The sequence below is a fragment of the Achromobacter veterisilvae genome (genome assembly GCF_900496975.1).
GTDB lineage: Bacteria > Pseudomonadota > Gammaproteobacteria > Burkholderiales > Burkholderiaceae_B > Achromobacter > Achromobacter veterisilvae.
In genome coordinates this window covers 1-56,819 of the sequence record NZ_UFQC01000040.1, presented here as the reverse complement: position 1 = coordinate 56,819, position 56,819 = coordinate 1, and the positions used below count along the sequence as shown (strand labels likewise).

The 56,819-nt window shown below is 70.9% G+C and carries 45 protein-coding genes (1 of these 45 running past the window's edge); 27 read left to right on the top strand and 18 right to left on the bottom strand.

Translation table 11 applies throughout. The annotated features are described in order from the left end of the window. Positions 1 to 1,506, bottom strand: the 5' portion of a protein-coding gene (locus AVE30378_RS26730) for a TerC family protein (RefSeq protein ID WP_129245308.1). Its footprint begins 72 nt before the window's first position; only the first 1,506 of its 1,578 coding nucleotides appear in the window; the start codon lies at positions 1,504 to 1,506; the stop codon falls past the left edge of the window. Between the two features lie 725 nt (positions 1,507 to 2,231). Here AVE30378_RS26730 and AVE30378_RS26725 point away from each other — a divergent pair. The 4 genes from AVE30378_RS26725 to AVE30378_RS26710 are packed head-to-tail and all read left to right on the top strand — an operon-like array spanning position 2,232 to position 5,921. Next, complete coding sequence (locus AVE30378_RS26725; protein ID WP_244235156.1) at positions 2,232 to 2,531, top strand: hypothetical protein; 300 nt, start codon at positions 2,232 to 2,234, stop codon at positions 2,529 to 2,531. A 19-nt stretch (positions 2,532 to 2,550) separates the two neighbouring features. Beyond that, positions 2,551 to 3,264, top strand: coding sequence for an MgtC/SapB family protein (locus AVE30378_RS26720; protein WP_129245306.1), 714 nt, complete (start codon positions 2,551 to 2,553; stop codon positions 3,262 to 3,264). A gap of 59 nt (positions 3,265 to 3,323) precedes the next feature. After that, positions 3,324 to 3,728 (top strand): DUF2946 family protein, encoded by a 405-nt coding sequence (locus AVE30378_RS26715; RefSeq protein WP_129245304.1) that lies wholly within the window; start codon positions 3,324 to 3,326, stop codon positions 3,726 to 3,728. Between the two features lie 48 nt (positions 3,729 to 3,776). After that, complete coding sequence (locus AVE30378_RS26710) at positions 3,777 to 5,921, top strand: TonB-dependent receptor (protein WP_208742447.1); 2,145 nt, start codon at positions 3,777 to 3,779, stop codon at positions 5,919 to 5,921. An 11-nt stretch (positions 5,922 to 5,932) separates the two neighbouring features. Here AVE30378_RS26710 and AVE30378_RS26705 read toward each other — a convergent pair whose 3' ends face one another. After that, the gene (locus AVE30378_RS26705) at positions 5,933 to 7,570 is read right to left on the bottom strand and encodes an ABC transporter ATP-binding protein (protein ID WP_129245303.1); all 1,638 of its coding nucleotides are present in this window, start codon (positions 7,568 to 7,570) and stop codon (positions 5,933 to 5,935) included. 165 nt (positions 7,571 to 7,735) lie between these two features. On the opposite strand from AVE30378_RS26705, the gene AVE30378_RS26700 reads away from it, so the two are divergent. Genes AVE30378_RS26700 through AVE30378_RS26690 form a run of 3 tightly spaced genes read left to right on the top strand, consistent with a single transcriptional unit; the run spans position 7,736 to position 10,721 of the window. Then, positions 7,736 to 8,503 (top strand): endonuclease/exonuclease/phosphatase family protein, encoded by a 768-nt coding sequence (locus tag AVE30378_RS26700; RefSeq protein ID WP_129245301.1) that lies wholly within the window; start codon positions 7,736 to 7,738, stop codon positions 8,501 to 8,503. Beyond that, positions 8,500 to 9,693 carry a cardiolipin synthase ClsB gene (gene clsB / locus AVE30378_RS26695; RefSeq protein ID WP_129245298.1) on the top strand — a complete coding sequence of 398 codons (1,194 nt, stop codon included), beginning with the start codon at positions 8,500 to 8,502 and terminating at the stop codon, positions 9,691 to 9,693. Before AVE30378_RS26700 ends, clsB begins: the two co-directional genes overlap by 4 nt. Continuing rightward, entirely contained in the window at positions 9,690 to 10,721 is a 1,032-nt protein-coding gene (locus AVE30378_RS26690; RefSeq protein ID WP_129245296.1) for a lysylphosphatidylglycerol synthase domain-containing protein, read from the top strand. Before clsB ends, AVE30378_RS26690 begins: the two co-directional genes overlap by 4 nt. On the opposite strand, the gene AVE30378_RS26685 is transcribed toward AVE30378_RS26690, so the two are convergent. The 4 genes from AVE30378_RS26685 to AVE30378_RS26670 form a co-directional block, all read right to left on the bottom strand. After that, the gene (locus tag AVE30378_RS26685) at positions 10,705 to 11,814 is read right to left on the bottom strand and encodes a DUF748 domain-containing protein (protein ID WP_129245294.1); all 1,110 of its coding nucleotides are present in this window, start codon (positions 11,812 to 11,814) and stop codon (positions 10,705 to 10,707) included. The genes AVE30378_RS26690 and AVE30378_RS26685 overlap by 17 nt on opposite strands. Before the next feature lie 138 nt (positions 11,815 to 11,952). Beyond that, positions 11,953 to 12,291, bottom strand: coding sequence for an ElaB/YgaM/YqjD family protein (locus AVE30378_RS26680; protein ID WP_129245292.1), 339 nt, complete (start codon positions 12,289 to 12,291; stop codon positions 11,953 to 11,955). Then, positions 12,278 to 12,565: a hypothetical protein gene (locus tag AVE30378_RS26675; RefSeq protein WP_244235155.1), complete on the bottom strand. Its 288-nt coding sequence runs from the start codon at positions 12,563 to 12,565 to the stop codon at positions 12,278 to 12,280. Before AVE30378_RS26675 ends, AVE30378_RS26680 begins: the two co-directional genes overlap by 14 nt. Positions 12,566 to 12,613: 48 nt before the next feature. Beyond that, the gene (locus AVE30378_RS26670) at positions 12,614 to 14,386 is read right to left on the bottom strand and encodes a thiamine pyrophosphate-requiring protein (protein ID WP_129245290.1); all 1,773 of its coding nucleotides are present in this window, start codon (positions 14,384 to 14,386) and stop codon (positions 12,614 to 12,616) included. A 206-nt stretch (positions 14,387 to 14,592) separates the two neighbouring features. Between AVE30378_RS26670 and glgA the strand changes: the two genes are divergently transcribed. Genes glgA through treY form a run of 8 tightly spaced genes read left to right on the top strand, consistent with a single transcriptional unit; the run spans position 14,593 to position 33,671 of the window. Further along, entirely contained in the window at positions 14,593 to 16,155 is a 1,563-nt protein-coding gene (gene glgA, locus AVE30378_RS26665; RefSeq protein WP_129245288.1) for a glycogen synthase GlgA, read from the top strand. A 14-nt stretch (positions 16,156 to 16,169) separates the two neighbouring features. Beyond that, the gene (locus AVE30378_RS26660; RefSeq protein ID WP_129245320.1) at positions 16,170 to 19,367 is read left to right on the top strand and encodes an alpha-1,4-glucan--maltose-1-phosphate maltosyltransferase; all 3,198 of its coding nucleotides are present in this window, start codon (positions 16,170 to 16,172) and stop codon (positions 19,365 to 19,367) included. Positions 19,368 to 19,383: 16 nt separating this feature from the next. Next, entirely contained in the window at positions 19,384 to 22,746 is a 3,363-nt protein-coding gene (gene treS, locus AVE30378_RS26655) for a maltose alpha-D-glucosyltransferase (protein ID WP_129245286.1), read from the top strand. Continuing rightward, on the top strand, positions 22,743 to 24,932 hold the full coding sequence (gene glgB / locus AVE30378_RS26650) for a 1,4-alpha-glucan branching protein GlgB (RefSeq protein ID WP_129245284.1): 2,190 nt from the start codon (positions 22,743 to 22,745) through the stop codon (positions 24,930 to 24,932). The genes treS and glgB overlap by 4 nt, the downstream gene beginning before the upstream one ends. Positions 24,933 to 24,938: 6 nt before the next feature. Then, positions 24,939 to 27,050 (top strand): glycogen debranching protein GlgX, encoded by a 2,112-nt coding sequence (gene glgX, locus AVE30378_RS26645; protein ID WP_129245282.1) that lies wholly within the window; start codon positions 24,939 to 24,941, stop codon positions 27,048 to 27,050. Beyond that, positions 27,047 to 28,834, top strand: coding sequence for a malto-oligosyltrehalose trehalohydrolase (treZ, locus tag AVE30378_RS26640; protein ID WP_129245280.1), 1,788 nt, complete (start codon positions 27,047 to 27,049; stop codon positions 28,832 to 28,834). The genes glgX and treZ overlap by 4 nt, the downstream gene beginning before the upstream one ends. Next, a complete protein-coding gene (gene malQ, locus AVE30378_RS26635) occupies positions 28,831 to 30,945 on the top strand; it encodes a 4-alpha-glucanotransferase (protein WP_129245278.1) in 2,115 nt (704 codons plus the stop codon). The genes treZ and malQ overlap by 4 nt, the downstream gene beginning before the upstream one ends. Then, a complete protein-coding gene (gene treY / locus AVE30378_RS26630; RefSeq protein WP_129245275.1) occupies positions 30,942 to 33,671 on the top strand; it encodes a malto-oligosyltrehalose synthase in 2,730 nt (909 codons plus the stop codon). Before malQ ends, treY begins: the two co-directional genes overlap by 4 nt. A gap of 118 nt (positions 33,672 to 33,789) precedes the next feature. Here treY and AVE30378_RS32645 read toward each other — a convergent pair whose 3' ends face one another. Both AVE30378_RS32645 and AVE30378_RS26625 read right to left on the bottom strand, forming a co-directional pair. Continuing rightward, on the bottom strand, positions 33,790 to 33,966 hold the full coding sequence (locus AVE30378_RS32645) for a hypothetical protein (RefSeq protein WP_165360311.1): 177 nt from the start codon (positions 33,964 to 33,966) through the stop codon (positions 33,790 to 33,792). Positions 33,967 to 34,137: 171 nt separating this feature from the next. After that, entirely contained in the window at positions 34,138 to 35,052 is a 915-nt protein-coding gene (locus tag AVE30378_RS26625) for an EAL domain-containing protein (protein WP_129245273.1), read from the bottom strand. Positions 35,053 to 35,347: 295 nt separating this feature from the next. Here AVE30378_RS26625 and AVE30378_RS26620 point away from each other — a divergent pair, with 295 nt between their 5' ends. After that, positions 35,348 to 37,471: an FUSC family protein gene (locus AVE30378_RS26620; protein WP_244235154.1), complete on the top strand. Its 2,124-nt coding sequence runs from the start codon at positions 35,348 to 35,350 to the stop codon at positions 37,469 to 37,471. Positions 37,472 to 37,585: 114 nt separating this feature from the next. Next, the gene (locus AVE30378_RS26615) at positions 37,586 to 38,419 is read left to right on the top strand and encodes a universal stress protein (RefSeq protein ID WP_129245269.1); all 834 of its coding nucleotides are present in this window, start codon (positions 37,586 to 37,588) and stop codon (positions 38,417 to 38,419) included. A 3-nt stretch (positions 38,420 to 38,422) separates the two neighbouring features. Here AVE30378_RS26615 and AVE30378_RS26610 read toward each other — a convergent pair whose 3' ends face one another. From AVE30378_RS26610 to AVE30378_RS32640, 3 genes are all read right to left on the bottom strand, one after another. Beyond that, positions 38,423 to 39,385, bottom strand: a complete 963-nt coding sequence (locus AVE30378_RS26610; RefSeq protein WP_129245268.1) for a 2-hydroxyacid dehydrogenase — start codon at positions 39,383 to 39,385, stop codon at positions 38,423 to 38,425. A gap of 144 nt (positions 39,386 to 39,529) precedes the next feature. Beyond that, positions 39,530 to 39,682: a DUF3309 family protein gene (locus AVE30378_RS26605; RefSeq protein WP_013393887.1), complete on the bottom strand. Its 153-nt coding sequence runs from the start codon at positions 39,680 to 39,682 to the stop codon at positions 39,530 to 39,532. Between the two features lie 49 nt (positions 39,683 to 39,731). Beyond that, positions 39,732 to 39,893, bottom strand: a complete 162-nt coding sequence (locus AVE30378_RS32640) for a hypothetical protein (RefSeq protein WP_165360310.1) — start codon at positions 39,891 to 39,893, stop codon at positions 39,732 to 39,734. 113 nt (positions 39,894 to 40,006) lie between these two features. On the opposite strand from AVE30378_RS32640, the gene AVE30378_RS26600 reads away from it, so the two are divergent. Beyond that, positions 40,007 to 41,104, top strand: a complete 1,098-nt coding sequence (locus AVE30378_RS26600; RefSeq protein ID WP_129245266.1) for a DNA topoisomerase IB — start codon at positions 40,007 to 40,009, stop codon at positions 41,102 to 41,104. Here AVE30378_RS26600 and AVE30378_RS26595 read toward each other — a convergent pair. Continuing rightward, a complete protein-coding gene (locus tag AVE30378_RS26595; RefSeq protein WP_129245264.1) occupies positions 41,090 to 41,344 on the bottom strand; it encodes a hypothetical protein in 255 nt (84 codons plus the stop codon). The two genes, AVE30378_RS26600 and AVE30378_RS26595, sit on opposite strands and share 15 nt — an antisense overlap. 148 nt (positions 41,345 to 41,492) lie before the next feature. On the opposite strand from AVE30378_RS26595, the gene AVE30378_RS26590 reads away from it, so the two are divergent. From AVE30378_RS26590 to AVE30378_RS26570, 5 genes are all read left to right on the top strand, one after another. Next, positions 41,493 to 41,822, top strand: a complete 330-nt coding sequence (locus AVE30378_RS26590; RefSeq protein WP_129245262.1) for a four-helix bundle copper-binding protein — start codon at positions 41,493 to 41,495, stop codon at positions 41,820 to 41,822. Positions 41,823 to 41,897: 75 nt separating this feature from the next. Continuing rightward, on the top strand, positions 41,898 to 42,239 hold the full coding sequence (locus AVE30378_RS26585) for an ElaB/YgaM/YqjD family protein (protein WP_129245260.1): 342 nt from the start codon (positions 41,898 to 41,900) through the stop codon (positions 42,237 to 42,239). Positions 42,240 to 42,341: 102 nt separating this feature from the next. After that, complete coding sequence (ku, locus tag AVE30378_RS26580) at positions 42,342 to 43,238, top strand: non-homologous end joining protein Ku (RefSeq protein ID WP_129245258.1); 897 nt, start codon at positions 42,342 to 42,344, stop codon at positions 43,236 to 43,238. Positions 43,239 to 43,247: 9 nt separating this feature from the next. Continuing rightward, positions 43,248 to 45,728: a DNA ligase D gene (gene ligD, locus AVE30378_RS26575; RefSeq protein WP_129245256.1), complete on the top strand. Its 2,481-nt coding sequence runs from the start codon at positions 43,248 to 43,250 to the stop codon at positions 45,726 to 45,728. Between the two features lie 61 nt (positions 45,729 to 45,789). Then, positions 45,790 to 46,677: an SDR family oxidoreductase gene (locus tag AVE30378_RS26570; RefSeq protein WP_129245254.1), complete on the top strand. Its 888-nt coding sequence runs from the start codon at positions 45,790 to 45,792 to the stop codon at positions 46,675 to 46,677. 11 nt (positions 46,678 to 46,688) lie between these two features. On the opposite strand, the gene AVE30378_RS26565 is transcribed toward AVE30378_RS26570, so the two are convergent. Together AVE30378_RS26565 and AVE30378_RS26560 are read right to left on the bottom strand one after the other, a co-directional pair. Next, complete coding sequence (locus AVE30378_RS26565) at positions 46,689 to 47,315, bottom strand: DUF4142 domain-containing protein (RefSeq protein ID WP_129245252.1); 627 nt, start codon at positions 47,313 to 47,315, stop codon at positions 46,689 to 46,691. 40 nt (positions 47,316 to 47,355) lie between these two features. Next, positions 47,356 to 47,946, bottom strand: a complete 591-nt coding sequence (locus AVE30378_RS26560) for a hypothetical protein (RefSeq protein ID WP_129245250.1) — start codon at positions 47,944 to 47,946, stop codon at positions 47,356 to 47,358. Between the two features lie 24 nt (positions 47,947 to 47,970). On the opposite strand from AVE30378_RS26560, the gene AVE30378_RS26555 reads away from it, so the two are divergent. Next, the gene (locus AVE30378_RS26555) at positions 47,971 to 48,336 is read left to right on the top strand and encodes a DUF378 domain-containing protein (protein WP_244235153.1); all 366 of its coding nucleotides are present in this window, start codon (positions 47,971 to 47,973) and stop codon (positions 48,334 to 48,336) included. 42 nt (positions 48,337 to 48,378) lie between these two features. Here AVE30378_RS26555 and AVE30378_RS26550 read toward each other — a convergent pair whose 3' ends face one another. After that, the gene (locus AVE30378_RS26550) at positions 48,379 to 48,627 is read right to left on the bottom strand and encodes a hypothetical protein (RefSeq protein WP_129245248.1); all 249 of its coding nucleotides are present in this window, start codon (positions 48,625 to 48,627) and stop codon (positions 48,379 to 48,381) included. Between the two features lie 132 nt (positions 48,628 to 48,759). On the opposite strand from AVE30378_RS26550, the gene AVE30378_RS26545 reads away from it, so the two are divergent. Then, positions 48,760 to 49,146, top strand: a complete 387-nt coding sequence (locus AVE30378_RS26545; protein WP_129245246.1) for a hypothetical protein — start codon at positions 48,760 to 48,762, stop codon at positions 49,144 to 49,146. 2 nt (positions 49,147 to 49,148) lie between these two features. Here AVE30378_RS26545 and AVE30378_RS26540 read toward each other — a convergent pair whose 3' ends face one another. Further along, a complete protein-coding gene (locus tag AVE30378_RS26540; RefSeq protein WP_129245244.1) occupies positions 49,149 to 50,531 on the bottom strand; it encodes a sigma-54-dependent transcriptional regulator in 1,383 nt (460 codons plus the stop codon). A 179-nt stretch (positions 50,532 to 50,710) separates the two neighbouring features. Here AVE30378_RS26540 and AVE30378_RS26535 point away from each other — a divergent pair, with 179 nt between their 5' ends. Both AVE30378_RS26535 and AVE30378_RS26530 read left to right on the top strand, forming a co-directional pair. Next, complete coding sequence (locus AVE30378_RS26535) at positions 50,711 to 51,724, top strand: sigma-54 interaction domain-containing protein (protein ID WP_129245242.1); 1,014 nt, start codon at positions 50,711 to 50,713, stop codon at positions 51,722 to 51,724. Positions 51,725 to 51,903: 179 nt separating this feature from the next. Then, complete coding sequence (locus AVE30378_RS26530) at positions 51,904 to 53,313, top strand: RNA polymerase factor sigma-54 (protein WP_244235157.1); 1,410 nt, start codon at positions 51,904 to 51,906, stop codon at positions 53,311 to 53,313. A 46-nt stretch (positions 53,314 to 53,359) separates the two neighbouring features. Here the strand turns inward: AVE30378_RS26530 and AVE30378_RS26525 are convergent, their stop codons facing one another. Continuing rightward, on the bottom strand, positions 53,360 to 56,350 hold the full coding sequence (locus AVE30378_RS26525; RefSeq protein ID WP_129245238.1) for a PAS domain-containing protein: 2,991 nt from the start codon (positions 56,348 to 56,350) through the stop codon (positions 53,360 to 53,362). A gap of 105 nt (positions 56,351 to 56,455) precedes the next feature. Continuing rightward, the coding region (locus AVE30378_RS26520; protein WP_244235152.1) for a DUF2325 domain-containing protein at positions 56,456 to 56,819 on the bottom strand (364 nt) is incomplete at its 5' end.

The window sequence follows — 56,819 nt, the reverse complement described above, 5'->3', positions numbered from 1 at the left end:
GGTCACTTCGAAGCGCCAGTCGCGCCAGGGAATCGTCTCGCCGGCTTCGGGGATCCGCCCGCCCGCGCGCAGCAGGCAGCCCGCCAGCGTGGCGTCCGGATAGTCGTCGGCCAGCGCCGGCGCGTCCAGCAGGCGCGCGGCCTCGCCCACCGCCAGGCGTCCGTCCAGCAGCCATGAGCCGTCCGACAACTGCAACGCCTCGGGCCGGTCCTCCTGGTGCTCGGGCAGGTCGCCCGCCACCGCCGTCAGCACGTCCATGGGCGTGACCAGGCCTTCGCACACGCCGTGCTCGTCCACCACGATCAGCATGTGGTCGCGGCAGGCGCGCAGTTCGTCCAGCACCTTGAGCACCGGCGTGGTCTCCATCACGTAGCGCGGTTCGCGCGCCAGCTCCACCAGGTCGATCGGGCCGGGGTTGCGCAGCAGCGGCAGCACGTCCTTGAAATGCAGCACGCCCAGCACGTTGGCCGGGTCGCGCGCGCACAGCGGCAGGCGCGAATGGCCGGTGCCGAACTTGCGCACGACGGTCTCGGGCGTATCGGCCACGTCCAGCCAGGCGATATCGCCGCGCGGCACCATGATGGACCGCACGTCGCGCGCGCCGATGGACAGCACGCGTTCGATCATGGTGCTTTCCTCGGGCGCGAACGCGGGCTCGCCGCCGGCGCCGTCGACCAGCGCGATCATCTCGTCCGCCTGTCCGCCGTCCTGCCCCGCGGGCCGGGCGCGCAACAGGCGCAGCACGGCTTGCGCCGCGCGCTGCCGGCGGCCCAGGGCATGGGTGCCGCGGGCGCGGTTGCGGCGCGCCAACTGGTTGAACAGTTCGATCAGGATCGAGAAACCGATGGCGGCATACAGGTAGCCCTTGGGCACGTGGAAGCCCAGGCCTTCGGCCACCAGGCTGAAGCCGATCATCAGCAGCAGGCCCAGGCACAGGATCACCACCGTCGGGTGGCGGGCCACGAAGCCCATCAGCGGACGGCTGGCCAGCATCATCACCGCCATCGCCAGCACCACCGCGATCATCATGATGCTCAGGTCCTGCACCATGCCCACGGCGGTGATCACGGAATCCAGCGAGAACACCGCGTCCAGCACCACGATCTGCAGGATCACCTGCCAGAACACCGCGTGCTGCGGCCGGTGGCCGGCGTCGTGCCCGGCGCCGCCCTCCACCCGTTCGTGCAGTTCCATCGTGCCCTTGAAAAGCAGGAACAGGCCGCCCAGGATCAGGATCAGGTCGCGGCCGGAGATCTCGGCGCTCAGCAGCGTGAAAAGGGGCTCGGTCAGGGTGACCACCCAGGCGATGCTGGCGAGCAGGCCCAGGCGCATGACCATCGCCAGCGTCAGGCCGATCATGCGGGCGCGGTTGCGCTGCGCGGGCGGCAGTTTGTCCGCCAGGATGGCGATGAACACCAGGTTGTCGATGCCCAGCACGATTTCAAGCACGACCAGGGTCGCCAGGCCCAGCCAGGCGGTGGGATCGGACATCCAATCGAAAATCATCAAGGTTCCACGGAAAGCGTGACGCGGCGCGACATGGCGCCGCCAGGATCGAAGGGGAAGGACGCGCGATGGGCGCAAGGCCTGCGGCACAGGCGCGCAAAGGCCCGCGGGGCGGCGCGCGGCGGAGCGCGGCAGCCCGGGCGCGGCAGGGCCGCCATGGACGGGAACGGATCGTGGGACAGGCTTGCGGCGGGCGCCGCGGCGATGCCGGGAGGGGGAGTCGGGCGCCGGCGCGGCGCCTTGTCAGAGGGAGGGTCGTCGGTCATAAATGGCGGACGGCGCCGGCTGCCGGGCAGCGTTGCGGCGGCGCATCCACCTTGCTCTCTTTCTTACTGGAACCTGAATACTACCTGAAACCTGGTTCGAACCGCGGGGAATGGCACGGAAAAATCCGGCTTTATCAGTGTTTACCCTGGCATTCGGCGAAGCCAGACGCTATACTGCCGCCACTTTCAACCCATCAAGAGATCAACGTGGACAACGACGGATGTAGTCGCAACACGACTGCAAGCGCCGCTTGACGCAGGATCCGCGGACCTGATCCGCGCCGGTCCTGCGCAAAGCCAGGAACCGGCACCCGGCCCCGATGCGTTCGGCATCCCGGCCCCCGCCCTCCCCCTACCGCTTACCGACGCGATACGCCGGCCTTGCCGCGCGCGTATCCCGCCGGCCCGGCGGCGCATGCATGTGGCTCCCCACCGTGCTCCCCCCTCAAGGAGACGATCATGCGCATCAAGCAATTCCTGCCTTACCGATTCACCATCGTGAGCCTCGGCGCCACCCTGAACGCGCTGCGCAAGCAGCTTTATTACGAACTGCGGGACCTGGACCTGCGCGTGGTGGAGGTGCGCGTGTCGCGGGCGGACGCCAGCCAACTGGCCTCCACGGTCGTCACGCTGCGCTGCGCGCCCGAGCAGCGCAAGCAACTGGGCGCCATCGCCCTGCGGCTGGGCCAGAGCCCCGACGTGCGGCGCGTGCACTGGCAGCACGAGTCCGGCGCCGACATCGCCGTGCTGCCGGCCTGAGCGAAACGGGGAGAAGACGATGAAGAACTTCGAGAACATCCAATTCCTCACCCTGGCCAATACGCTGGTCAGCCTGCTTACCGCCTTCGTGCTGGGCTCCATCGTGGGCATCGAACGCCAGTTCCGGCAGCGCACGGCCGGCCTGCGCACCAACGTGCTGGTGGCGGTGGGCGCGGCGATCTTCGTGGACATGGCGTTCCGGGTGGGCGGCGCGGACGGCGGCGCGCGCGTGATTTCCTACGTGGTGTCGGGCGTGGGCTTCCTGGGAGCGGGCGCCATCATGCGCGAAGGCGGCAGCATCCGCGGGCTGAACACCGCGGCCACGCTGTGGGGATCGGCCGCGATCGGCGCCTGCGCCGGCGCGTCGCTGATGCTGGAAGCCGTGGCGGCCACGGCGTTCGTGCTCGCGGCCAATACGTTGCTGCGGCCGGTCGTCAGCTACGTCAACCGCCAGCCGGTGGATGCGCAGACCACGGAAGTGACCACGGTCATCCACCTCATCGCGAAAATGGAAGACCGGCAGGCGGCCATGACCGTCCTGGAAGACGTGCTGGAATCCGAACAGTTGCCGCTGTCGGAACTGAAGATCGACCAGTTCGGCGAGAACGAAGTGGAGATCGAAGCGGCGCTGAGCGAAGCCTCGGTCGACGAGCTGGACCTGGACCGCGTGATCGCCGGCATCGCGGCCTCGCCCGCCGTGCGCACGGCATTCTGGGCGGCCCGCGCGGTATAAGGGCATAGCGGATCCCAGGGGGACGCCAGCAAGGAAAGGCTCTAGAATAGGCGCCGATCATGCGCCGTCCCCTGAGCTCCCTCGCCCGCAACGCCGCCAGCCTGTGGCTGGTGATGGCGCTGTTCGCGCTGAAGGCGATAGTGCCTCAGGGATTCATGCCCGCCACGCAGCAAGGCGGCGCACTGATACAGCTATGTTCGGCCGCGGGCCCGATCTGGGTCGCGGGCCCGAGCAAGCCCGGCGACGCGCCCGACGAACGCCATGCGGCGCAAGCCGCGAGCTGCCCGACGGGCATCGCGCTGGCCGCGGTGGCGCTGCCGCCTTCGCCGGTGCTGCTGACCGCGGCGGCGGCCGCCATGACCCATCCGCTGGCCGCGCGGGCGCCGCCCGTCCTGGCCCGGTCCTCCGCCTTCGGCGGGCCTCTTGGGGCCCGCGCCCCGCCTTCCCTCCCGGTATCGCGCTAGATCCCGGCCGCGCTTGCGGCTGCAATCCCCAGCTTACCGAGAGTACCCATGTCTTCTTCTTCCGCCGGGACGCGCCGCGTCCCGAAGCGGCGCGCGGCCGTCTGGACCGCGCTCGCCTTCACGCCCGTATTGGTTCCCGCGCACGCCCAGAACGCGCCCGTCGCCACCCTGCCCAGCATCTCCGTTTCGGGCGACGCGCCGCCCCTCACCCTGCTGGAGCCGACCGGCACCGGCACGCTGCTCGGCCTGACGCCCTTCGAGACGCCGGCCAGCATCGAAATCATCAGCAACGAGCAATTGCGCGAACGCGGCGCCGCGACCGTCACCGACGCGATCACCCAGGCCGCCGGGATCAGCGCCATGCGTCATCCCGGCAACGGCGGCTCGTCCCTGTCTTCGCGCGGCTTCACGGATTCCAATTCGGTCGCCCAGTTGTACGACGGCGTGCGCCAGTACGGCGGCGTCGGGCAGACGTTCATCTACGATCCGTGGGCCGTGGACCGCATCGAGGTGCTGCGCGGCCCGGCCTCGGTGCTGTATGGCGAAGGCGCCATCGGCGGCGTGGTCAACGTCATCCCCAAGAAGCCCACCCGCGGGCCCATCGAGAACGAGATCCAGGCAACCGTGGGCACGCACGACACCCAGCGCCTGGGCTTGGGCAGCGGCGGCGCGCTGGACGATAAATGGTCGTACCGGCTGGACGTCAGCGGCAACCACAGCGACACCGGCATCAGCCTGGGCGACTCGCGCGACGCCGCGGTCACCGCCGCGCTCAGGCTGGACGTGTCGCCCGAACTGAACTTCACGCTGACGCAGGCCTACGCCTGGCAGGAGCCCACCCGCTACTTCGGCACCCCGCTGATGGACGGCACGATGGACTACTCGCTGCGCAAGCAGAACTACAACGTGGCCGACAGCAAGATCATCTACCGCGACAGCCGGACCGAACTGAAGGCGGAATGGTCGCCCAATCCGGCCACCCAGGTCCGCAGCCGCGTGTACTACATCGGCAGCGACCGCGACTACCGCGATGCCGAGAACTACGCGTGGGTGCCCGGCGGCATGATCGAGCGCAGCGCCTACACCGATATCCGCCACGACCAGGAGCAGGCCGGGACCATCACCGACGCCACCTTCGACGGCCATCTGCTGGGGCTGGCGAACAAGGTCGCGGTCGGGTTCGAACTGAACCGCGCCTCGCTCAAGCACACCAACAATTCCCCCTACTCCGGGACGTCGTTGGTGGATCCCTACGACGTGGACCACGGGCGCTTCATCAACGTCGCGGGCACTACGCCGCGCTACCGCAACACCGCCACCCAGTACGCGCTGTTCGCCGAGGACCGGCTGATGCTGACCTCCGCCTGGTCCGTGCTGGGCGGCCTGCGGTACGACCACATCGACCTGAAGCGGCGCGACCTGGTCGCCGACCAGACCGCGTTCCGCACCACCTTCACCAACGTCGGCTGGCGGGTCGGCACGGTCTACGACGTGCTGCCCACGCTGTCCGTCTACGGCCAGTACGCGCAGGCCGCGGACCCCATCGGCAGCCTGCTGCTGCTGTCGCCCACCAACAAGGATTTCGAGCTGTCGGAGGGCAAGCAGGTGGAGGTCGGCGTCAAGCAGACGTTCTGGAACGGCAAGGGGCAATGGACGCTGGCGGCCTACCATATCCGCAAGAACAACCTGGTGACGCGCGATCCGAACGACCCGGCGCTGCGCATCCAGGTGGGCGAGCAATCCTCGCGCGGACTGGAAGCCACCCTGGGCGTGGAACTGTCGCCCGCGTGGCGCCTGGATCTCAACGCGGTGGCGCTGCGGGCGCGCTATGACGACTTCAACGAATCCGTCAACGGGGTCAGCGTATCGCGCAACGGCAACGTGCCCACGGACGTGCCCGAACGCGTGGCGAACGCCTGGATTAGCTGGAAGTTCGCGCCTCAGTGGACAGCCAGCGCGGGCCTGCGCTACGTGGGCAAGCGCTACGCGGACGCGGCCAACCGGCTGGAGATGGCGGGCTACACCACGACCAACCTGGCGCTGCAATGGGAACCCCGGCGCGACCTGAGCCTGGCCCTGCGCGCGTTCAATGTGTTCGACCGCCAGTACGCGGAAACCGCGTACTACAACCAGACGCAGTGGCTGTTGGGCGAAGGCCGCCGCGTGGAGCTGAGCGCGAACTACCGGTTCTGAGGCCCGGCTTCTCAGGCCGCCTGGCGCAAGGCGGCCGCGGCCGGGTCCCAGCGGCGGCCCGGCACGGCCGCCAGCAGCGCCTGGGTGTAGGGATGCGAAGGCTGGCCGAACACCTGCGCGCACGGCCCTTCTTCCACCACGCGGCCGTCCTTCATCACCGCGACGTCGTCGCAGACCTGCGCGGCCACGCGCAGATCGTGGGTGATGAACAGGATGGACAGGCCCAGTTGTTCGCGCAGCCGCGCCAGCAGGGCCAGCACCTGGGCCTGGACCGACACGTCCAGGGCGGACACCGGCTCGTCCGCGATCAGCACCTGCGGACGCATGGCCAGCGCCCGCGCCAGCCCGATCCGCTGGCGCTGGCCGCCCGAGAACTCGTGCGGATAGCGCCGCAGGGCATCGGGCGACAGGCCCACCAGTTCGAACAATTCGCGGGTGCGCGCCAGCGCTTCGGCCCGCGACGCGCCGTGCACGATGGGCCCGCGCGAGACGATCTCGCCCACGCGCTGGCGGGGATTCAAGGAGCCGTAGGGATCCTGGAACACCATCTGCACGCGCCTGGCGTGGGCGAGCCGCGCCGCGGCGCCCTTGAGCGCCAGGGGTTCGCCGTCCAGCGTGATGCCGCCCGCGTCGGGCAGTGCCAGGCCGAGCAAGGTCCGCGCCAGCGTGGACTTGCCGGATCCGCTTTCGCCGACGATGCCCAGGGTGGCGCCCTGGCGCAGGGTCAGCGTCACATCGTCCAGCGCGCGGGTTTCCCGGCCGGGGCGGCCCAGCCAGCCGCGCTTGCGGTAGGTCTTGGACAGACCCTGCGTGCGCAGGATGGCCGGCGCGCCGGCATCTGGCGCGGGTCGCGTGGCGCTGGCGGCCAGCGGCGGCACCGCGCCGATCAGGGCGCGCGTGTAGGGATGCCGGGGATGCTCCAGCACCTGCTGCGCCGTTCCGCTTTCCACCAGTTCGCCGCGCTGCATCACGGCGACGCGGTCGGCGATCTCGGCGACCACGCCGAAGTCATGGGTAATGAACAGCACGGCCGTGCCCTTGCGGCGCTGCAGGTCGTGGATCAGGTGCAGGATCTGCGCCTGCGTCGTGACGTCCAGCGCCGTGGTCGGTTCGTCGGCGATCAGCAGCGCGGGTTCCAGCGCCAGCGCCATGGCGATCATGGCGCGCTGGCGCTGCCCGCCGGACAGTTCGTGCGGGTACGCGCCCAGCGCCCGCGCCGGATCCGGCAGGCGCACCGATTCCAGCAGGTCCAGCGTGCGCCGCCGGATCTCGGCTCGCGGCAGGCGCGTATGCGTGCGGAAGACTTCGGCGATCTGGTCGCCGATCGTGCGCAAGGGGTTCAGCGCCGTCATCGGCTCCTGGAAGATCATGCCGATGCGCTTGCCCCGCAGGCGGCGCAGCGCGTCGGGCGGCAGCCGCAGCAGGTCCTGCCCCTCCCAGAGCACCTGTCCGGCGCTGGCGCGGACGCCCTGCGGCAGCAGCCCCAGGATCGCGCCGGCCGTCAGGGACTTGCCCGAGCCGCTTTCGCCCACCACGCACAGGATTTCGCCAGCGTGCGCCGACAGCGACAGGCCTTTGATCGCATGCGGCCTGTCGGCGCCCGGCGGCAGGTCCACGGTGAGATTGTCGATGCGCAGCAATTCGGCCATGAGCGTTCCGCAGGAAGGAAGCTGGGAATCATAGGCGCGGCCGCGCCGGCTTGGGAAATGCGCTTTTCGCATTTGCTCATGCGGATCCCGGCGGCGCGTTACGGCCGCTTACCCGCCGGGCACGCGGCTTGCTCCGCTGTCGGGATCGCCTTTCCCGGAGCCCCCATGGCCGCCTCGCATTACATCGACGCCACCACGCTGACCGTGCTGACGGTCAACACCCACAAGGGTTTTACCAGCTTCAACCGCCGCTTCATGCTGCATGAACTGCGCGATGCCCTGCGCGAGGCCGGCCCCGATATCGTCTTCCTGCAGGAGGTCCTGGGCGAACACCAGGGACACGCCGAGCGCCATCAGGCCTGGCCCCCGCTGTCACAGTACGAATTCCTGGCCGACACGCTGTGGACCGATTTCGCCTATGGCCGCAACGCCGTCTACCCCGCGGGCCACCATGGCAACGCCATCCTGTCGCGCTATCCCATCGAGCGCTATGAGAACCACGACGTCAGCATGGACGGCCACGAACGCCGCGGCGTGCTGCATTGCGTGCTGCGGCTGCCCGCGCTGCCCTCGCCCGTGCACGCGATCTGCGTGCATCTGGGGCTGCTGGAACGGCACCGGGGCCGGCAACTGGCCCGCCTGTGCGAACTGGTGGCCCACGGCGTGCCGGCCGGCGAGCCGCTGCTGATCGCCGGCGATTTCAACGATTGGCGGCTGCGCGCCGACGGCGCGATGCGCGACTGCGGCGCGCGCGAAGTGTTCACCTCGCGCCTCGGGCGGCCCGCGCGCACCTTTCCCGCGCGCTGGCCCCTGCTGCGGCTGGACCGCATCTATGTGCGCGGCGTCCGCGACTGGCAGCCGGTGCCGCTGGCCTCGCGCGTGTGGTCGCGCCTGTCCGACCACGTGCCGATCTGCGCGGAGATTGCGCTATGAACCTGTGCTGGCGCGAACACAACCGGTACACGCTGCTGGAAAACGGCACCGGCTACTTCCCCGCCGTGCTGGAGGCGATCGCCGGCGCGCGCGAGGAGGTGCTGGTCGAGACCTTCATCCTCTTCGACGACGCCGTGGGACAGGAGATCCAGCGCGCCTTGATCGCGGCGGCCCGTCGCGGCGTGAGCGTGGACCTGACGGTGGACGGCTACGGTTCCGACGAGCTGGGCGAGGCCTTCGTGGGCGCCATGACCGACAGCGGCATCCGCGTCCATGTCTTCGACCCGCGTCCGCGGTTCCTGGGCGTGCGCACCAATGTGTTCCGCCGCATGCACCGCAAGATCGTCGCCGTGGACCGCCGCCATGCCTTCGTGGGCGGCATCAATTTCTCGGCGGACCACCTGCCCGACTACGGCCCGGAGGCCAAGCAGGACTACGCCGTGCGGATCGAGGGCCCGCTGGCCGCGGACATCGCGGACTACGCGCGCGCCGCGCTGGCCGGCGGCCGGCCGCGGCGGCTGGGTCGGCGGCCGGCGCGCTGGGATCCGATGCCGGCGGGCGACGGCGGCGGCCGCCTGGTCGTGCGCGACAACGTGGAGCACCGGACCGATATCGAACGCTATTACCGGGCGGGCGTGCGGGCGGCCCGGCACGACGTGCTGATCGCCAACGCCTACTTCTTTCCCGGCTACCAACTGCTGCGCGACCTGGCCAACGCCGCCCGCCGGGGAGTGCGGGTCAGGCTCCTGTTGCAAGGCGAACCCGACGTGCTGGTCGCCCGGCTGGCGGCCTCCATGCTGTACGACTACCTGATCGACGCCGGCGTGGAAATCTACGAATACTGCAAGCGGCCGCTGCATGGCAAGGTCGCCTGCGTCGATGGCGATTGGGCGACGGTGGGCTCCAGCAACCTGGATCCGCTGAGCCTGGCCCTGAATCTGGAGGCCAATGTGGTGGCGCGCGACACCGGGCTGAACACCGCCCTGCGCCGGAGCCTGGACCGGCTCATCGAACAGGATTGCCGGCAGATCGCGCTGCCCCCGAACTCGACCCGGCGGCTGCGGCGCCTGTGGATCGGCGTCGTGGTGTTCCACTTCCTGCGGCGCTTCCCGGCTTGGGCGGGCAGCCTGCCCGCCCACAAACCCCGCCTGCAATCCCTGCCGATGGCGGCCGAAAGGGAGACGGCATGAGAGTGTTCCGATCCACGCTGACGCGGGCCCTGCGGCACCGCTGGCCCCGGCTCAAGCGGGCCCTCCCCGCGGTGGTCCTGATCGTGGTGGCGGGATTGCTGATCCACTTCGGCCGCGCCGTCGATTGGCCGCAGGTCTGGATCTCGATGCGCAGGATTCCGGCCGGCACCATCGCCCTGGCTTCCGGCCTCGTCGTGGCCGGGTACCTGGCCTACGGCGCCATGGACTTGCTGGCCAAGCGCTACACGCGCCACACCCTGCCCTGGCCCAAGACGCTGGGCGTGGCCATGATGAGCTACGCCCTGAACCTGAACCTGGGCGTGCTGGTCGGCGGACTGGGCGCGCGCCTGCGCCTGTACGCCCGACTGGGCTGCCGCAAGTCGGTCGCCACCCGGGTCGCGCTGTTCTCGGCCGCGTCGAACTGGATCGGCTACGGCTGGCTGGCCGGCGCCCTGTTCCTCATGGGGGCCGTGCCGGTTCCGCAAGGCTGGGGCATCGGCCCGAACGTGCTGCGCCTGCCCGGCGCGGCGCTGCTGGCGCTGGCCGCCGCCTACGTGGTCTTCTGCGCCCGGGCGCGCCGCCGGACCTGGACGTGGATGGGGCAGCACGCGGCCCTGCCGGGCGCCGGCATGGCCGTCGCCCAAAGCGCCGTGGCCGTCCTGTCGTGGGCCATCATGGGCGCCATCGTCTATGTGCTGCTGCAAGGCAAGGCGAGCTACCCGGCGGTGCTGGGCGTTCTGCTGTGCACCAGCTTCGCCGCCGTCATCATCCGCGTGCCGGGCGGGCTGGGCACCACCGAAGCGATCTTCGTGGCGGCGCTGGCGCCGCGGATCCCGGCCCACGAAGTGCTGGGCGCCGCGCTCGTCTACCGGGCACTCTACGCCTTCGCGCCCCTGTGCCTGGCGTTGCTGGCCTTTTCGCTGGCCGAACTGCGATTGCGGCGCGGGCGGCGCGCGGCGCCCGCGGCGGCGGCCCGCCCGGACCCGCCGGGCAAACCGGCCGAGGCGCCGTTCAGGGCTTCGGACTGAGCAGATCCGACAAGGCGTTCCCCAGCTCCTTCACAGCGCCCGTCACGCCTTCGGCCGCGCCCTCGGCGCCCACGCCGACGGCATGGGCGAATCCCTGGGCCACCTGCGCGGAAAAGCCCCGGGTCACCGAGAACTTCGGATTGTCCAGGTTGCCCGCCAGCGAGAAATCGAAACGCAGCGCGCCGGTATTGTCCTTGAGCGCGGCCAGCACCGCCTTGCGGGGCAGCGAGAACAGCGTGCCCTCCCCGCTGAACTTCAGGCCGTGCAAGGCCACGGCGCCCGAGGCGCGCAGTTCGCGGTGGGCGATGGCGGTCTTCATGTCCAGGTCCATCGTGCCCGCGGCGAGCGACCCCGCGCCATTGTCCGCCAGGTACGGCGCCGCGTGGCGGATGTCCATGTTGCGCACGCTGACCTTGATGTCCGCGTCCGTGCCGCCCACGACCAGCCAGCCCTCGGCGCGCACGGTGGCCTTTCCGCCACGCTGCGCGTCGATATCGCCGCTGAACTCCATGTCGCTGCGCTCGCCGTTCCCCGGAATGGCCACGGGGCGCAGGCGCGCCTGGACGCCGGTGAACGGAATCCGGTGCGGGGGCTTGGAAACCGCCGCGTCCTCGAACGTCAGGCGGCCGTCGCGCAGCGCCAGGTCATCGATCCGGATGGCCGCCGCGCGGCGCGCACCGCCTTCGCCGCGTTCGCCGGTGCGCAGCGCGGACTGCAAGGCGGGAGCGATGTTCATGCCGCCGTCCGCCTCGCGCACGACCGCGAAATCGAAGCCTTCGACGACCACGCGCCTGAACACGGCCTCCTGCCGGAGCAAGGCCGACCAGTCGGGTTCCAGCACGATGCGGCGCGCCCGCGCGTCCGCCATGCCGGGGCCGCCGGTCACCGCCACGTCCCGCAGCACCACCTGGGTGAATCCGACCCGCACGTCGGCCACCTGGCCGCGCGGGCCCAGCATGCTGGCGATGCGCTGCTCGGCGATGCGGACCGCGGCGAACGCCAGGACGGCAGCCACCGCGGCCAGCAGGACCACGACCGCCAGGGCGTTGCCCCAGGGCGACCGGCCGCCTCGCGAGACTGCGTTCATGCTCATCGAGCGCTCCCGAAATTAAGGTTGAGGCCGGTGCGCCGGACTCCGCTTCCGCGCAGCCTTGCGCCCGGCACAACCTGTGCATCGTCCTGGATCCGCCCCGGATCATCAATGGGCAAAAAGGATGAGGCGCGCCCGCCTTCAGCGGCGCCGGTGGTCGGACATCAGGCAGGCGCCGGCCAGCACGCCGATCAGCACCGCGCCAGCCATGCTCTTCCAGGCGTTCTGATGCACGTATTCATCGGCGGCCTGCGACGCGTCCCGGGCGCGGTCCCAGGCGGCCCGCTCCCAGCCCTTGGCCTGCTCGCGCGCGGCTTCCAGTTGCTGCTTGAGCCGGTCCCGGGCCGATTCTATCTCGGATCCGCCATAGCTGGCCGTGCTGCGCAAGAGCGCCTCGGTCCCGGATATCAGTTCCCGGACCGTACGCGCGGAACTGTCCGCCGGATGGAACACGTCGCGCAATCTTTCATGCTTGCTCATAGGGTCTCCTTGGAAAACTCCGCTTCCGGCTCCGCCCGGCGCGGTTGCGGGCAGCGTCCGCAAGCGGCGTGCCCGCCAGCCGGTCGATGCCCGGCGTCTGCTGCGGATCCAGGCCGGGCAAGGGGTTGGGCAGGCTGTCGGGCGGCCAGTGGCCGTGCTTGTCTGGCTTGCGGTCCGAGGGATCGGGCGGCTGCTGCTCGGCCGGGCTCTGGTCCGGGGCGGGACGGCCACCTTCTCCGGGCCGCGGCGGGGTGGGCGATGTGGGCTCTGCCATGATGGCCTCCTGAACGGTACGCAAAGCGAGGGAATGGCGCCGGCGGGCTCAGCCCGCCCACCATTGCTTGATCGTGGCGCGCAGCGCCGCGCCGCCCGCCGCCGCGTCTTCCTTGCGCAGCGCGCGGACATAGGCGCCGACCTGCTTGGCCGGTATGTGCGGCGGCAGCGGCGGCATTTCGGGGTCGGTCACCATCTCCAGCACCACGGGCCTGTCCGCCGCCCAGGCCCGGTCCCAGGCGGGGCCCACGTCGTCGGGCCTGTCGACGCGCATGCCTTCCAGGCCCAGCAGGCGGCCGTAGTCGGCGTAGGAAAACTCGGGCAGCCACTGCGAATCCGCGAAGCGCGGATCGCCGCCCATGACGCGCTGCTCCCAGGTCACCAGGTTGAGGTCGCCGTTGTTCAGCACCATGACGATCAGCCTGGGGTCCGCCCAGTCCTTCCAGCGGTGGGCGATGGTGATGAGTTCGTTGATGCCCAGCATCTGCATCGCGCCGTCGCCCACCAGGGCGACCACGGGCCGGTCCGGATAGGCCAGCTTGGCGGCCAGCGCATAAGGCACGCCGCAGCCCATCGTGGCCAGGCCGCCCGAGAGCGACGCCATCATGCCTTCGCGCAGGTCCACGTCCCGCGCGTACCAGTTCGCGGCGGAACCCGAATCGCAGGTGACGATGCATTGCGCGGGCAGCCGCTGCGACAGTTCCAGGAAGGCGCGCTGCGGGTTGAGCGGCCGGGCCTCGACCATCGCGCGCTCGCGCACGGTGCGGCGCCAGCGCGCCACCTGCTTTTCGATGCGCTCGCGCCAGCGGCGCGCCGTTTTCCGCTCCAGCATCGGGATCAGGGCCTGCAGGGTCAGCCGGCTGTCGCCGACCAGGCCCACTTCCACGGGGTAGCGCAGGCTGAGCTTGCGTCCGTCGCGGTCGATCTGCACCGCCCGCGCCTGGCCTTCGCGCGGCAGGAATTCCGAATACGGGAACGAGGTGCCCACCATCAGCAAGGTGTCGCACTCGTTCATCATGTCCCAACTGGGCTGCGTGCCCAGCAGGCCGATGCAGCCCGTCACGTACGGCAGGCCGTCGGGCACCGCCGCCTTGCCCAGCAAGGCCTTGGCCACGCCGGCGCCCAGCAGCTCGGCCGCCTGGCAGACCTCCGGCCCGGCCTCCAGGGCGCCCGCGCCCACCAGCATGGCGACCCGCTCCCCGCGGTTGAGGATGTCGGCCGCGTTGCGCAAGGCGGCCTCGCCGGGCACGCCGGCGTGCGAGGTCAGGCCGATGCCGGTGGGGACCATGCCGTGTTCGCGCGGCGGCGACTCCACGGCCGGCAAATCCTGCACGTCGTTTGGAAAAATGACGCAGGTGACGCCGCGCCGCTCCATGGCGATCCGCAAGGCGCGGTCGATCATGTGGCGGGCCTGCTCGGCGCTGGCCGCCATGTGCACGAAATCGTGCGCCACGTCCTTGAACAGGCTGATCAGGTCGACCTCCTGCTGGTAGTCGCCGCCCAGCGCGCTGCGGGCCTGCTGGCCGACCAGCGCCACCACCGGCTGGTGATCGAGCTTGGCGTCGTACAGGCCGTTGAGCAGATGGATCGCGCCGGGGCCCGAGGTCGCCAGGCAGACGCCGACCTGTCCCGTGAACTTGGCGTGCGCGCACGCCATGAACGCGGCGCTCTCTTCGTGGCGGGCCTGTATGAATTCCAGCGGCGCCTCCGTCCGGCCGAAGGCGCCGATCAGGCCGTTTATCCCGTCGCCGGGATAGCCGTAGACCCTTTTGACCCCCCACTGCGTGAGTCTTTCGAGGACGAAGTCCGACACAGTTTTCATACCCTTCTCCCAATGTGGACGGCGCAAGGCCATGGGAAAGGGACAGCAAGCCCCATGCCGGAGCCTGCGCGCGCCCGATCCGATACATAGGGAAACATCCCGGGCGCCGGTTGAACCCGGCGCCCCGGGCACGGCGCTTGCGCCTGAAACGGCTTCGGCGGACGCGTCGCTTTTTTCCGGCGCCTCGCAACTCACCGGGAGCAGGCATGGCGAAGATCAGAACCCTGATAGTGGCGGGCGAGGCGTTTCCCCTGGCCAAGACGGGCGGCCTGGGAGACGCCATCACGGGAATGGCGCGGGCGCTGGCGCAGGCCGGCATTCCGCTGACCGTGCTGCTGCCCGCCTACCGCGGCGTGCGGGCCCGCCTGAAGCGGGTCCGCGAGGTGGCTCCCCTGCACAATCTCCCCGGCGGCGACGCAAGGCTGGTCGCGGGGACCTGCCCGCAATCGGGGCTGGATTTCCTGCTGCTGGAGAACGACGCGCTCTACGATCGGGCCGGCATCTACCTGGACGAACAGGGCTGCGAGTACGGCGACAACGCGGTGCGCTACGCGGCCCTGGCGCACGCGGCGGCGCGCGTGGCCGGCGGCCTTCCGGGCATCGTCCGCCCCAACCTGGTGCACGCGCACGATTGGCACGCGGGGCTGGTGCCGCTGCTGCTGCGCGCCCAGGGCCTGCGCGATACCCGAAGCGTCATGACGATCCACAACCTGGCGTTCCAGGGCCAGTTTCCGCTGGAATGCGCGGCGGCGCTGGGCATTCCGGAACGCTGCCGCGGCAGCGACGGCGCCGCCGCCTGGGGCCGGCTGAACTTCCTGAAGGCGGGCATCCGCTACGCGGACCGCGTCACCACCGTCAGCCACACTTACGCCCGCGAGATCATGACGCCGGCCTTCGGCTGCGGCCTGGACGACCTGTTGCGCCAGCGCGCGGGGGACCTGCTGCCCATTCCCAACGGCATCGACGACATACTGTGGAACCCGGCCAGGGATCCGCAACTGGGCGCCCTGCGCTTCTCGGTCCGCGACCTGTCCAACAAGGCGCGTTGCAAGGCCGCCCTCCAGCATGAATACGGACTGGAAGCGGCACCGGGCACGGCGCTGATGGCCATGGGCAGCCGCCTGACCGAACAGAAGATGGCGGACGTGGCCGTGCAGGCCTTGCCCGAGGCGCTGGAACGCCATCCGGAATTGCAGGTCGCCATCCTGGGCCGGGGCGACCGGCGCCTGGAAGACGCGCTGCAAGCGCTGGCCCGGCGCTACCCGGGACGCTGCGCCGCCCACATCGGCTATGACGAAGCGGCCGCCCACCGTCTGCATGCCGGTTCCGACATCCTGCTGCACGCCAGCCGCTTCGAACCCTTCGGCCTGACGCCGCTGTACGCCATGCGCTACGGCGCGCTGCCCATCGGTTCGCGGGTCGGCGGCATGGCCGACACCATCGAGGATCCGGGGCCTCGCGCGCCGCTCTCCGCGATGGCGTCCGCCAACGGCCTGCTGTTCGACGGGGACAGCCCCGCGGCGATGTGCGAGGCAATCGCGCGCGCGGTGCATTTGCGCGAGCACGCCTTGCTGTGGCGGGCCATGCAGCGCAACGCGATGAGCGCCGATTTCAGTTGGCGCTCCGCCATCGGCCTGTATGCCAGCCTGTACCGGTCCCTGACCGGTCCCGACGCCCGCGACGCTGTTGCGGCGCGTGCCGACCGCGCCCTCGGCGCCGCCTTGGGCGCGCGGCAACAGTCCGGCAGCGCCATGCCGGCGCCCGTCTAGGGAGGGCTGCGGTGCTGCCGACCACGACCGCCGCCGTCTCCGTCCAGGCGCCCTTGCGCCTGTACCACGCGCGCGGCGGCGCGCCGGACCAGCCGCCCGCGGGCCCCGCGCTCTACGCCCGCCTGCGGCAACGCGGATTCAACGCCGTGCTGCTGCCGGCCCCCTGGCTGACAGGCCCCGACGGCGGCACGCGGGCGCCCCTGGACGCCGACCGCGCGCTCCAGGACGGGGCGCAGGTCCCCATCACGCAGTGGCTCTTACGCACCGCCGAGGAGTTGTCCGAGCATGGACTGGCGCTGTATGTGGATATTGTGCTGGACCGTTGCGCGCGCGGCGCGGTCCCCGGCACCGCCGGCCCGGGCTGGTACCTGCCCCCGCCGCAGGATCCCGCGCTCGACCCGCGCCAGCCGGCGGAAGCGCGCCTGGTTCAATTCCTGCCGGAAGGGCCCCTGCCGCCCGGCTTCCTGGCGGCCTGGACCGCGCGGCTGGAGCGTTGGGCCGGCCATGGCGCGACGGGCTTCGCCTTCCATGCGCCGCAATCCCTGCGGGGCGAGGACTGGGCCGCGCTGGCGACGACGCTGCGGCGCCATCACCCGGGCTTGCGGCTGCTGGCCTGGGCGGCCGGACTCGCGCCCGCGGCGCTGGCCGGCCTGCGCGACGCCGGTTTCGACGGCCTGTTCTCGTCCCTGCCCTGGTGGGACTTCAAGGCCAAATGGCTGGCCGACGAAGACGCCCGGCTGCGCGCCATCGGGCCCGTGATCGCCTCGCCGCCGGGTTCCGGCCTTGCCGGCCCCGGGCCGGGCGCTCGCGGCAGGCGCGCCCTCTGGGCCGCGGCGCTGTGCGCGGACGGCCTGATGCTGGACGATGAGGACGAGCGCGCGCTGCCCGACGTGGAGGCCGTCAACCGCTGGTTCGCCGACGCGCGCCTGCAAGGGCCGCTGCGCCTGGCGGGCGGCCGGGACGGCCGCTGCACGGTGCTGTTGCGCGGCACCGCCGAAGGCGCCACGGCGGCGCTCGCCATCAACCCCTCGGCCGGCGCCGAGGCCGAACTGGACTGGGACGCGCTGGCGCCGATGCTTCCCCCCGCCGATATCGTCCCGCTGGCGCCGCCGGTGGGCGACGCGCCGCCAGGCGAGGTCCTCGCTCCCGGGGACAGCGCCCTGTTCCTGCTCGAACCCACGCAGCCGGTGCGCGAACCGTCCCGGCGCCACCGCTCCCGCGCGGACGGCAGCGCGAGCCCGCGCATCGCGGTCGAGCGGGTCAGCCCCGCGGTGGACGGCGGCGCCTTCGCGGTCAAGTGCATTCCCCATGAACGCATCGCGGTCCAGGCGGACATCTACATGGACGGCCACGAACAGTTGGGAGCGGAATTGCGCTGGCGCGCGGCCGACGAAACGCGCTGGCGCGCCACGCCGCTGGTGCGAGGCGAAAACGACCGCTGGGAGGCCGCGTTCCGGCCGCGCCGCATCGGCGCCCACGAATTCATGGTGAGCGCCTGGCTGGACGCGTGGCAGACCTTCCGGCACGACCTCGAACTCAAGCACCAGGCCGGCCTCGATCTGCGCCTGGAAGTGCAGGAAGGCCTGCAACTGCTGCGCGATGCGCTGGCGCGCGCGGACGCGGCGTCCGCCGCCGACGCCGCGCCCGTGCGCGACGCGCTGGAGCGGCTCGGCGCGCCGGGCCCCGGCGAAGCCGAACCGCCGGCCGCGGAGCAGGTCGCGGTCCTGCTGGACGGAAAGCTCGCCCGCGCCATGCGCGCGCTCGACGACCGGCCGTTCGAGACCCTCGGCCCCCAGTCCTATCCGCTCTGGGTGGACCGCCGCCAGGCGTGCTTTTCAAGCTGGTACGAACTGTTCCCCCGTTCGCAGTCGCCGGAACCGGGGCGGCACGGCACCTTCGGCGACGTCATCGCGCGCCTGCCCGACGTGCGCGCCATGGGGTTCGACGTGCTCTACCTGCCGCCCATCCATCCCATCGGCCAGCGCAACCGCAAGGGACGCAACAATAGCCTGCGCGCCGAGCCGGACGACGTCGGCAGCCCCTACGCCATCGGCGGCGCCGACGGCGGGCACGACGCGGTCGAGCCGCGGCTGGGCAGCCTGGAGGATTTCCTGGGGCTGGTGGACGCGGCGCGCGGCCACGGCATGGAGGTGGCGCTGGATTTCGCGATCCAGTGCTCGCCGGATCATCCCTGGCTGTCGCAGCATCCGGACTGGTTCTCGTGGCGCCCGGACGGTTCCCTGCGCTATGCCGAGAACCCGCCCAAGAAGTACGAGGACATCGTCAACGTTGCGTTCTACGGCGCCCCGCCCCGGCACGCCCGCAGGCTGGCCCTGTGGCGCGCGCTGCGCGACGTGGTGCTGTTCTGGGCCGGCCACGGCGTGCGCATTTTCCGGGTCGACAATCCGCACACCAAGCCCCTGCCTTTCTGGCAATGGCTGATCGCGGACGTCCATGCCCTGTACCCGGACGCGATCTTCCTGTCCGAAGCCTTCACGCGGCCGAAGATGATGTACCGGCTGGCCAAGATCGGCTTCACGCAGTCCTACACCTATTTCACCTGGCGCAACGGCAAGGCGGAGCTTGCCGCGTACCTGCGGGAGGTCTCGTCGCCGCCCGCGGCGGACTTCTTCCGTCCGCATTTCTTCGTCAATACGCCCGACATCAACCCCTACTTCCTGCAGACGTCCGGGCGGCCCGGCTTTTTGATCCGCGCCGCCCTGGCCGCGCTGGGATCCGGGCTCTGGGGCGTCTACAGCGGGTTCGAGCTGTGCGAGGCCGCGCCCCTGCCTGGCAAGGAGGAATACCTGGACTCCGAGAAGTACGAATTGCGCCAGCGCGACTGGCACGCGCCGGGCAACATCCGCGCCGAGATCGCCCGCCTGAACCAGATCCGCCGCGCCAATCCCGCGCTGCAGAGCCATCGCGGCCTGACCGTCGCGGACAGCGGCAACGACCGCGTGCTGGCGTTCTACAAGAGCACGCCCGGCCACGGCAACGTCGTGCTGGCGGCCATCAGCCTGGACCCGTTCCAGCCCCAGGAGGCGCGCATCGAGGCTCCGCTCTGGCTGTTCGGCCAGCCAGACACCGGCGGGATCGCCGCCGAAGACCTGCTGGCCGAAAGCCGCGAGGACTGGCGGGGCAAGACCCGCGCCGTGACGCTGCACCCCGATCAACCCTATCGCGTGTGGCGCCTGTCGCTGCGCGGATGACAGCCCACTCTCTGCCATGATCAGCGAAACCCAGCCCCTCCAGGACGACGGCCTCTGGTACAAGGATGCGGTCATCTACCAGTTGCACGTCAAGTCCTTCTTCGACTCGAACGGCGACGGCGTCGGCGACCTGCCCGGCCTGGTATCCAAGCTGGACTACATCGCCAACCTGGGCGTCAACACGATCTGGCTGCTGCCCTTCTACCCGTCGCCGCGCCGCGACGACGGCTACGACATCGCCGACTACCGCGGCGTGCATCCCGACTACGGCACCGTGGCGGACGTGCGCAAGCTGATCCGGGCGGCCCATGCGCGCGGCCTGCGCGTCATCACCGAACTGGTGGTGAACCACACCTCGGACCAGCACCCCTGGTTCCAGCGCGCGCGCGCCGCGAAGCCCGGGTCGGCGGCGCGCAATTTCTATGTCTGGTCCGACAACGACAAGGCCTACGCCGACACGCGCGTCATCTTCTGCGACACCGAGTCATCGAACTGGACCTGGGACCCCGTCGCCAACGCCTATTTCTGGCACCGCTTCTATTCCCATCAGCCAGACCTGAACTACGACAATCCGCAGGTGCTGAAGGAAGTGCTGTCCGTCATGCGGTACTGGCTGGACATGGGCGTGGACGGGCTGCGCCTGGATGCCGTGCCCTATCTGGTGGAGCGCGAGGGCACCAACAACGAGAACCTGCCCGAGACGCACCAGGTGCTCAAGCAGATCCGGGCGGTGATCGACGCCGAGTATCCGCAGTGCCTGCTGCTGGCCGAGGCCAACCAATGGCCGGAGGACGCGCAGGAGTACTTCGGCGCGGGCGACGAATGCCACATGTCGTTCCACTTCCCGCTGATGCCGCGCATGTACATGGCGATCGCGCAGGAGGACCGCTTCCCGATCACCGACATCATCCGGCAGACGCCGGACATCCCGGCCTCGTGCCAATGGGCGATCTTCCTGCGCAACCACGACGAACTGACGCTGGAGATGGTGACCAGCCGCGAGCGCGACTACCTGTGGAACGTGTACGCGGCCGACCCGCGCGCCCGCATCAACCTGGGCATCCGCCGCCGGCTGGCCCCGCTGCTGGAGCGCGACCGCCGCCGCGTCGAACTGATGAACAGCCTGCTGCTGTCGATGCCCGGCACGCCGGTGCTTTACTACGGCGACGAACTGGGCATGGGCGACAACGTGCACCTGGGCGACCGGGACGGCGTGCGCACGCCGATGCAATGGTCGCCCGACCGCAACGGCGGGTTTTCGCGCGCGGATCCCGAGCGGCTGCCGCTGCCGGTGCTGATGGGGCCGCTGTACGGCTACGAGGCGGTCAACGTCGAGGCGCAGCAGCGCGATCCGCATTCGCTGCTGAACTGGACCCGCCGGCTGCTGGCCCAGCGCCGCCAGAGCCACGCGTTCGGACGCGGGGCGCTGCGCTTCATCTTCGCCGGCAACCGCAAAATCCTCGCCTACCTGCGGCAATGGCACGACACGACCATCCTGTGCGTGGCGAATCTTTCCAGCGCGGCGCAGCCGGTGGAGCTGCCGTTGCAGGAGTTCGCCGGCCGCGTGCCCGTCGAAATGCTGGGAGGCACGCCCTTCCCGGCCATCGGCGAACTGCCCTATCTGTTGACGCTGCCGCCCTATGCGTTCTACTGGATGGACCTGAGCGTGGACGCCGCGCCGCCGGACTGGCACGCCACCGCGCCCGCCCAGATGCCCGAGCTGGTCACGCTGGTGCTGCGCGCGCGCGGCGGCGCCGCGCTGACGGACGCCTCGCGCGAAACGCTGGAGCGCGAGATCCTGCCGCAGTACCTGGCGCGCCAGCGCTGGTATCCGGCCAGCGAGCCGCCCGCCCGCGCCCGCCTGGCCTACGCCACGCCGTTCCCGGACGCCGACGGCGAATACTACTGGGCCGAGGTCGAGCCCGAGGACGGCGTCAGCGGCCTGCGCGCGCAGGCGCCCTTCGTGCTGGCCTGGGATGAAGCCGCCGCCATCCAGTACACCATCGCCCGGGTCCGCCGCGGCGCCGAGGTCGGCCTGCTGGCCGACGCCTTCCTGCAGCCCGGCTTCGTGCGCGGCGTCCTGAAGGCGCTGCGGGCCGGCACGGAACTGGACGGCCGCGGCGTCGGCAAGCCCGGCGACAAGCCCGGCGTCATCCGCTTCCTGCCGGAAGAAGGACTGGCCGCCGTGGAGATCGCCGACGATGCCGAGTTGCAGTGGCTGACCGCCGAACAATCGAACAGTTCGGTCATCGCCGGCGGGCGGATCATCCTGAAACTGATACGCGCCGTGCGGGCCGGCGGGTCGCCCGAGGCGGAGATGACGCGCTACCTCACGCGCGCCGGCTACGCCAACGTCCCGGCGCTGCTGGGCGAAGTGCAGCGCGAGGACGCCGACGGCGTGATCCATACCCTGGCGATCGCCCACCGCTACGTCGCCAACGAAGGCGACGCGTGGAACTGGACGCTGGACACGCTCAAGCGGACCCTGGCCAATGCGCTGCTGGTCGGGCAGGATCCCGAGGAATTCGAACAAAGCCTGCAAGGCTACGCCGTCATGGCGGCGACGATAGGCGAACGCCTGGCCCAGATGCACGCGGTGCTGGCGCAGCCCACCGACGATCCCGCGTTCCGGCCGCGCCGCGCCACCCAGGCGGACGCCGACGCGCGAGCCCGCCACATCCAGCGCCTGCTGGACCGGGCGGAACAGGACCTGCGCGCGCGCTACGACAAACTCGAAGCCCCCTCCCGCGCCTGCGCCGAGTGGTACTTCGAGCACCGCGCCCGGCTGGCCGCGCGCGTGGCCGCCATGGCGCAGGCGGAATCCGGCGTCCTGTGCCTGCGCTCGCACGGCGACTTCCATCTGGGACAGGTGCTGGTGGCGCAGGCCGACGCCTACCTCATCGACTTCGAGGGGGAACCCGCCAGCGGCCTACGGGCGCGCCGCGCCCTGGCTTCGCCCTACCGCGACGTCGCCGGCATGCTGCGCTCGTTCGATTACGCGGCCGCGTCCATCGGCCGCGCGGACGCCATAGGCGGCGCCTCGACGGACGCGAACGCCGGCGCCGGAGAGACGCCGGGCGCGCCGGCCGGGGCGGCAACCGCCGAACTGCGCGACGCGCTGCTGGCGCGCTTCCGGTTGCGCGCGGCCGAGGCCTTCCTGCAGGGCTACCGCGACGCCCGTCCCTCGGCCCTGATTCCGCCCGAGGACCGGGAGGCGGACCTGCTGGCGCTGGCCCAAGTGGAGAAGGCTGCGTACGAGGTGAGCTACGAAGCGGCCCACCGTCCGGACTGGATCTCCATTCCCCTGTGCGCCCTGACCGAACTGGCGCGCAATCTGCTGTTGTCGGCCGCGATCGACGCGGAAGGAAAATCGCCATGAACCAGGACGCCCGGACCGACTCCGCCGGCGCGCTCGACGCCGCCACGCTGGCCGCGCTGGCCGCGGGCCTGCACCGGGATCCGTTCGCCGTCCTGGGACCGCACGAGGGATGGCTGCGCGTCTATGCGCCCGGAGCGCTGGGCGTGGCTGCGCTGGATCCCGACGGCGTCCGCGAGCCGCTGCGCGAACAGGCGCAGGGGCTGTATGTCGGCCAGGTGGCGCGGGCGCGTCCGGGCGACGGCGCCTCGTACCGGCTGGCCATCCAGTGGCCCGGCGCCGAACAGTTGACCGCGGACCCCTATGCCTTCGGCCCCCTGCTGGACGAGGCCACGCTGAACCAACTGGCCGAAGGCTCATGGCGCGCCGCGGACGAGGCGCTGGGCGCGCGGCTGGCCGAGATCGACGGCGTGGCCGGCCTGCGCTGCGCCGTATGGGCACCCAATGCCAGGCGCGTCGCCGTGGTGGGCGACTTCAACGGCTGGGACGCCCGCCGCCACGGCATGCGCCTGCGCCACCGCGCGGGCGTCTGGGAGATCTTCATTCCCGGCGTCCAGGCCGGCGAACGCTACAAGCTCGCCGTGACCGGCGCCGACGGCCGCCAGCAACTGAAGGCCGACCCCATGGCGCGGCGCAGCGAAGCGCCGCCCGCCACCGCGTCCGTCGTGGACGATCCCGCCCCGCACCCCTGGAAGGACAAGGCATGGATGCTAGAACGCCGCGAACGCCACTCTCCCGCCGCCCCGCTTTCCATCTACGAAGTGCACGCCGGCTCCTGGGCCGCGTCCGGCGAAGGCGCCTGCCTCTGGGACCGGCTGGCCGACAAGCTGCCCGCCTACGCGCGCGCCATGGGATTCAGCCATGTGGAACTCATGCCGGTCATGGAGTACCCGTTCGGCGGATCCTGGGGCTACCAGCCCCTGGGCATGTTCGCGCCCACCGCCCGATATGGGACGCCCGCCGCCTTCGCGCGCTTCGTCGACCGCTGCCACGGCGCCGGCATCGGCGTCATCCTGGACTGGGTGCCCGCGCACTTTCCCGATGACCCGCACGGTCTGGCCCGCTACGACGGCACCGCGCTGTACGAATACGAAGACCCGCGCGAAGGCTACCACCCGGACTGGCACACGCTGGTCTACAACCTGGGCCGCACCGAGGTCAAGGCGTTCATGATCGCCAGCGCGCTGCACTGGCTGCGCCGCTTCCACATCGACGGCCTGCGGGTGGACGCCGTGGCCTCCATGCTGTATCGCGACTACAGCCGCCAGCCCGGGCAATGGATCCCCAACCGCCATGGCGGCCGCGAGAACCTGGAGGCCGTGCAGTTCCTGCAGGAACTGAACGGCGCGGTGCGCGGCGAATTCCCCGACGCGATCATGGTGGCCGAGGAGTCCACCGCATGGCCGGGCGTGACCGCGCCGGTCGCCGACGGCGGGCTCGGCTTCCATTACAAGTGGAACATGGGCTGGATGCACGACACGCTGCGCTACCTGGCGCAGGACCCGGTGCACCGCAAGCATCACCACCACGACATCACTTTCGGCATGGTCTACGCATACAGCGAACGCTTCATCCTGCCGCTATCGCACGACGAGGTCGTGCACGGCAAGGGCTCGCTGCTGTCCAAGATGCCGGGCGACGCCGCGGCCCGGCTGGCCAATCTGCGCGCCTACCTGGGCTTCATGTGGGCGCACCCCGGCAAGAAGCTGCTCTTCATGGGCGGCGAACTGGCCCAGCCCGCCGAATGGAACCACGACGCCACGCTGGACTGGGACCTGCTCGACCGCCCCGGGCACCGCGGCATGCAGCGGCTGGTCGCGGACCTGAACGGCCTGTACCGCGGCCTGCCGGCCCTGCACGCGCTGGACGCCGATCCGGCGGGCTTCGCCTGGACCATTCTGGACGACGCCGACAACAGCGTGGTCGCGTTCGTCCGCCGCGGCGGCGGCCAGCATCTGCTCGCCGTTTCGAATTTCACGCCCGTCGTCCGCCACGGCTACCGCATCGGCGTTCCGCTGGCGGGCCGCTGGACCGAGAAACTGAACACCGACGCCATGGACTACGGCGGCGGCGGCCAGGGCAACCGGGGCGGCGCCGGCACGGACGATATGCCCGCCCACGGCCAGCCCCAGTCCCTGTCCCTGACCCTGCCGCCGCTGGCCACCCTATTCCTGCTGCATGAAGGCTGAACGCATATGGACCCCACTCAATTGACGCGCATCCACGCCGGCCAACCCTATCCCCTGGGCGCGGTCAGCGACGGCCTGGGCGTGAATTTCGCCGTGTTTTCCGCCAACGCCACGCGGATCGAACTCTGCCTGTTCGACGCCAGGGGCCGCAAGGAACTGCGCCGCTTCGACCTGCCGGAATGCACCGACGAGATCTGGCACGGATACCTGCCCGACGCGCACCCTGGGCTGGTCTACGGCTTGCGCGCCCACGGCCCGCACGATCCGCGCAACGGCCACCGCTTCAATCCGCACAAGCTGCTGCTGGACCCCTATGCCAAACAACTGACGGGCCCGCTGCACTGGAGCGACGCGCTGTTCGGCTACCGCATGAACCACGCCCGCGCCGACCTGAGCATCGACCGCCGCGACAGCGCGCCCGCCATGCCCAAGGCGATCGTGCCGGAGGAAACGCCTTTCAACTGGGGCAACAGCAGATCGCCGGCCACGCCCTGGAGCGACACCATCGTCTATGAAGTCCACTTGCGCGGCGCGTCCATGCTGCGCGAAGACCTGCGGCCGCCGCTGCGCGGCACCTGCTCGGCCCTGGCCGATCCGCGCTTCATCGAGCACCTGCAGCGGCTGGGCGTGACCGCCATCGAACTGCTGCCGGTCCACGCCTTCCTGCAGGACCGCTTCCTGACCGAACGCGGATTGCGCAATTACTGGGGCTACAGCACGCTTTCCTATTTCGCGCCGGAACCCGCCTACCTGCAGCAGAATCCGAACGAACTGCGCCAGGCGATCCGCCGGCTGCACGCCGCAGGCATCGAAGTCATCCTAGACGTCGTCTACAACCACACCTGCGAAGGCAACGAGATGGGGCCCACGCTGTCCTGGCGCGGGCTCGACAACGCCAGCTACTACCGCCTGGTGCCGGGCGAGGAACGCCACTACATCAACGACACCGGCTGCGGCAACACCGTCAATCTCTCGCACCCTCGCGTGCTGCAGATGGTCACGGACTCGCTGCGCTACTGGGCCGCTTCCTACGGCGTGGACGGTTTCCGCTTCGACCTCGGCGTCACGCTGGGGCGGGAAGGCACCGGCTACGATCCCGGTTCGGGCTTCTTCGACGCCGTCCTGCAGGACCCCGTGCTGGCCCGGCTGAAGCTGATTTCCGAACCCTGGGACATCGGGCCGGACGGCTACCAGTTGGGCAACCATCCGCCCGGCTTCGCGGAATGGAACGACAAGTTCCGCGACGGCGCGCGCCGCTACTGGCGCGGGGACGAGGGCATGCGCGGCGAGATGGCGGCCCGCCTGTGCGGATCGCGGGACCTGTTCGACCGCCGCCATCGCCGCCCCTGGGCCACGGTCAACTTCATCGCGTCCCATGACGGCTTCACGCTGGCCGACGTCGTCAGCTACGACGGCAGCCACAACGAGGCCAACGGCGAAGGCGGCAACGACGGCCACGGCGAGAACTACAGCCACAACTGGGGCGACGAAGGCCCCACGCAGGACCCGGCCATCCTGGAGACGCGGACGCTGGCGCAGCGCGCCCTGCTCGCCTGCGTGTTCCTGTCGGACGGCACGCCCATGCTGCTGGCCGGAGACGAATTCGGCAACAGCCAGGAAGGCAACAACAATGCCTATTGCCAGGACAACCCGGTGTCGTGGCTGGACTGGACCCAGGCCCAGGGCGACGCGGGCCGGGAACTGAGCCGCTACGCGGCCCGCCTGATCGCGCTGCGCCGCGCCCATCCCAGCGTGCGCGCGGCCCGCTACGGCGACGCGAACCGGGAAGTCTGTCCGGGCGTTGCCGCCATGGCCTGGTTCGACGCCGCCGGCTCGCCGATGGACGAGGCCGCCTGGGCCTCGGACCAGGAACGCGTGCTGGCCTTGCGCCGCGCCGCCCCGCGCGAAGACGGCAGCGCCGACGTCACCCTGCTGATGCTGAACCCGGGCGATGAGGCCGTTTCCTTCCAGTTGCCCGGGCCGGCCCTCGCCTGGATCCGCGAACTGGATTCGGCCACCCTGGCGCCGGCCGCCCCGCTGGCCGAATCCGCCGTCACCGTCGCCGCGCACAGCGTGCTGCTGCTGGCCGCGGCGCACGTGCCCGGAGGCGCGCCATGACCCAGGCCTGCTCCTTCGGCGCCGTTCCGCTGGCCAGCGGCGTCACGCGCTTTCGCCTGTGGGCGCCGTCCGCGCCCGACGGGCTGGCCCTGGAAGTCGAGGGCCACCCTCCCATCGCGATGCGCCCCGGCCCGGACGGGTTCGCGCAGGCCGACGTCGATTGCCCGCCGGGCGCCCGCTACCATTACCGGCTCGATGCCGAGACCGTCGCGCCCGATCCCGCCTCCCGGCTGCAGGACGGCGACGTGCACGGCGACAGCATCGTGGCCGCGCCGGACGCCTACCCGTGGCGCCACCCGGACTGGCCCGGCCGCCCCTGGGAGGAAAGCGTGGTCTATGAAACCCACGCCGGCCTGGAAGGCGGCTATGCGGGATTGGAGGCCCGGCTGCCCGAACTGGCGGCCCTGGGCATCACGCTGCTCGAACTCATGCCCATCGCCGATTTCCCGGGGCCGCGCAACTGGGGCTACGACGGCGTGCTGCCCTATGCGCCGGACACGGCCTACGGCACGCCCGACGAACTGAAGCGCCTGATCGACACCGCGCACGGACTGGGCATGGGCGTGATGCTGGACGTGGTCTACAACCATTTCGGTCCGGACGGCAACTATCTGCCGCGCTACGCGGCGCCTTTCTTCCGGCAGGACGTCCGCACGCCCTGGGGCGACGCCATCGACTTCCGCCAGGCGGCGGTCAGCCAGTTCTTCAAGGACAACGCGGTGTACTGGCTGACCGAATACCGCTTCGACGGCCTGCGGCTCGACGCCGTCCACGCGATCGCGGGACACGAATGGCTGCGCGAACTGGCGCGCGACGTGCGCGGACGCGTTCCGCCGGGGCGCCGCGTGCACCTGGTGCTGGAAAACGACGACAACCGCGCGAGCCTGCTGCAAGGCGACTACGACGCGCAATGGAACGACGACGCCCATCACGTGCTGCACGTCCTGCTGACCGGCGAGGCCCAGGGCTATTACGCCGACTACGCCGACCGGCCGGCGCAGGCGCTGGCGCGCTGCCTGGCCGAGGGCTGGCTGTACCAGGGCCAGCCCTCGCGGTATCGCGGCGGACAAGTCCGCGGCGAACCCAGCGGCGGACTGCCGCCCACCGCTTTCGTGCTGTTCCTGCAGAACCACGACCAGACGGGAAACCGCGCCCGCGGCGAACGCCTGGCCGCCCTGGTGGACGAGCCCGCCCGGCTGCGCGCCGCGGTGGCGCTGCAACTGCTGGCCCCGCAGATTCCGCTGATCTTCATGGGCGAAGAACGCGGTTCGCGCACGCCCTTCCTCTATTTCACCAGCCATGCCGACCCCGCCCTGGCCCAGGCGGTGCGCGACGGCCGGCGGCGCGAGTTCTCGGCCTTCGCGGCATTCTCCGGCGATGGCGCGCAAGCCCTCCCGCCCGACCCCAACGATCCCGCCACCTGCCTGGCGAGCCGGCCCCGCGCGGTCGGCGGCGACGCGCAGGCATGGATGCGCGACTATGCCGCCCTGCTGCAATTGCGCGCCCGTCTGATCGCGCCCAGGCTGGCCGGCGCGACCAGCCTGGGCGCCGCCGCCATCGGCGGACACGGCGTCTTCGCCCGCTGGCGGCTCGCGGACGGCGCGCGGCTGGCGGTCTACGCCAATCTCGGGCCGCAACGCCAGCCCGTGCCCGCCGCGTTGCGGGCGGGCGAGGACGTGTACGGCACGCTGCTGTTCGAGTCCCAGGCCGGCGGCCGCGACGCGCTGGCCTTGGGCGAGCTGTGCGGCGACACCGCCGTATGGCTGCTGGAGGAACCCGCATGAGCCCGGCCGGCGCGAACGATCCCGGCCTGCCGGAGCTGGCGGCCATGGCGGGCATCGCGGAATACTGGACCGACGCGCGCCGGCGTCCGCAGCGCGTCTCCGCCGATACCTTGCGGGCGCTGCTGACCAGCCTGGGCCTGCCCGCCGCCAGCGCGAGCGACGTCCGCGAGAGCGCGCAGCGCCTGGCCGAAGACGCCGCCCGGCTCCCGCCCCTGCTCGCGGCGCGCGGCGGCGCGTCCCTGGCGCTGCCGTCCTCCGCGCGCGGCCCCTGCCGGATCCATTGCGAATCGGGCCGCGTCGTCGAAGGCCGCGTCGTTCCGGCGCAAGCCGGCCCCGTCCTCGCCGTGCCCGACGAGCCCGGCTACCACGCGCTTTCCTTTGCCGGCGGCCAGACCGCCGTGCTGGCCGTCGCGCCCCGGCAGGCGCCCAGCCTCGCCGAATTGACCGGACAGCCCGATGCGCGCTGCTGGGGACTGTGCGCGCAGGTCTACAGCCTGAGACGGGGGCCCGGCGCCGGCGCCCTGGGCGCCGAAGACGACTTCGGGGATTTCGGCGCGCTGCGCGAGCTGGCCGTCCTGGCCGCCGAACATGGCGCGGACGCGCTGGCCATCAGCCCGGTGCATGCCATGTACGCCTCGCAGCCCGGCCGCTGCAGCCCCTACTCCCCGTCCAGCCGGCTGTTCCTGAATCCCCTGTATGCGAACCCGGCCGCGGTCCTGGGCGCGGCGGCGCTGCGCCGGGCCCAGGTCGAAGAACCCGGCGGCCCGGACGGCGCGGCCTGCATCGACTGGCCGCGCGCGGGCGCGCGGCGCCAGCGCCTGCTTCGCGCGCTGCACCGGCAGTTCCGCGCCTCGGCGCCCGCCGACCTGCGCCAGCGCTACGCCCGGTTCTGCGCCCAGCAGGGCCAGGCCCTGCGGGACCACGCCGTGTTCGAATCCCTGCATGCCGCGCGCGGCGCGCAGGCGCCCTGGACCCAATGGCCCGCGCAATGGCGCGACCCGGAGTCGGCCTGCGTCAGGCGCTATGCCCGCATGCACGCCATCGAGGTGGACTTCCACCAGTTCGCCCAGTGGCTCGCGGCCGAAAGCCTGGCCCTTGCGCACGCCGCGGGACGCGAGGCGGGAATGCGGGTGGGCCTGATCGCGGACCTGGCCGTGGGCGACAGCCCGGACGGCAGCCATGCCTGGGGACGCCAGGCGGACCTGTTGCCGCGCGTCGCGATCGGCGCGCCGCCCGACATCCACAATCCGCTGGGGCAGAATTGGGGCTTGACCGCTTTTTCGCCGCGCGCGCTCGCCGCCTCGGGATACGCCGCCTTCATCGACATGCTGCGCGCGACGCTGGCGCACGCGGGCGGCCTGCGCATCGACCACATCCTGGGCATGGCGCGGCTGTGGCTGGTGCCCGAAGGCGCGCCGCCGACCGAAGGCGCCTACCTGCGCTATCCGTTGCGGACCCTGCTTGCGCTGACGGCGCTGGAGGCGTGGCGCCACCGCGCGCTCGTCATCGGCGAGAACCTCGGCACGGTGCCCGACGGATTCGACCAGGAACTCGCGGACCACGGCGTCCTGGGCATGAACGTGCTGTGGTTCATGCGGCGGGCGCCGGACCCCGTGCCCGCCGATACCGCGGATCCGGCGCTCGGGCCACCCTCCGCCTTCGCCGCAGCGCGGGACTGGCCGCCCGGGTCCGCCGCCATGACGACCACGCACGACCTGCCCACGCTGCGCGGCTGGTGGACCGGCCGCGACATCGATTGGCGGGTCAAGCTCGGCCTGCTGGGCCCGGACGACAGCGAAGAGACGCTGCGGCGCGGCCGCGCGGCCGACCGCGTCCTGCTGTCGCAAGCCATGGGCGGTCCGGCCGCGGCGCCGCCCTCGGAACCGCCGCTGGCGGACCTGCTGCGCTTCGTGTCCGCCACGCCCTGCCCGCTGCTGCTGGTGCCGATGGAAGACCTGGCCGGCGCGCTGGACCAGCCGAACCTGCCCGGCACGATAGACGTGCACCCGAACTGGCGCCAGCGCCTGCCCCTGGACAACCCCGCCTGCTTTGCCGACCCGGCCGCGCGCCTGCGGCTGGACGCGATGCGCGGCGGCCGGGGCCGGCCATGAACCCATCGGGCGCCCCAAAGGGCGAATACCGGAATACGCGGCGGGAAGGCAGTGGAGCCGGCCCGCCCCGCGCCACGGCCCGGCTGCAACTGCATGCCGGTTTCACGCTGGACGACGCGCGCGACCGCGTGGACTACTACGCGGACCTGGGCGTCAGCCATCTCTATCTGTCGCCCATCACCCGCGCCCGGCCCGGCTCCACGCATGGCTACGACGTGATCGACCACGCCGCCGTCAATCCCGAACTGGGCGGCGAGCCCGCCTTGCGGCGCCTGGCGCAAGCGGCGCGGCGGCGCGGCCTGGGGCTGATCGCGGACATCGTCCCCAACCACATGGCCGCGCATCCGGCCAACCCGTGGTGGCGCGACGTGCTGGCGCTGGGCGAGGCCAGCGCCTACTCCCGGCACTTCGACATCGACTGGCAGACGCCCGACCCCGCGCTGCGGGGCAAGGTGCTGCTGCCGGTGCTGCCCGGCCCCTATGGCGATTGCCTGGCGCGCGGCGATCTCCGGCTGCGCCGCGACCCCGATAGCGGCGAACTCGAACTGGAAGCGCCGGGCGGACGCTATCCCGTCGCGCCGCCGTCGATACCGCGCGGGATCGAGCCGCGAGCGCTGGCGCGTCTTTACGATCCCGGCGAGGAAAGCGGCCGGGAGCGCCTGCACCGCCTGCTGGAGCGGCAACATTACCGGCTGGCCTGGTGGCGCACCGCGCCCGACCAGATCAACTGGCGCCGCTTCTTCGAGATCAGCGAGCTCGTGGGCGTGCGGGTCGAGGACGAAGCCGTCTTCGACGCGGTCCATGCGCTGATCCTGCGGCTGTACGCCGAAGGCATCCTGGACGGCCTGAGGATCGACCACATCGACGGACTGGCCGCGCCGGGCGCCTACCTGCGCCGCCTGAACCAGCGCCTGGCCCAGGCATGCGCCGGCCGTCCGCCCGCTTGCGCGCAGCCGCGGGCCTATCTGGTGGTGGAGAAGATCCTGGCGCCCGGCGAAGCGCCGGACCCGCGCTGGCACATCGACGGCACGACCGGCTACGACTTCATGGACCAGGCCGGCGCGCTGCTGCATGCGCCCGCCGCCGAAGCCCCCCTGCGCGCGTTCTGGCAGGCCCTGACCGGCGACATGCGCCAGCCGCGGGAACAGTTGGAGGCGGCCCGCCGGCGCATGCTTGCGCGGCATTTTCCGTCGGAACGGCTGGCGCTGGTGCGCAGCCTGGAGCGCATCGCGCGGCTGGACGGGCACACCCGCGACTGGAGCGCGAACGCCATCGACCGCGCGCTGTCCGCCATGCTGGCCGCTTTTCCCGTCTATCGCACCTATGCCGAGGACGGCGGGCGCGGCGAGGCCGACCGCCAGGTGTGCCGCGAGGCCTTGCGGCGCGCGGCGGTCTTGCTGGACGCCCGCCCCGGCACGGCGGACGCGGCGCTGCTCGCGCAAGTGGACCGATGGCTGGACGGCTCGGACGTGCCCGGGCTCGACGCGCCCGCCCGCGCCGAGCGCGACCAGGCGCTGCGCCGCTTCCAGCAATTGACGCCGCCCCTGGCCGCCAAGTCGCTGGAAGATACGCTGCTGTACCGCTACGGGCCGCTGTTGTCGCGCAACGAGGTCGGCGCCAGCGCCGACGCCTTCGCGCTGGCGCCGGCCGCCTTTCGCGCGCTGGTCGACGCGCGCGCCCGCGCGCATCCGCACGCCATGCTCGCCACCGCCACGCACGACCACAAGCGCGGCGAAGACGCCAGGGCCCGGCTGGCCGTCCTGAGCGAAATGCCGCAGCGATGGCGGGACACCGCGCAGCGCTGGATCCAGGCGCTGCCTGCCGGCGAGGCGCCCACGCTGGCCGACCGCTACCTGCTGGTGCAGACGCTGGTCGGAGCGTGGCCGGCCGACTGGGACGCGAGCCGCGGCGCGCAGCCCGGCGACGAGGCCGCGCATTGGCTGGAACGCGTCGCGCAATGGCAGTTGAAGGCCTTGCGCGAAGCGAAACTGCACACCTCCTGGACCGATCCGGATCCTGCCTACGAAGACGCGGCCCGGGGCGCGCTCGGCTTCCTGCTGGCCGATACGCGAGGCCGCGAACTGCTGGGCGAGATCGCCGGGTTCGCGTTCGAACTGGCGCCGGCGGGCCTGGTCAACAGCCTGACCCAGACGCTGCTGCGCAACACGCTGCCGGGCGTCCCGGACCTGTACCAGGGCACGGAGCTATGGGATTTCAGCCTGGTCGATCCCGACAACCGCCGTCCGGTCGATTATGCGCGGCGCGAATCGCTGCTGGCCGAGGCGCGCGGCGCCGCGCCCATCGACCTGTCGGAGTCCGCCTGGCGCGGCGGCTCGGTCAAGCTGACGCTGATCCAGCGGCTGCTGGCGGCCAGGGCGCGCCTGCCGGCGCTGTTCGCCCAGGGCGGATGCGCCGCCGTGCCGGCCGAAGGCCCGCGGGCGGAACAGGTGCTTGCCTGGCTGCGCCAGCACGAGGGCCAGAATGCCCTGATCGTCGCGCCGCACCTGTGCGCGCTGCGGCTGGACGGCTATGCCCGCGGCCGGTCCGCGCAGGCGCGCGGCCATTGGGCGGACACGGCGCTGCGGCTGCCCCCGGCGGCGGCCGGCGGCGCCTGGCACGACGCGCTGGACGGCCGCCGGCTGAGGCCGCTGGCCGACGGCCGCCTGCCGCTGGCCGAGATCCTGCGCGACATGCCCGTCGCGCTGTGCCTGTCCGTCCGGAACTGACCGCCCGGATTGCCGGTCCGCCCGGCATGCAAAAGGCCCTGCCCGCGTCCCGGAGCGGGCGCGGACAGGGCCGGCAAAACCGCGGTCCCGCCACGGGCCGGGAACGCGGTCCAGGGCGTCAGCGCGGCATCTTGCTTTGCTGCCCCGGCGCATGGCCTTGCTGCTGGCGATCCTTGTCGACCTGCTGGCCAGGCTGGCCGGATTGTTGCCCCGGCTGCTTGCGGTCCTTGGGATCCTCCTGGGCCTGCTGTTTCTGGGGCTGCTTCTGCTGATCGGGCTGGTTCTGAGTGGACATTGCAAATCTCCTGGTAAGCGGACACACTCCGCTGGACTACCAAGAGCAACCCGCGTGCCCAAACCCGCGCCGGGCAATGGCCGGCGGCACGGATGTGGGGACGGAGGAGATCGCGGGCGGAATCGGTAAAGGCCGGATCCGCCCGGTAAATTCTGCGCTGCCGCCGCCGCCCTACTGGGCGGTCACGTGGCGGGCGCGGCGCGCCGGGGCGGCATCCTGCTTGACGTCTTCGTACACGTCCAGCCACGACGAGGCATACGGCGTGGGCGCGGCCATGGCGTCGCCGCGGTCGCGCTGCGTGCGCAGGCGCATCATCAGCTCGTCCAGCGGCATCGGGCGGCCCAGCGCGAAACCTTGTCCGTAGCGGCAGCCCGCGGCGCGCAGCGCGGGAATGTCCGCCATGTTCTCGACCCCTTCCGCCACTACGCGGCGGCCGAGCCGGTTCGCCAGTTCGGCGGCGGTGCGCAGCACTTCGAACGCCACGGCGCTGCGGCGCATGCGGGTGACGAAGTACTGGTCGATCTTCACTTCGGACAATGGAATGGCGGACAGCAGTTTCAAGGATGCGTGCCCGGTGCCGAAATCGTCCAGGCTGACCTCGCAGCCGGCGTTCTCCAGTTTCAGGAGCGAGGCCCGCAGCACGTCCAGTTCGCGGATGGGCTGGTCCTCGGTCAGTTCCACGCGCACCAGGGACGCCGGCAATTCCGCGGCGTGGATGCGCCCGAGCAGGAAGTCCACCGCGCGTTCGTCCGACAGCGTGGACGCGGGCGCGTTGATGGCGACGGGCACCGCGATGCCGGCGCGCCGCAAGCCGAGCAGCATGTCGATCACCCGCAGGCAGACGCGTTCGAAAAGGATGCTGTCCAGGCCCAGCCGGTTGACGGCGGGGATGAATTCGCCGGGCATGATGATGCCCAGCCGGGGATGCTGCCAGCGCGCCAGCGCCTCGGCGGATACGATCCTGCCGGTCAGCAGGTCCACCTGCGGCTGCAACAGCATGCGCAGGCCATCCTTGCCTGTAATCATGGCGGCGATCTCGTCGTCGCTTGCCACCGAGCTTGCGGAAGCCTCGTGATTCGACATCATGCCGACCCTCCTTGAGCGCCTCTGGGCAGAGCCTGCGCTGTCCGGGCGCAGAAAAGGCACATTGGACGTGAGCATTCCCAGCTATAAGGTTTTTTGTATGCGATTTCGCGCAATTGTTCCAGGCAAATTTGCGGGTTTGACGCGGTAAAGTCACACAGATGTAACCATGCGTATTGGCCCCCGCGCAACAGGGGAATATCCGGCCCCGTGGACGGACCGCATCGCGACGTCTTGTCGACATGGTAGGGTTTGCGTCTTCCGCCCGCCGGGCGCTTTTCTGCCGTTCTCTTTCCGCGTGACGAATCTGCTTTCCCGCTGGCGCGCCTCCGCGCGCCACGTCCTGTGGCTGGACGCCCTGCAAGCCGCCGCCATCAGCGCGGCGCCGGTCATCCTGGCGGCGCTGGCGCACGAGCCCCGCCTGGGCTGGACCGCCATCGCCGCGTTCTGGGCCTGCTTCGGCGATCCCGGCGGGCCGCTGCGCCAGCGCGCCGGCGCCATGCTCGCGCTGGGCCTGATCGGCGCGCTCTTCTGCTTCCTGGCCAGCGCCAGCGCCGGTCATCTTTGGTTGCTATTGCCCCTGACCTTTCTGTGCTGCACTTTCGGCGGCCTGTTGCGCGTGCTGGGGCCGGCCGCCGCCATCGTCGGCACCTTGCTGTCGGCCGGCTTCGTCGTCGCGGCCGAACTTCCCGCGCCCACGCTCGCGGACAGCCTGTCCTATACCCTGTTCTTCCTCGCGGGCGCGGTCTGGGCCATCCTGATGACGGCCCTGGTCTGGCGGCGCCGCCCCTGGAAGGACGCGACGCTCGCCGTCGCGCATTGCTACCGGGGCCTGGCGGACTTCGCCGCGGCGCTGGCCCATCTGTACTCGGGCCTTGCGCCCGCCGCCGGCCCCCAGGCCTGGAGCGCCGTCACGCGGCCGCGGCGCAGCGCCCAGCGCGCCGCCCTGGAAGCCGCCCGGGCGCGCATCCGCGAAGTGCAGGACAGCCGCCCTTCCCGCCGCGCCCGCGCGCACCAGTTGCTGTACCTGCTGGACAGCGCGGAAGACAGCTTCATCGCCCTGGTGGCGGCGGCCGACCTGCTGGAATCGAACGCGCCGCGCTGGCTCGGCCGCGGCGCGGGCGCGCATCTGTCGCAAGCGCTGCACCGCTATGCCGCCGTGTGCAACGCCATCGCCAGCACGTCCGACGTCAACGATGCCCGCCAGGCCGAATGCCTGCGCGAACGCCTGGCGCACTACGGCGCGGGCCTGCGCGAACTGCGCGGCAGCGCCCTGGCCCACGCGCCCGACCTCGCCAGCATGGCCCCGGTGCTGGACCGCCTGCAGCAGACCGCGCAGTCCGTCGCGCAATCGTTGTTCGACCATGGCGGCGCGCCCGCCGCGCCCGCCCGCGACCGCCTGGCGGAAAACCGCGCGCGCGGCGCCTGGCGCAGCCTGCGCCAGAACCTGCGCTTCGAGTCCGACGCCTTCCGCCACGCCTTGCGGGTGGGCGTCGGCGCCACCATCGCCGTCGCGCTGTCGAAGACCTTTGCCGTCAACCACGGCTACTGGATGTCCCTGACGCTGGTCTTCATCCTGCAACCCTACTTCGCCACCACCTGGCAGCGCACCCTGGAGCGCGTCGCCGGCAGCGTGGCCGGCGCCATCGGCGCGTCCCTGCTGGGCCTGTTGCTCAGCACGCCCTTGTCCGTGGCGCTGGCGGTGCTGCCGATCGCCCTGGGCACCTTCGCCGCCCGCACCATCCACTATGCGCTGTTCACCTTCTTCCTGACGTCCCAGTTCGTGCTGGTCAGCCACATCCAGCAGCCGGAGATCTACGAGCCCACGCTGGCCGCGCTGCGCGCCTTCAACAGCGTGCTGGGCGGCATCCTGGCGCTGCTGGTGGGCGTTCTGGTCTGGCCCGAGAAAGAGCCCCGCCAACTGGCCGGGGCGCTGGCGCGCGCGCTGGAGCGCCACGCCGACTATGCGCGGGCCCTGATCCTGCGCAAGGCCGGCGGCGGCGCGGCCCAGGACGTCGTGGCGCTGCGCCGCGAGGCCTGCCTGTCGGCCGACAACGCCGAGGCGTCCCTCCAGCGGCTGCAACAGAATCCGGTGCACCGGGACCGCAACGTCGATACGGCGGTCGGCCTGCTCAACGCCATGCGGCGCATCACCGCGGCCGGCACGGTGCTGGAGATCCAGCCGCCGCTGTCCGCGGACACGCCCGAGGCGGCCGCGCTGCGCGACTACGGGCAGGTCTTGGCGGGCGCGCTGCATCCGCGGGCGCCGACGCCCGCGCCCGGCCCGCGCCAACTGGCGCTGCCCGCGGCCATCGGCCAGGCCAGCCCCGACCTGGCCGGCCCCCTGGACCGCATCGCGCAGCAGGCGCGCCAGATCCGGCAACTGCGCGAGCGCGTGGAACGCGCGCCGCCCGCGCAATAAGCCCCGCGTTTGCGCCGTGTCCGGGAAACTGGCGGGCGCTTGACGCGAATCAATAGCCATCCTTGGCGGACGCGCAACCATATGGGTATCGGACGTTAAACCAAGGAGGCCTCCATGTATCGTCGCATTTCCGTCCACCTCGACCACGGGTTCGATTGCAAGCGCCGCACCGACGCCGCGCTGGTCCTGGCCAAGCGCCACAAGGCCGAACTGGTCGGCATCTACGCCAACGCCGCGCCGCCGCAGTACTACTACGGCGAATCCGTGCTGATGTCCCGCGCCACTTCCGTCATGAAGGAATTGCAGACGCAAAGCCGCGACGCGGTGCAGACCGGCTTCCTCGCGGCCGCGGCGGCGGCCGACGTGCCGGCCGTGGTGCGCGCGGGCGATTCCTCGCCCAGCGCGACCGTCGCCCTGCTGGGGCGCACCAGCGACCTGATCATCGTCAGCCAGGAAAACCGCCAGGACGTCGAGGCCGCCCACGAAATCGAGTTCGTCGAACAAACGCTGCTGACGGCCGGCCGCCCGGTGCTGGCGCTGCCGTCCAGCGGGGACTTCCCCGTCATCGGCGACCGCGTGCTGTGCTGCTGGGACGGCAGCCGCGAAGCCGCCCGCGCGCTGGCCGACGCCGCGCCCATCCTGCGGCTGGCCTCGAGCATGATCGTGCTGACCATGGACGAAGGCGAATCCAACGGCAAGGCCGAGGCGCCCTTCGAAGACCTGGTCACCTACTGCGTGGCCCAGGGCATGCCGGCCCCCGAGCACGTGCAGCGCGACATCAAGGGCGTCGGCGTGGGCAGCACCATCCTGAATGCCGCCGCGGACTACAGCGCGGACCTGCTCGTCATGGGCGCGTACGGCCACAGCAAGTTCCGCCAGTGGGCGCTGGGCGGCGCCACCGCGTCCATCCTGAAGAGCATGACCGTCCCGGTCATGTTCTCCCACTAGCGATCAGGCCGCCGCGCTCCGGGCGGCGCCCGCCGCCACCGGCGTCAGCACCGGCCTGCCGGCGAAATGCGCGCCGGCATTGTCCAGGAACAGCGCGACGGTGGCGTCCACGGCTTCCGGGGAACGGCCCGCGCTGTGCGGGGTCAGCACCACGTTGTCGAGCTGCCTGAGCGCTTCCGGAATGGACGGTTCGCCGTCCACCACGTCCAGCCCGGCGCCGGCTATGCGGCCTTCGGCCAGCGCCGCGATCAGGGCCTGCGTGTCGACCACGCTGCCGCGCGCAATATTTACCAGGTAGCCGCCGGGCCCCAGCGCTTCCAGCACCTCGGCGTCCACCAGATGCCGCGTGGCCGCGCCGCCCGGCGTGGCCACCACCAGGAAATCCGACGCGGCCGCCAGCGCCCGGGGGCTGTCGAAATAGGCGTAGCCGGTTTCGGGCCGGGCGCGCCGGCTGAAATAGCCCACCGGCATGCCGAAGCCGTTGGCGCCGCGCCTGGCGATCTCCAGGCCGATGGTGCCCAGGCCCAGGATGCCCAGGCGCTTGCCCGTGACCTGCGGCCCCATGAAACCATTCCAGTGGCCCTGGCGCACCCACGCGTCGGCCTGCGGCAGGCGGCGCGCGGCGCCCAGCAGCAGCGCCATCGCGTGGTCCGCCACCGATACCGCGTTGGCGCCGGGGCCGTTGGTCACCACGATGCCGCGCGCGGCCGCCGCGGCGAGATCGATGTTCTCGTACCCCACGCCCAGCGAACAGACCATCTCCAGCCTGGGCAGCGCCGCCATCTCGTCGGCGTGAAAGCCGGTGGCGCCGCGCGTGAGCACGATGCGGATCTCGCCGGCGTGCTCGCGGATCGCGCGGGCCCGCGATTCGGCGGTCGGCGCGTAAAGGGCGCGGAAACCGCGCGACTCGAAAACAGGCAGGTAGTCCTGCACGCTTTCGATCAGGACTAGCAGGGGTATGGTCATGTCGGGAATGCCGCGGATGGCGAGGCTTTGCGCGAAAACCCGGGCATCTTACGCCTCGCCACCCGCGCGCGCCACCCGCCGGCTCCGGAACCGGCCGGCAGCGCGCGGACCCTGCCCCGGGGCCCCCGCGGGGACGCAGGGCCGTTACAAGCGTCCCGTCAGCAGCATCACGATCAGCACGATCAGCAGGATGCCCAGGATGCCGCTGGGGTAGTAGCCCCAGCCCCGGCTGTGCGGCCAGGCGGGCACGGCGCCCACGAGCAGCAGGATGAGAATGATCAGCAGAATGGTCGACATGGCGGCTCCTCGTCTTTATCGATTCGAGTTCTTGGATGGCGGGCGGACATCACTTCCCTGGCGGCGTGATTTCCTTGATCGGCGGGGAAAGCGGGGGCAGATCGACGTCCGGTTCGTCGGTGTCCGGATCCACCGGCAGATCGCCGGGCGGCGAGCCTGGCGGAATCGGATCGGGCTTGGGTGGAACGTGCAGGTAAAGAGTGGGTTGCATGACGGCCTCCTGTAGGAATCCCAGCCGTCTGCAGCAAGTCCCGTTCCCGGCGGCGCGGCCGGGAACGCCGGATGCTGGTGGCGGCGGGGCCGCCCGTGCCCGCCGGAGACCGGATGAAAACTTCACGCCCCACCCAACCCGCGCCCTCCGCCTCCGAAGAGGCGGGGCTGGTCTATGTGGACGACACCCGGAAGGGGTATGCCCGGCTGCGGCTCAACGGCCATGCGTTTGCCTATCTGGACACGCGCGGCCGGCGCATCCGCGACGCCCGCGAAATCGCGCGCCTCGATGCCCTGGCCATCCCGCCCGCCTACGAAGCGGTGTGGATCTGCCCTTCCCCGCGCGGGCATCTGCAGGCCACCGGGCGCGACGCCCGCGGCCGCAAGCAGTACCGCTACCACCCCGACTGGACGGCGGTGCGCGACTCCGACAAATACCAGAGCCTGGCGGCCTTCGGCCTGGCGCTGCCGCGCATCCGGCGGCGGGCCGACCGCGACCTGCGCGCGCCCGGCCTGTCGCAGGACAAGGTGATCGCCGTGCTGGTGCGGCTGCTGGAAGCCACGCTCATCCGCATCGGCGCGCGCGAATACGCCCGCAGCAACAAGTCCTACGGGCTGACCACGCTCAAGCGCCGCCATGCCAGCGTGGCGGGGAGCCGGATCCGTTTCCGGTTCCAGGGCAAGAGCGGCGTGGCGCACGACGTCACCATGGCCGACCGCCGCCTGGCCCGCGTCATCAAGCGCTGCCTGGACATTCCCGGCCAGCAGTTGTTCCAGTACCTGGACGACGAAGGCGGCAGCCATCCCGTGGACTCCGGCGCCGTCAACGCCTATCTGCGCAGTGCCGGGGCGGAAGACTTCACGGCCAAGCACTACCGCACCTGGGCGGGCTCGGTGCTGGCCTACGCCGCGCTCCAGGCCCGTCCCGCGGAGGACGAGGACCAGGCCCGCAAAACGGTGGCCGACGTCATCCGGCAGGTGGCGCAGCGGCTGGCCAACACGCCCGCGGTCTGCCGGGCCTGCTATGTGCACCCCGCCATCCTGGACGCCTATCTGGCCGGCCGCCTGCCGGCGCGATCGCCCGCCCCGCCCGGCCCCCGGGGACTGCAAGCGGACGAACGCCGCCTGCTCGCGTTCCTGCGGGACTCGCCCGGCCCTGCCTGCGCGCGGGCATCCGGGAACGGCGGAGACGGCCGGTCAAAGAATCGATGAGCGCGCGTTCTTGGCGCGCGGCTGCGGCGCCGAGCCGTCCGCCCAGTTCGATTCGGTGCGGTTGTCGGCCACGGCCCGCTTGTCGCGCGCGGCCTCGTCCGGCGTCGAGGCCCCTGGTTTATCCGGTATGCGCGGCACATCGACGGGGCCGCGCGGCGGCAGTATCTTAGCGTTGTCTTCCGGCTGCTTGCGGGCGCGGGCGGACTTGGCTTCTCGGGAGGGTGCGGATGCGGGTTTCATGCGTATCTCCAATCGGGATCCGGTCTTCCATCCTACGGCGCCCCTGCATTCGAAAAAACCTTCCGCAAGGCCAAATTGCAAGCGGATGTGCCCGCTGCCGCCGGGCGCGCCGATTGCTGGGCGGCACGGCGGCTCACAAGGAGATGCAATGCGAGACCCAAATTTCGAGCAATGTGTGCAAGCCTGCTACGAATGCGCCATCGCCTGCGATGTGTGCGCCGCCATATGCCTGGAAGACGAGCCCGCGCGCATGAAGCGTTGCATCGGCCTTTGCACCGATTGCGCGGCGGTCTGCCGGCTGTGCGCCGCGATGCTGGCGCGCAACGGCGAATTCTCCACCGCGCTGTGCACTTTATGCGCGCTCGTCTGCGATGCCTGCGCGCGCGAATGCTCGCCGCATGGGGCGCAGCACTGCCAGATTTGCGCGGGCGCCTGCCTGGGCTGCACACTGGCATGCCGCGACATGCTCGAGCGCTGATGCCCGATCCCACCGCGCGGCCGTCCGGGCCGGTCCGCGCGGGCCTGTTTCCAGCCCGACCGTCAGGAGCTTTCGATGGCCACTACGAACACCCCCCTGCCTTCCGACTTCCCCGAGAACGGCCCGGACAACGGCGGCGCGCGGCGCCGCGCGCGGCACCCGGAATCCTGGATCGACGAACTGGAAGCCACGCTCAACGACAAGGAAGCCACGGACCTGGAAGCGCTCAGGTCGCGGCTGTCGGACCAACTGCGGGCCACGCGGCGCAGCCTGCGCGACGCCTCGGACAACGCCAGCGACCTGATGCGCGAAACCCTGGACTGCACCGAGGAATACATCCACGCGCGGCCGTGGCAGGCAATCGGGCTCGTCGCCGGCGCGGCCTTCCTGTTCGGGGTCGTGGTGGGCCGCCAGTAAGGCCGCGGGCCCGTCCCGGCATTCCCGCGTCCGCCGCGGTCCCGCGGCGCGCCGGGCATGCGCCTTGCTGGGGCTGGGCTTCCCTATCGACTGGAGCCGGCCATGGCGCGTACCATCTGGAAAGGCGCGATCTCGTTCGGCCTGGTGCACGTGCCTATCGTGGTCCATCCCGCGACCCGGCCGCACCGGCTGGATTTCGACTGGATAGACCGCCGCGACGACGCGCCCGTCGGGTATCAGCGCATCAACAAGCGCACCGGCAAGGTCATTGCCTCGGAAGACATCGTCAAGGGATACGAGTACGAAAAAGGCGAGTACGTCTACATGAACGACGAGGACTTCAAGCGCGCCAACGTCGCCGCCACCCAGACCGTGGAGATCCAGGGCTTCGTGGACGCCGCGGAAGTCCCCATCTATTACTACGACACGCCCTACTACCTGGCGCCCGACCGCCGCGGCGAAAAAGGCTATGCCTTGCTGCGCGAAGTGCTGCGGCAGGCCGGCAGGCTGGGCCTGGCGCGCGTGGTCCTGCACACCCGCCAGTACCTGTGCGCGCTGCTGCCGCAGGGAGACGCCCTGATGCTGATCACGCTGCGCTACGCCGACGAAATCCTGTCCGCGGACGAACTGGACCTGCCCGGCGGCAAGGCCGCCGCCCCGCCCGCGCGCGAACGCGACATGGCCATGCGGCTGGTGGACGACATGACCGGCCCCTGGGACCCGGAAGCGTACCGGGACGACTACCGCGAAGACCTGCTGGAGGCCATCGGCAGGAAGATCAAGGCCGGCAAGACCCACGCGCTGACCGAGCCCGGCGAAAAACCGCCCCGTGAATCCGCCAAGGTGATCGACCTGATGTCCCTGCTCAAGCAGAGTATCGAACAGCGCGGATCCGCCCGGAAACCGCCCGCCCCGAAGGCCGCCGCCAAGAAGCGGACGGCAGCCAAAAAGGCTCCCGCTCGCAAGTCCGGCGCGGCGGCCAGGCGCAAGGCCGCATGAGGAAAGCCCATGAGCGAACCGCTAGCCCAGTACCGCAGGAAACGCGACTTTACCGGCACCCGCGAACCCGCGGGCAAGGCCCTCCAGGCGCGCGCCGGGAGCCCGCTGTCCTTCGTGGTCCAGCGCCATCAGGCCCGCGCCCTGCACTATGACTTCAGGCTGGAGCTCGACGGGGTGCTGGTGAGCTGGGCGGTGCCCAAGGGCCCCAGCCGCGATCCCGACGTGAAGCGCCTGGCGATCAAAGTGGAGGATCATCCGGTCGAATACGGCAAGTTCGAAGGCGACATTCCCAAGGGCCACTACGGCGCGGGGCACGTGGACATCTGGGACAGCGGAACCTGGACGCCGGACGGCGATCCGCGGCGGGGGCTGGCCAGCGGCCATTTGCGCTTCACCCTGCGCGGCGGCACGCTCCAGGGCGCCTGGGCGCTGCTGCGGCTGGGCAAGGACGACAAGCAATGGCTGCTGCGCAAGCTGGACGACGAGGCCGCGGTGGAAGGCGATGACGCCGAAGCCTCGCCAGGCCGCCGCAAGCCGGCTTCCGCGAAGGCGGCCTCCGCGAAGGCCGCCAAGACGACCACCAAGGCCGCCGCGTCCGCCAGGCCCGCCCCGGCGGGCCGCCGCGCGTCCCTGCCGGCGGCCCTGGCGCCGCAACTGGCCACGCTGGTGGACGCGCCGCCCCAGGGCCCCGGCTGGTCCTATGAAGTCAAGTACGACGGCTATCGCATCCTGTGCCGCTTCCAGCACGGGCGCGCGCGCCTGGTCAGCCGCAGCGGCAAGGACTGGACGGAACGCATGGCGCCCCTGGCGGACGCCTTGAGCGCGCTGGACCTGCCCGACGGCTGGATGGACGGCGAGGTGGTCTGCCTGGACGAACGCGGCCTTTCCGATTTCCAGTTGCTGCAAAACGCGCTGGACGGTCGCACCGGGGACCTGTCCTTCATGGCGTTCGACTTGCCGTACTGGGACGGCGCCGACCTGCGGCGCCTGCCGCTGTCCGAGCGGCAATCGCGCCTGGAAGCGGTGCTGGCCGCCCTGCCCGAGGGCGGCCCCTTGCTGATGACGCAGCGCCTGGAAGTGGCCGACGGCACGGAAGGCCGCGCGGCCTGGGCCGAAGCCTGCCGCCTGAGCCTGGAGGGGCTGATCTGCAAGCGCCTGGACGCGCCTTACGTGGCGGGCCGCGGCACGGCCTGGCTGAAACTCAAATGCCGGCCGCGGCAGGAATACGTCATCGGCGGGTATACCTCGCCCAGCGGGTCGCGCGCGCATTTCGGGGCGCTGCTGGTGGGCCTGCGCAAAGACGGAAAGCTGGCGTACGCGGGCCGGGTCGGCACGGGCTTTACCGCCGCCACCCTCGCGTCGCTGCACAAGAAGCTGCGCGCGCTCGAAACCGCGGCCAGCCCCTTCGGCGGCGAATTGCCGGGCCCCGGCCGCTACGGGCGCGGCCCCGGCGCGGTCCATTGGGTCCAGCCCGAACTGGTGGCGGAAATCCGCTACGCCAGCCTCACGCAGGACGGGCTGCTGCGCCAGGCGTCGTTCGTCGGCCTGCGCGAAGACAAGCCGGCGGACGAAGTCAGCGGCGAAAACACGGCCGATCCTCCCGCGCCCTCCGGCGCTCGGGGCGACAGGGTCGGCAACACGCTGATCACGCATCCGCGACGCGTGATCATGCATGACCCGGACACCAGCAAGCTCGACCTCGCGCGCTACTACGAGGCCGCCGGCCCCTTGATCCTGCCCCACCTGCAAGGCCGGCGCATTGCGCTGCTGCGCTGCCCGGACGGCACCGACGCCACCTGCTTTTTCCAGAAGCACATCGGCGGCGAACTGCCCGACGGCCTGGAACGCGACGGCGAGCACCTGCTGATCCGGTCGATCGAGGGGGTATTGGCCATGGCGCAGCGCGGCGTCATCGAATTCCATACCTGGGGAGCGAAAGAACCCCGTCCCGACGAGCCCGACCGCATCACGATCGACCTGGATCCCGGCCCGGACGTGCCCTGGAAGGCGGTCGCCGAAGGCGCGCAACTGGCCCGCGGACTGATGGAGGAAATCGGCCTCGCGCCCTTTCTCAAAACCACGGGCGGCAAGGGCCTGCACCTGGTCGCGCCGATCCGCCCGACCCAGTCCTGGGACACCGTCAAGGGCCTGGCGCACGCGCTGGCGAACGAACTGGCGCGCGTCATCCCGGAGCGCTTCACCTCGAATATGTCCAAGGTCCGCCGGCAGGGACGCATCTTCGTGGACTACCTGCGCAACGGCAATGGCGCCACGGCCATCGCCGCGTACTCGGCTCGCGCGCGGGCGGGCGCTCCGGTTTCCATGCCGGTCGGGTGGGACGTCCTCGAACCGGGCCGCGATCTGCGCGGCGCCGCCTACAACATCCGCAACGCGGTGGCGGCCGCGCGGGAGCTGGGCGACCCGTGGCGCGGCTACGAGGCGGCGCGCAAGACGGTGGGCCCGCGCATGCTGAAGAAACTGGGCCTCTAGGCACGCCGTTTGCTCGGATTGCCGCAAGGCGCCCGCCGCGCCTGCCGACCAGGAGATCCGCATGAGCAAACCCACCCACGACGCCACGGGCGCCCGCCCGCATCCCGTTCCGCCCATGCCCGCCCAGCATCTGGAAAAGCCGGGCGAGGAAGCCGACATGGCCCTCAAGCCCCAATACCAGGCGCCGGCCTACCGCGGCAGCGGCAAGCTCGAAGGCATGGCGGCCATCGTCACGGGCGGCGACTCCGGCATCGGCCGCGCCGTCAGCGTGCTCTTCGCGCGCGAAGGCGCGGACGTGGCCGTGGTCTATCTGAACGAACACGAAGACGCCGAAGACACCCGCCGCGCCGTGACGCGGGAGGGCCGCCGCTGCGTGCTGATCGCGGGCGACGTACAGGATCCGGCCTTTTGCGCGAGCGCGGTGGAACAGGCCATGCAGGCCTTCGGCAAACTCGACATCCTGGTGAACAACGCCGCCTACCAGCAGCACACCGATACGCTGCCCGAAATCAGCGACGACAAATGGGACAAGACCCTGCGCACCAACATCACCGCCTATTTCTACATGGCGCGCTCGGCCCTGCCGCATTTGAAGGCCGGTTCCTCCATCATCAACACCGGATCCGTCACGGGCCTGCGCGGCAGCGCCAGGCTGCTGGATTATTCCTCCACCAAGGGCGCCATCCACGCCTTCACGCGGTCGCTGGCGGCCAACCTCGCCGGCCAGGGCGTGCGCGTGAACGCGGTGGCGCCCGGTCCGGTCTGGACGCCGCTGAATCCCGCCGACCAGAGCCCGGAGGCCATCAAGGAATTCGGCAGGCACACCGACCTGGGCAGGCCCGCGCAGCCGGAGGAGATCTCGCCCGCCTACGTGTTCCTGGCCTCGCCGGCCTGCGCCAGCTACATCACCGGCATCGTGCTGCCCATCACGGGAAGCGCGGGCGACTGAGACGCGCCGGCCTACTTGGCCGCCGGGGCGATCGAGGCGGGCGCCTCGCGCGAAGCGGGCGACACCGCCGGCGCTTCGCCCTTCACCGGCGGCTGGATCCGGTCCGCGCCCGCGGGCGCGGGCGCGTCGCGCTGGAGCGCGCGGCCCATGGCAAGGTGCTCGGCCACCCCCGGCAACGACCGGACGGCGAAATCGCGAACCTCCGGATCCTCCGACTGCCGGGCCGCCGTCTCGTACAGGCGATTGGCCATCACGTGCGCATCCACCGCGGCCTTTTCGACGTAGACGAGGTCGAAGTCCGCGCCGGTCCGGTTGCGCAGTTCTTCCAGCGTGCGCCGGTCGGGCGCGCCCGGCTGGTCGGGCAGCGTGACCTGCTTGCGCAGGGCCAGCGCCTTCAGGTCCCCATTCATGGCGCGGTGCTGCTCGCGCACCTTGGCCGCGTAGGCCTTCACCTTGCTGCTCTCCGCCCGCTGCTGCGCCAGTTCCGCGGCTTCCACCTCGAACGTCCCGGAACCGGCCGCCGCCTGCAGGAAACGCGCATCCGCTTCGGCCAGGCCCTGCGCGCGCGCCGCGCCCAACGCGCCGGACAGCGCAAGCACCAAGGCCGCCGCCCCGCGCATCCATGTGGTTTTCCTCATGCTGGTCTCCTTCGCTGGTCTCCTTGGCGCCCCGGGCCTCTCAACCGGCCATCGACGGCGCATCCACCCGCCGCGGCGGCATCAAGGGATCGAAGTCTTCCCACTTTCCGTTCAGCCAGCGGCCCTGCGCCCGTTCGATGTCCTGGCCGCCGGCTTCGCTCAGCACTTTCCTCGCCGCCGCGTCGCGGTCCGGAGACACGTGCAGGGCCAGCATGACGCCGGCCTGGCGCAGATCGGGATGCACATCCGGAGCCGGCGGCACGCCGGGCCGCCCGCGGCGGCCTCTGCCGACCACCCACAGGGCGCCCGCGAGCGCGCCCAGGTAGGCGCCCACGCCGGCGGCGGCGATCACGATCAGTATCGAGGCCGCCAGGCGCGCCGCGATCAGCCCGCCCAGCAGCGCGAACAACAGGCCCAGCGCCGAGGCGCCCGCCACGGCGCCGAAGTGCCCGCCCTTGGAATCGGGATCGGCCACGCGGTCGCCGCCGATGGGAAAGCGCGCGTGTTCGCCCGCCGTATTGATGTAGAAGGTATGGATATCGTCTTCGGTAAACCCTTCCGTGCAGAGTTTGCGAGCTGCCACGGCGGCTTCGTCGAAGGTGTCGAATCGGGCTGCGACGATCAAGGACATAGGGGTCTCCCGGGCATGAATGGCATGGTGGAAACCGCAGCAACTGCCGTGCCCGTCGCGGGCACGCGGATTGCTGGAGCGGATGACGGCGATTGCGAGGACACCGACATGGACATGCCCGGCGACAACGACGACTTTTCCGTACCGCAGGGCGAATCGGCGCTTGCCGCGCCCGCGAACGCGCGCGCCCTGTCGGCCCTGGACTGGGCCGCGCTGATCGCCATCGTGGCCGGCGGCCTGAACTGCGGCCTGATCGCCGCCGTGGACCTGGACGTCTTCGCGACCATACTGCCGTCCGCCATCGCCATCCGCGCCGTCTACGGATTGATCGGCCTGGCCGCGCTGCGTTGCGTGGTGCTGCTCTTCCGCCTCGGCGACGGGGCGGACTAGGGGCCACGCGCAAAAGCGCCTTGCGCGAGCCCCGGGGCCCGCCTACTTCCCTTCCGGGCGCTTGCCCGGATACTGCCCGCCCTCTTCGTATTCCGGCCCCTTGTCGTTGGGTTTCTTGTCCGAGCCGCGCTCGGGGTGCGGCGGCGGTTTGCCGAAACCCGGCTTGTCCGCCCCGAATTGTCCGCTGCGGCGCGCGGCCTCGCTCTCGTCCCGCGGGGTATTGGCCTGGGGCTTGGCCGGATCCCGCTGCGCCCGCGGCTGTCCGGTGTCGCGTTTCCTGTCGGTGTTCATGGTTGTTTCTCCATTGAGCGGATGGCGCCTGCGCCCGACGCAAGCCGCGTGCCCGCCCGCGCCGGGAATGCGGCTTGCTTGGCTGGCTCCAGGTCCGCCGCAAGCCGGACCCTCACCCCAAAGGAGTCAACCATGAATCTGTCCAGAGCCGTTCTCCCCGCCGTGGCCCTCGGCCTTTCCGCCCTGGCCTTCCAGGCCCCCGCGCAGACCGCGCCAGGCACCGGCGCCACCGCCGTGCGCAGCAACGAACAGATCGACGATCAATACAAGCTCGACAAGAAACGCTGCGATGCGATGAAGGGCAACCAGAAGGACGTCTGCCAGGAACAGGCCGAGGCCACTCGCGACAAGGCCCGCGCCGACGCCAAGGCGGGCAAGGAAAAGGCCGAGGCCACCCATGACGCCGCCAAGACGCGCAACGAGGCGGACTACAAGGTCGGCAAGGAAAAGTGCGACGCCATGTCGGGCAATGCCAAGGACGCCTGCCTCGCGGACCTGAAGACGCGGCACGGCAAGTAAGCCTAGGGCCTGGACGGGCGTTCCGTCCGGGCCGCGGGTTCGCCCGGCAGCGCATAGCCTGCCGCGGCGTATTCCTCCAGGCGGTTGTACAAGGTCTTGGGACTGATGCCCAGCATCGCGGCCGTCTGCTTCTTCACGCCGTTGCAGCGTTCGAGCGTGGCCAGGATCAGCCGCCGGTCGGCCTCCGCCAGTGTTTCGCCCACCGGCACGCTCACCTGCCCGCTGCGCGCCGCGCCGGCCGGAGACACCTGCGGCACCAGCATGTCCGCGCCCAGCACGTCGCCGTCGGCCATGATGAAGGCGCGCCGCACGAAGTTCTTCAATTCCCGCACATTGCCCGGCCACGCATATTGCTTGAGCACCGCCAGCGCGCTGGGCGAAAAGTCCTTGTCCTTGCCGGCCTCGCGATTCTGCGCTTCGAGGAAGCGCCGCGCCAGCAGCAGGATGTCGTCGCCGCGCTCGCGCAGCGGCGGCAGTTCGACGGGAAAAACGCTCAGGCGGTAATAGAGGTCCTCGCGCAGCTTGCCCTCCTGGACCGCCTGCTCGGGGTTGCGGTTGGTCGCGGCCACGATGCGGATATCGCAGGCGATCTCCCGGTTGGTGCCCACCCGCATGAACTGGCCGGTCTCGAGCACCCGCAGCAGCTTCACCTGCAGGTCCAGCGGCATCTCGGTGACTTCGTCCAGGAACAGGGTGCCGCCATCGGCGCGCTCGAAATAGCCTTTGTGCTGGCGATCGGCCCCGGTGAAGCTGCCGCGCTCGTGGCCGAACATCTCGCTTTCGATCAGGTTGGGCGAAATGGCGCCGCAGTTCACCGCGATGAACGGCCGCTGCCGCCGTGCGCTGAGTTCGTGGATGGCATGCGCCGCCAGTTCCTTGCCGGTGCCGCTTTCGCCGATCACCAGGGTGGTGACATTGGTGGGCGCCACGCGCCCGAGCTGGCGGTAGAGTTCGAGCATGCGCCCGGACGCGCCGTACATTTTGCCGAAACGCCCCGGTTCCTCGAACGGCATGCCGGGCAGGTCGCCGCCCGCGCCGGCCACGATGCGCGCGAGGATATCGTTCAGGCGGTCCATGCAGATGGGCTTGACGAGATAGTCCGTGGCGCCCAGCCTCAGTGCCTGCACGGCATTGTCCACCGTCCCGTGCCCGGTCATCACCACCACTTCCGCGCTGGCGGCGGCCGCGTTCTTGAAGATGTCCATGCCGCTGCCCTCGGGCAGGCGGACGTCGGTCAGGACCAGATCGGGCGCCTGCCGTTCGAGCTGGATCAGCGCATCCTTGACGCTCGCCGCCAAGGCCACGGAAAAACCACTGTCGCGGCCGATCTCGGCCAGCGTCTCGCGTATCGCGGCATCATCGTCGACGATCAGCAGATGAGGCATTCCCTTCTCCGTGTTGCTCAAGCCATCTTCGAGGATAGCCACTCTGCGCGCGGGAAAGGTGAACATTCGATACTTTCCAACAATGTTTTCGAATGCTTGCAACTGGTCGCATATGGCGCCGCCCTCGCCCTCTACGATGCACCTAATGCTACGGCCCGCGGCCGGGCCAAGGAATCAGCATGGCAAACCGCAGCACCAGTACCGCGCGCGAGGCCGCGCCCGCGCCCGCGTCCGCCGCCGTCCTCATGGACGCCGCCGGCCTGTCCCCCGCAATGCAAAAGCTGGGCGCCCAGTTGCGGCTGGCGGCGGCGGCCGACGCCAGCGTCTTCATCGTGGGCGAAAGCGGAACCGGCAAGGAAATCGTCGCGCGCGCCATCCACGAGACGAGCGATCGCCGCGACCAGCCCTTCGTGGCCGTGAACTGCGGCGCGATCAGCGGCACGCTGGCCCACGCCGAACTGTTCGGCCACGAAAAAGGCAGCTTCACCGGCGCGGTGGCGCAAAACGCAGGCTATTTCGAATACGCCAGCGGCGGCACCCTGTTCCTGGACGAGGTCACCGAAATGCCGCCGGACATGCAGGTCCATTTCCTGCGCGTGCTGGAAACCGGCACGTACCAGCGCGTGGGCGGGTCCGACCTGCTGCGCGCCAATGTCCGCGTCATCTGCGCCAGCAACCGCGATCCGTCCGTGTCGGTCGCCGACGGCCGCTTGCGGCAGGACTTCCTCCACCGGCTGCTCGTCATTCCGCTGCGCGTGCCGCCGCTGCGCGAACGCGAGGGCGACGCGCTGATCCTGGCGCACCGGTTCCTGGATACCCTGAACCGCGAAAACGGCACGCGCAAGACGTTCGCGCCGCGCATGCTGGAGGCCATCGCCCTGCATGACTGGCCCGGCAACGTCCGCGAACTGCGCAACGCGGTGCAGCGCGCGTACATCCTGGCGGACGCCGCGCTCGACACCGACGTGCTGGCCCGCGCGCGCGGACAGGAGGGGGAAATGCGCGAGGGCTCCTTGAATTTCCCCGTCGGCATGCCGCTGGGACGGGCGCAGCGCGAGTTCATCCTGGCCACGCTGGCCCACCACGCCGGCGACAAGCGCCTGGCCGCCGAAACCCTGGGCGTCAGCCTGAAGACCCTGTACAACCGGCTGGACGCCTACGGCAGGGAAACCTCGGACGCCGCGGGCGCCTGAGCAATTCTTACCTTGCGCTTGTAATACCGGCGCGGCGCGGCGGGCGCCGGCCGCGCCCGCGCCCGCCGGACGGCCTGGCACGATCTTTGCATGTATATCCAAAGTGAGCCGCCAGCCGGCGGCCTCGTCCGGAGACTCGATTGGGCTACCCTACGCAAGAATTGCGCCTGCGCCAGCAGATGACGCTGGCGCCCCGCCTGCAGCAGTCCGTCAAGTTGCTGCAAATGTCCGCCCTGGAATTCACGACCGCGGTGGAACAGGCGCTGGCCACCAACCCCTTTCTCGAGGATGCCGACGAACAGGACGCCGATTCGCCGGCCGCCGCTCCGCCTTCCATCGCGGAGACCCGCTCCGGCCCTGACGACATCCCGCCCGAGGCGCCGGCGCCCGCGGCCGACGCCGATCTTCCCCCGCCCGACGCGCCCGCCTACTCGGGCGATTACCCCACGCGGGCCCATGGCGATGGAACCGCGGACCAGGCCCAGTGGGTCTGCGCCGCGCTGTCGATGCGCCAGCGGCTTTCGCTGGAATTGGGCAATTACCATCTGAAGCCGCGCGACCGCCTGCTGGCCGAATTCATCATCGACGCCCTGGACGACGACGGCTACCTGCGCACGCCGCTGTCCGGCCTGTGCGACGCGGCCCGCCCCGAGTTCGATCCGGCCCCCGAAGAAGCCGAGTGGATGGCCGCCCTGCGCCTCGTGCAGCAACTGGACGCGCCGGGCCTGGCAGCTCGCGACCTGGCCGAATGCCTGTCGCTGCAACTGGCGGCCTCGGGCGGCGCCCGGCCCGAGATCCGGGCGCTGGCGTCACGCATCGCGCGGGACCATCTGCCGCGGCTGGCGAAAAACGATAGCGCCGGGCTGCGGCGCCTGCTGGACTGCACCGAAGACGCGCTGCGCGACGCCTGCGCGCTGATCCGCAGCCTCGACCCCAAGCCGGGCGGCCGCTACAGCGCCGACGCGCCCGCGTATGTGATTCCCGACGTGTTCGTGGACAAGTGGCAGGCGCGCTGGCGCGTGCTGCCCAACCGCCACGCTATGCCCCAGGCCCGGCTGCACCAGACCTACGCGGACCTGTTCCGGCGCGCGCGGCTGGACGACCGCAGCCCCATGGCGCAGGAACTGCAGGAAGCCCGCTGGCTGGTCCGCAACGTCGAGCAGCGCTACACCACCATCCAGCGCGTGGCCGAGGCCATCGTCAAGCGCCAGCAGACCTTTTTCGAATACGGCGACGTGGCCTTGCGGCCTTTGATGCTGCGCGAGGTGGCCGACGACCTCGACATGCACGAGTCCACCGTGTCCCGCGCAACCGTGGGCAAGTACATGGTGACGCCGCGCGGCGTCTTCGAATTCCGGCATTTCTTTTCGCGCGAACTGGCCACCGAATCGGGCGGCTCATGCTCCGCCACGGCGGTGCGCGCGCTGATCAGGGAAATGGTCGACGCCGAGGATCCCGCGATGCCGCTGTCCGACGTGGCGCTGACGCAGCAGCTCGCGGCCAGCGGCATCCTGCTGGCGCGCCGCACGGTATCCAAGTACCGCGGCCAATTGCGGGTGCCGCCCGCCGAACTGCGGCGGCAGCACTAGCGGCCGCGCCGCGCGGCGTCCAGGCGGCGCCTGGCCCTGGGGCCCATCAGTCCGGTTCGCCGGGTTCCGCTTCCAGCATCCGCTGGACGCGCTCGCCCAGGGCGTCGAGCGAAAACGGCTTGACGATCAGTTCCATGCCCTGTTCCAGGAAGTTCCGGTCGCGCGCGGCATTCCCGGCATAGCCCGTCATCATCAGCACTTTCAATCCCGGATAGGCCGCCCGCGCCGCGTCGGCCAGTTGCCGGCCGTTCAGCCCGGGCAGGCCCACGTCCGTCAGCAGCAGGTCGATGTCCCGCGTGGACAGCACCAGTTCCAGCCCCGCTTCGCCATCGGCCGCGGTCAGCACCTGCACGCCCCGCTCCGCCAGGCATTCGTGGACCATGTCGCGCACGTTCGCGTCGTCTTCGACCACGACCACCAGCGCCTGGCGCATCAGGTCGGGCACCGGCTCCACGGGCGGATCCCGCCTCGGCGCGCGCTCCGGGGCGCCTTCGTGGCGCGGCAGGAACAACCTCACCGTGGTGCCCACGCCGAGCGAACTCTCCAGCGTCGCCACGCCGCCGGCCTGCTTGGCGAATCCGTAGATCATGGACAGCCCCAGGCCCGTTCCCTCGCCCAGCGGCTTGGTGGTGTAGAACGGATCGAAGGCATGGGCCAGCACGTCGGGCGTCATGCCGCAGCCCACGTCCGACACCGACACTTCGACGAACGGCCCCGGAGGCAGGTCCGACGCCTGCCGCAGCGGCGGTTCGTCCGCCAGGGCGTTCCGCGCGGCGACGGTCAGCACCCCGCCTTGCGGCATGGCGTCGCGCGCGTTGATCACCAGGTTCAGCATGGCGTTTTCGAACTGGTTCTTGTCGCAGCGCACGGTCCACAGGCCGGGCTCCAGGTCGAAGGCCAGGCGCACGCGCTCGCCGGTATAGCGGCGGAACAGGTCGGCCATGGATTGCAGTGCCGAAGCCACGCTGAACGGCTTCGGGTCGATGGGCTGGCGGCGCGAGAAGGTCAGCAGGCGCTGGGTCAGGTGCGCCGCCCGGTTCGCCGAATCCATCGCCACCGCCACGAAGCGCAGCGCCTGCTCGGGCGAGCCCGCGCCCAGTTTGCGTTCGATCAGGTACAGGGCGCCGGTGATGCCCTGAAGCATGTTGTTGAAGTCGTGCGCGATGCCGCCGGTCAGGCGGCCCACCGCCTCCATCTTCTGGGACTGGCGCAAGGCGTTCTCGGTTTCGCGCAAGGCTTGGGCCTGTACCTTCAGGTCGGTGTCGTCCCGGCCCGTCATGTACAGGTTGTCCTGGGACGAGGACATGCTCCAGGTGATCCAGCAATAGCCGCCGCCGCGCATGAGCACGCGGTTCTCAAGGTGGCGCACCGCCTGCTGCGGTTCGCCGCCGGCCGTCCGGCCCCAGGCCGCCAGCGTCGTCGCCTGGTCGTCCGGGTGGATCAATTCCGACAGGCCCATGGACAGGAACTGTTCGGGGCTCCATCCGAGGATGGTCCGCACCGCCGGATTGACGCTCAAGAAGCGCCCCTGCCGGTCCACGACGGCCAGCAGTTCCGGGGACAGGCGCCAGATGCGGTCGCGTTCGGCGATAGCGTCCTCGACGCGCTGCTCCAGGATGCGCGCGTACTGCGACCGCTCGACGGCGTCGCACAGGCGCTCGGCCACTTCCTCGATGAAAGCGATGTCTCCGGGCCTGAGCCGGCTGCCGGCCTGCGGCCGCGCCAGCAGGGCGCCGCCATGCCTGCCCCAGCGGCGCATCGGCACCACGATCGCCCAGGGGCGGATATCGCCGTCCGCCTCCGCCAGCAAGGGTTGCAGATAGGCCGTGCGCCCGTTGCCCAGCGCGGTGTAGTACTCGTCGCCCAGTTGCCCCAGCGCCAGGGGCTCCCGGCTGTCGCGGTCCGCGCCGGACCGCCAGCACGTCGACAGGACGGGCGGCGCGTCTCCGCCGGCCCAGTCCAGCACGGCAACCAGTCCCAGCGCCAGGAGCTGGCCCAGGCCCTCGCAGGCCGCCTGCTCGATCGACACTTGCAGGTGCAGTTCGCGCATGCGGTCGCCCAGCGCCAGCAGGAAGTTCTTGCGGTGCTGGCCTTCCCACAATTCGGTTTCCGCGGTCTTGCGCGCGGTCACGTCGAGAAAGAGCGCCATGATGCGCTCCGCGCCGTCCTTGCGCACCCGGGCTTCGTACCAGGCCTCCTTGGGCGCCGGGACGGCGAATTCGAACTGGGTGGGCTCGCCGGTGTCCACGACGCGGGCGAAGGCGTCCATGATCTGTCCGGGCACGCCCGGAATCATCTCGCGCAGCGTATGCCCCAGCGTGTCCCCTTCCTTCATGCCGCTTTGCCGCTCGAAGGCCGGGTTGACCTCCAGGAACCGGAAATCGACGATGCGGCCGTCCGCGTCGCGCAAGGCTTCGCTGAGGAAGAAGGCTTCCTGCATGCCCTCGAACATGGCGCGCCACCGCTCGCCGCTTTGCCGCAGCGCCAGCTCGGTCAGGTGGCGCTCGATGGCCAGGGCGGCGCTGCGCGTCACCAGCGCGATCGCGTCGATGTCATGCGCGGACGGGGAACGGACGGTGCCGTAGTAGTTGGAAAACACCCCCAGCAGCCGGCCGTCGGGCGCCTTGATCGGCGTGGACCAGCAGGAGCGCAGGCCGTTCGCCAGCGCCAGGTCGCGCCAGCGCGTCCAGCCGGGACTGGACGCGATGTCTTCCACGTATACCGGGCACCCGCTATAGGCCGCGGCGCCCCAGGACGCCACGGACGGCCCGATGGGCGCCCGGTCCACCGCCGCGTTGTAGACCTCCGGCAGGCTGGGCGCCGCGCCGTGCAGCAGATAGGCTCCGCTTTCGTCCACCAGGGCGATCGAAGTCCGCAGTTCGACGCTGGACTGCGCCTCGATGGCGTGCAGCACGTGTTCGAGCACCTGCGCCAGCGGCACGCCGGCGGCGATGCGCTCCAACATGATGCGCTCGTCCTCCAGACGGGCAAGCGTGTCCGTCCAGGGAAGCGCGACTCGGTCTTGCTTTGTCAGCATCTCGGCCCCCTCACCAGAACGACTGTATTGCGGGGGCCGGCGCACTGCCGAAACGCTAGGTAACGCGACGCAACGTTTCCCGCCAGCCGCGGGGCGCCGCGCCGGTCAGCCGCCGATATCGGACGCTTCCTGCTCCAGCCGCAACGCGTTCAGCGCCTCCGGCTTGTCGACCAGCACGCATTGTTTGCCGGTGCGGGCGCAGTGGTCCTTCACGCGCCAGTAGGCCCCGTGGCTGACGCAGCCGGTCTGGCAGATCACCAGGTCCGCCTCGACCAGGCTGGCCTCCAGCGCATCGCCGTCCGCGTCGCCGCCGCCGCTGTGGCCCAGGTATCGCCCGCCGGCCATTTCGACCACTTTGCGCGTCAGGGCGAGGGCCATGGCGTCCTCTCCCACGCACAGCACCGATTTGCGCCGCAGCGCGATCGCCACCGGCGCGGCGGGCCGCGCGGCCGGCGCCGCGGCGGGCGCT

Bases quoted from the DNA above. Each gene is read 5' to 3' on its own strand.
- AVE30378_RS26725 (WP_244235156.1), top strand. From the start codon at position 2,232: ATGCGCATCAAGCAATTCCTGCCTTACCGATTCACCATCGTGAGCCTC.
- AVE30378_RS26720 (WP_129245306.1), top strand. From the start codon at position 2,551: ATGAAGAACTTCGAGAACATCCAATTCCTCACCCTGGCCAATACGCTG.
- AVE30378_RS26715 (WP_129245304.1), top strand. From the start codon at position 3,324: ATGCGCCGTCCCCTGAGCTCCCTCGCCCGCAACGCCGCCAGCCTGTGG.
- AVE30378_RS26710 (WP_208742447.1), top strand. From the start codon at position 3,777: ATGTCTTCTTCTTCCGCCGGGACGCGCCGCGTCCCGAAGCGGCGCGCG.
- AVE30378_RS26705 (WP_129245303.1), bottom strand. From the start codon at position 7,570: ATGGCCGAATTGCTGCGCATCGACAATCTCACCGTGGACCTGCCGCCG.
- AVE30378_RS26700 (WP_129245301.1), top strand. From the start codon at position 7,736: ATGGCCGCCTCGCATTACATCGACGCCACCACGCTGACCGTGCTGACG.
- clsB (WP_129245298.1), top strand. From the start codon at position 8,500: ATGAACCTGTGCTGGCGCGAACACAACCGGTACACGCTGCTGGAAAAC.
- AVE30378_RS26690 (WP_129245296.1), top strand. From the start codon at position 9,690: ATGAGAGTGTTCCGATCCACGCTGACGCGGGCCCTGCGGCACCGCTGG.
- AVE30378_RS26685 (WP_129245294.1), bottom strand. From the start codon at position 11,814: ATGAGCATGAACGCAGTCTCGCGAGGCGGCCGGTCGCCCTGGGGCAAC.
- AVE30378_RS26680 (WP_129245292.1), bottom strand. From the start codon at position 12,291: ATGAGCAAGCATGAAAGATTGCGCGACGTGTTCCATCCGGCGGACAGT.
- AVE30378_RS26675 (WP_244235155.1), bottom strand. From the start codon at position 12,565: ATGGCAGAGCCCACATCGCCCACCCCGCCGCGGCCCGGAGAAGGTGGC.
- AVE30378_RS26670 (WP_129245290.1), bottom strand. From the start codon at position 14,386: ATGAAAACTGTGTCGGACTTCGTCCTCGAAAGACTCACGCAGTGGGGG.
- glgA (WP_129245288.1), top strand. From the start codon at position 14,593: ATGGCGAAGATCAGAACCCTGATAGTGGCGGGCGAGGCGTTTCCCCTG.
- treS (WP_129245286.1), top strand. From the start codon at position 19,384: ATGATCAGCGAAACCCAGCCCCTCCAGGACGACGGCCTCTGGTACAAG.
- glgB (WP_129245284.1), top strand. From the start codon at position 22,743: ATGAACCAGGACGCCCGGACCGACTCCGCCGGCGCGCTCGACGCCGCC.
- glgX (WP_129245282.1), top strand. From the start codon at position 24,939: ATGGACCCCACTCAATTGACGCGCATCCACGCCGGCCAACCCTATCCC.
- treZ (WP_129245280.1), top strand. From the start codon at position 27,047: ATGACCCAGGCCTGCTCCTTCGGCGCCGTTCCGCTGGCCAGCGGCGTC.
- malQ (WP_129245278.1), top strand. From the start codon at position 28,831: ATGAGCCCGGCCGGCGCGAACGATCCCGGCCTGCCGGAGCTGGCGGCC.
- treY (WP_129245275.1), top strand. From the start codon at position 30,942: ATGAACCCATCGGGCGCCCCAAAGGGCGAATACCGGAATACGCGGCGG.
- AVE30378_RS32645 (WP_165360311.1), bottom strand. From the start codon at position 33,966: ATGTCCACTCAGAACCAGCCCGATCAGCAGAAGCAGCCCCAGAAACAG.
- AVE30378_RS26625 (WP_129245273.1), bottom strand. From the start codon at position 35,052: ATGATGTCGAATCACGAGGCTTCCGCAAGCTCGGTGGCAAGCGACGAC.
- AVE30378_RS26615 (WP_129245269.1), top strand. From the start codon at position 37,586: ATGTATCGTCGCATTTCCGTCCACCTCGACCACGGGTTCGATTGCAAG.
- AVE30378_RS26610 (WP_129245268.1), bottom strand. From the start codon at position 39,385: ATGACCATACCCCTGCTAGTCCTGATCGAAAGCGTGCAGGACTACCTG.
- AVE30378_RS26605 (WP_013393887.1), bottom strand. From the start codon at position 39,682: ATGTCGACCATTCTGCTGATCATTCTCATCCTGCTGCTCGTGGGCGCC.
- AVE30378_RS32640 (WP_165360310.1), bottom strand. From the start codon at position 39,893: ATGCAACCCACTCTTTACCTGCACGTTCCACCCAAGCCCGATCCGATT.
- AVE30378_RS26600 (WP_129245266.1), top strand. From the start codon at position 40,007: ATGAAAACTTCACGCCCCACCCAACCCGCGCCCTCCGCCTCCGAAGAG.
- AVE30378_RS26595 (WP_129245264.1), bottom strand. From the start codon at position 41,344: ATGAAACCCGCATCCGCACCCTCCCGAGAAGCCAAGTCCGCCCGCGCC.
- AVE30378_RS26590 (WP_129245262.1), top strand. From the start codon at position 41,493: ATGCGAGACCCAAATTTCGAGCAATGTGTGCAAGCCTGCTACGAATGC.
- AVE30378_RS26585 (WP_129245260.1), top strand. From the start codon at position 41,898: ATGGCCACTACGAACACCCCCCTGCCTTCCGACTTCCCCGAGAACGGC.
- ku (WP_129245258.1), top strand. From the start codon at position 42,342: ATGGCGCGTACCATCTGGAAAGGCGCGATCTCGTTCGGCCTGGTGCAC.
- ligD (WP_129245256.1), top strand. From the start codon at position 43,248: ATGAGCGAACCGCTAGCCCAGTACCGCAGGAAACGCGACTTTACCGGC.
- AVE30378_RS26570 (WP_129245254.1), top strand. From the start codon at position 45,790: ATGAGCAAACCCACCCACGACGCCACGGGCGCCCGCCCGCATCCCGTT.
- AVE30378_RS26565 (WP_129245252.1), bottom strand. From the start codon at position 47,315: ATGAGGAAAACCACATGGATGCGCGGGGCGGCGGCCTTGGTGCTTGCG.
- AVE30378_RS26560 (WP_129245250.1), bottom strand. From the start codon at position 47,946: ATGTCCTTGATCGTCGCAGCCCGATTCGACACCTTCGACGAAGCCGCC.
- AVE30378_RS26555 (WP_244235153.1), top strand. From the start codon at position 47,971: ATGGTGGAAACCGCAGCAACTGCCGTGCCCGTCGCGGGCACGCGGATT.
- AVE30378_RS26550 (WP_129245248.1), bottom strand. From the start codon at position 48,627: ATGAACACCGACAGGAAACGCGACACCGGACAGCCGCGGGCGCAGCGG.
- AVE30378_RS26545 (WP_129245246.1), top strand. From the start codon at position 48,760: ATGAATCTGTCCAGAGCCGTTCTCCCCGCCGTGGCCCTCGGCCTTTCC.
- AVE30378_RS26540 (WP_129245244.1), bottom strand. From the start codon at position 50,531: ATGCCTCATCTGCTGATCGTCGACGATGATGCCGCGATACGCGAGACG.
- AVE30378_RS26535 (WP_129245242.1), top strand. From the start codon at position 50,711: ATGGCAAACCGCAGCACCAGTACCGCGCGCGAGGCCGCGCCCGCGCCC.
- AVE30378_RS26530 (WP_244235157.1), top strand. From the start codon at position 51,904: ATGACGCTGGCGCCCCGCCTGCAGCAGTCCGTCAAGTTGCTGCAAATG.
- AVE30378_RS26525 (WP_129245238.1), bottom strand. From the start codon at position 56,350: ATGCTGACAAAGCAAGACCGAGTCGCGCTTCCCTGGACGGACACGCTT.